A 57,671-nucleotide genomic window follows, 5' to 3' on the forward strand; every position below is an offset into this window, starting at 1 on the left:
ACAGATCAGCCGAAAGAGGCGATAAAAGCGCTTAAAAAGGCCTGTGCCCTTGAGCCCGATTACGGATTATATCAGTTCCGGTTGGCGGAAGCGCTCTTTTTAAGCAATGGAAAATATCAGCCGGTATTGGAAAAGGCACTTGCCGCCGATCCGCAAAATGCGTGGATACATAATTTACGCGCATTGGCAGCTCTGAAAGAGAACAATATCGAACAAGCCGAAGCGGCAATTGCCGAGGCGCGCCGGCTTCTGCCCGACGAGGTGCCGCTGCTGGTAAACTACCTTGAAGTGCAGCGGAGAAAGGGACAACTTGCAGCGTGCCTGCCCCTCTTCGATATTGAAAACGGCACAGCCGACCTTGCGGTGGAACGGAACCGGGCGGCTGCGTTCCATGCGCTCGCAAATGCATTCGCCGCAGACGATTCCCGCGAAGAAGCGCAGCAATGGTACTATAAAGCGTTAAAACTCGAACCGAAAAACCCCGAACTCCTCACCGATAAGGCGGAAAACGACTATGAGCTGTTTCTCCTTAACGAGGCGGATGACGGTTTGGTGAAGGCGCTCGATATTAAACCGTCGGTACGGATATATCAGCTCATTGCCGCAATATCCGTTCAAAAAGGAGACTATGCCCGCGCCGAAGTAACATTACGGGCAGGGCTTGAAGCTTTTGCCGAAAACCCCGACCTGCACTACGACCTCGTTTGCATATACCGCAACACAAAGCGGTTTGAACAGGCGCAAGCACAACTCGCGCAGCTTAAACAATACGAAACCTCAGACCGTGTCGATGCGCTCGAAAAAGCTCTCATGCAGGATACCGGTGCCGCCGTCCCGCCGGCCGCAGCCAAAAAACCGAGAGCCGCTTCCAAATCCGCCGCAAGCAAAAAAAGCACGGCAGCAACTGAACCGGCAGGAGAACAAAAGGCCGTTCAAAAACCAAAAGCAGCCGCAGCTAAAAAGCCCAAAGAAGCTGCCGACACCGCCGCAAAGAAAAAAGCCGCTCCAAAAACCGGAACGGCGGCGAAAAAAAAAGCCGGCGCAAAGAAGGCGTCCGAATCATCCGAATAAATCATTGGGCAGCTCTAAAAACTCGGTTAGATTTTTAGAAGATGCCTCATCAGCAAAGCTGATAACGAGTTTTTATTTAAGTCTTTATAATATAATGACTTAAATAAAAACATTGCAAATTACATCTAAGGAAAACCTCTAAAAACTGAGGTTTTTAGAGGTTACCTATAATCGCACAACAATGAATCTGTTAGTTAATGCGCCGTCTTTTTGCGGAACGATGACAGCGCCTTCTTCCAAAAGCCATACAATCCGCGCCCTTATCTGTGCCTCATTAGCAGAAAGCCCTTCGTTTATTACTGCGCCCCTTATCAGCGGCGACATGGAAAGCGCAATACAAGCGCTGCGGCAGCTCGGCGTTACCATTACGGAAGTATCGCATAAGCCGCTTACACTCAAAGTTACGCCGCCCGCCCGCGGTCTCCTTTCCTTTGCAGAAGGCGCTGTAAATACCGGACAGAACAGCGAATACTCTGAACAAGGCAACATACCGTTCGGACACGGCGGCAAGCAGTCCGGACAGGATGAGGAGCTTTTGCTGAACCTCGGCAATTCGGGTTCCCTACTCTACTTTTTAGGCATGATCCTTGCCGCAGCCGAGACGCCGGTATGCCTCACTGGGGATGAATCCCTCAAAAGCCGCCCTGCCGCGCCGCTGCTTTCGGTATACCGGCAAGCGGGTATTTCATATTCGGCGGCGAAGCCGGATAGCGATACGCGCAGCACGGATGTACCGCCGCTTCGTTTTTGCGGCCCGCTGCCTGCCGGAAATTATCAGCTCGGCGGACCCTTTTCCCAACCGGTAACGGGACTTCTCTTTACGGCGCCGCTTTTAAACGGGATGAGCCGCATCACCTTCAACAAGGCGGGCGAGCGTCCGTACCTCCGGATGACCTGCGATTGGCTGCGCATTGCCGGTATTACCCTCACACACGGCGGCTTCGATACCGATACCTGTTCGTTTGAAATCGCCGGAAACCAACGGTACCAACCGTTCCGTACAACAATACCGGGCGACTGGTCGTCCGCACTCTTTCCCCTTACAGCCGCCGTTATCTGCAATGCGGCGCTTACATTAACAAACCTCGATCCCGCCGACACACAGGGAGACTCGCGGGCTCTTTCGATTTTACAGGCGATGGGGGCTGATATCCGCTGCGATGCGGAGCGCCGCACGGTTTCGGTATTTCCCATATCCGGCACACTAAGGGGCGGACGCTTCGACTGTGGGGATATCCCCGACGCGGTTCCCATACTCGCCGCCGCCGCCGTGTTTTGCTCAGGGCAAACGCTTTTGACAAATGCCGGCGTATGCCGCTTTAAAGAATGCGATAGGCTTGCAGCCTCGGCGGAAGAACTGGCAAAATTCGGGGCGCATATTGTTCAAGGGGAAAACTTTCTCCGCATCGACGGCAGCGGCGGAACCGGCCTCCATCCTGCACAGGTACGGAGCCGCGGCGACCACCGAATCGCCATGATGCTTGCCGTCGCCGCCTGCGGAATCGCGGAGACCTCTTGCATCGAAGATTTCGATTGTGTAAAAATATCCTACCCGCGGTTTATCGAAGATATGAATGCGGCGGGAGCCGTGTTTAAAGTGCAAACGCATCAGGCTGTTTGTGAATACCCCGCAGAATAATATAGGAAGACATTGAGGTTAAAGATGAAACAAAAAAGAGAATTGTTTAGAACAAACATTGGAATGCTCCTTGCCTGCGTAGGGTCGGCAATGGGATTGGCAAATATTTGGATGTTCCCCGCCCGTCTCGCAGAGTTCGGAGGCATCTCCTTTCTTATTCCCTATTTGATTTTTTTATTCGGCTTTTCCGCTTTCGGCCTGATGGGAGAATATGCATTCGGGCGAAAGATGCGCAAAGGGCCTGTATTGGCATTTGAATCGGTTGTCTCGCAAAAGACGGCAAATCCCCTGCTCCGCGCTGCCGGATGGTTTCCGGTAGCAGCCCTTATCGGAATCCTGTCGTTCTATACCGTTATCATCGGCTGGATACTGCGTTACCTCGTATTAGCGATTACCAATACCTTTCCGACAATGGATACCGCTTTTTTTGAATCCTTTGCAGGAACTCCCGCCAATATTCCGTGGACGCTCGCTGCTATCATCGCAACGGCGGTTATCATCAGTCTCGGTATTCAAAAAGGCATCGAACGTTTTACCACCGTGATGATGGCCACTTTTTATATCGTTGTTACGGTGATGGTAATCCGTGCGCTCACCTTGCCGGGAGCTCTTGCCGGTGTCGCCTCAATGTTAAAACCGAAATGGGAAGCATTCGCTCATTTCCGCATCTGGATATATGCGCTGGGAATGGCTTTTTTCACATTGAGTCTCGGCGGAGCGGCAATGCTTACGTACGGAAGCTATATGCCGGAAGGCACGGACGTACCCCGCACGGCACGGCAAACGGCAGGTCTGGATTTTCTTGCCTCGGTGATGTGTGCGCTGTTTACCGTTCCCGTCGCGTTTTCGCTCGGCATCAATCCGCAAGCAGGTGCTGCGCTCCTCTTTATCGCCGTTCCTAACATTATCGCGAATATGCCCGCAGGCTACATCTTCGGCATTCTCTTTTTCCTCTGCGCACTGTTTGCAGCCCTAACATCTTCCATCGTCATGCTGGAAGTTCCCGTTGAATCGCTGATGTCCAAATTCAGGATCGGCAGAAAAAAGGCCGCGGTTATCATCTCGCTGTTAGCAGCCTGTATCGCCGTACCGCTCAACTTTGATATGAAGGTATTCGGCACCTTTACCGATACGGTCGCCATCATTATTTTCCCGCTTGCGGCGGTTACGGCAGCCTTTATTATCTTTTGGGTATACGGGGCAAAACAGACGCTCGAAGATATCAACCTCCATGCCAAGCATAGGGTTGGAAGCTGGTACGCCCCCTATATGCAGTACGTCTTTGTACCTTTGTGTTTGATTCTAGTGATTGCCGGGATCTTTCTGGGAGGGTTATAGGTCTGCAACGGATCGGGCTTCTTCAAAAAAGTACCGAGTACCTCTAAAAACTGAAGTTTTTTGACAGCCACGTCCCCTGCTGATAAAACAAAACGCCATACAAGCCGTTTAAAAACGACAGTATGGCGTTTACATGGAATCTGATATTGAAAATTTAAAAAAGATTTCCGTTATTCCTCAGGTTCAAAATCATCCGGAATATCAAGGTTTGTGTATACGTTCTGGACATCGTCATCTTCTTCCAGACGTTCTACCATCTTTAAAACTTTACGGATTGTTTCTGCCTCTAAACTCATATACGTTGCGGGCACCATCGAAACTTCTGCAGAAACGGATTCAAATCCTTTCTCCTGCAAGGCTTCAAGTACGGAAGCAAAGTCATTGGGGTCGGTTGTTACCGTAATAATACCACCCTCTGTTTGGATATCTTCCGCACCGGCTTCCAAAGCTTCTTCCATCAGCTTTTCTTCGCTTACAACTTCGGCATCGTATTCGATAACGCCCTTACGGTTAAACATATAGGAAACCGATCCCGTTGCACCAAGATTGCCGCCGTTTTTAGAAAACAAGTTGCGTACATTCGCTGCAGCCCGGTTTTTATTGTCGGTAAGCACTTCTACCAATACCGCAACTCCGCCCGGTGCATAACCTTCGTATAACAGCTCTTCGTAGCTTGCACCGCCTAATTCTCCGGTACCCTTCTTAATAGCCCGTTCAATGTTATCCTTCGGCATGTTAGCCGCGCGTGCTTTCAATATCGCAGTTCTTAACCGGGGGTTTCCGTTCGGATCACCGCCGCCCATACGTGCAGCTATAGAAATTTCTTTAATAAACTTTGTAAACATCTGGCCGCGTTTTGCGTCTGCGGCTCCTTTTGCATGTTTAATCGTCGCCCATTTACTATGTCCAGACATTATATGCTCCTTCCGTCTTAAAAGCTTCACAAAACAAAATATGCGCAAGATTTATATCACATAAACGGAATTCTGTCAATTCTGCTGTAAAACATAAACATGGCCGGCAGAAAATGCCTCGCCGCACTTAAAATCTTGAAGAAATGCATAAATACATGAAAGCAAATCTTGAAGAAACGCACGTTTTTCTCTATAAAAACTTTGAAGAAACGCACAAAATCAGGTAATAAAAAACCGGTATACATGACGCCGTTTCTTGTTGCCTAAATCGTACATTACATCTAAGGAGCGAAAATAATGTTCAATACCATACCAGTTAAACATGATACGCCGGAAGAGTACCGGCAAAAGATTGAGGCGCTGAAGACAGCGTTGGAAAAAGCCGATGCGCTTCTTGTCGGCGCGGGAGCGGGGCTTTCAACTTCGGCAGGGTTTACATATTCGGGTGAACGCTTTGAAAAGAACTTTGCGGACTTCCATGCAAAGTACGGTTTTTCGGATATGTATACGGGTGGGTTTTATCCGTATACAACGCCGGAAGAACACTGGGCGTACTGGAGCCGCAATATTATGATTAACCGCTATGCCGACGCGCCTAAACCGGTGTATGAAAATGTGTGCAAGCTGGTTGACAGGAAGAACTATTTTGTACTGACCACGAATGTCGACCACTGCTTTCAAAAAGCCGGCTTTGATAAGGCGCGGCTGTTTTATACGCAGGGGGATTACGGCTTGTTTCAATGCAGCGAGCCGTGCCATCAGGCAACCTACGATAACGAGGCACAGGTGCGGGCTATGTACGAACGGCAAAAAGATATGCGCATCCCTTCCGAGTTAATTCCCTATTGTCCCCGCTGCGGTAAACCGATGAGCATGAATCTGCGCAGCGATTCGACGTTTGTAGAAGACGCCGGATGGCATACTGCGGCGCAGCGCTATGCAGATTTTCTGACCACATATAAAGACGGCCGTATTCTCTTTTTGGAACTCGGCGTCGGTGCAAATACACCCGGCATTATCAAATACCCCTTTCAGCAGATGACGGCGAATAATCCGCAGGCAATCTATGCGTGCATCAATTACGGAGAGGCCTATTGTTTTGACGAAATACGAGAGCGTGCAATCTGTATAGACGGCGATATCGGCGAAGTGATAGCGGAATTCCTGCGAAAAATACCGCAGGTAGCACAATCGCCTAATCTATGATAAACTCTATTTCACTATACTAACTAAAAGAGTGACAGATGGAGGCTATGATGTTCAATTTTGTGTTTGATGTACCGGTAAAGATTTTGTTCGGAAAAGGCAGTGTCGAAGGTCTTTCCGATGAGATATTAAAATACGGCAATAGGGTGCTGATCTGCTACGGAGGCGGAAGCATCAAAAAAATCGGCCTTTACGATACGATAACGGCGCAGTTAAAATCAAAAGGTATTTTTTACGCGGAACTGTCCGGCATTTCTCCCAATCCGCGGATAGAAGAAGTTGAAAAAGGTATCGCATTGGTACGGGAACATAAGCTCAATTTTATTCTTCCCGTCGGCGGAGGCAGCACTATCGATTGCGCTAAGGCGATTGCTGCGGGGGCACACTATAACGGCGACCCGTGGGATATTGTGACCCGAAAGGCGTCCGCTACGGAGGTCATCCCGCTCGGTACCGTCTTAACCCTCGCAGCGACGGGTTCCGAGATGAACTGCGGAGCCGTTATCACCAACTTTAAAACGAAGGAAAAACTCGGTTTTGAAATTCCGCTCCTTATGCCTAAATTCTCCGTGATGGATCCATGCTACACGTTTTCGGTGCCTAAAGAGCATACGGCGGCCGGTACTGCGGATATTATGAGCCATACGTTTGAAAGTTATTTTTCGTTGGACGACGGCGCCTTCCTGCAAGACCGGTTCGCCGAGGCCGTGCTTAAAACCTGTATCCATTACGGCCCCATTGCGCTGAAGGAACCGGATAACTACGACGCCCGCGCCAATCTGATGTGGGCTGGTACATGGGCGATTAACGGTTTGTTGGGTAACGGGAAAATGACGATGTGGTCTGCTCACCCGATGGAACACGAGCTGAGCGCTTTTTACGACATTACGCACGGAGTAGGACTTGCAATTCTGACACCCCATTGGATGCGGCACGTGCTGAACGGCAATACCGTGCATAAACTTGCCGAGTACGGCGTCAATGTGTGGGGGCTGCCTGCAAATGCCGATGTATATGAAACCGCAAACGCCGCCATCGACAAAACCTCGGAATTTTTCGCATCGCTCGGTATTCCGATGACACTGCGTGAAGTCGGCATCGGCGAAGAACACCTTGAACAGATGGCGGAAGCGGCCGTGCTGCACCGGAGCCGCAGCGGAAAAATCCGCGGTTTCCAAACCTTAACGGCGGCCGATGTCCTTGCAATCTATAAAGCTGCACTGTAAAGCATTTTTACACTGACAGCCTCTTTCGGAACCTTCTAAAAACTGATTCGCACTCCGCTTTAGCAGATATGATACATCATTTCCGTACTGAACAAGCCGATGGCGCTGCAGTTTTTAGAGGCTCTCCGATACCTTCTATTATAAAATATCTAATCCTATAATAATATATAATTCCGCAATTACAGCAGTTTTAAAAACTCTTCTTCGGTAATAATCACGGTACCGAGTTCCTGAGCCTTTTTGTTTTTTGATGAGCCTGAATCGGGCGTATTGGTTACCAAATAAGTGAGTCCCTTTGTTACCGACGATTTTACCGTTCCGCCTTTTTGCTGAACCATAGCCTCCGCTTCTTTCCGTTTTAAACTATTCAGCTCTCCGGTAAAGCAAAAGCTTTTTCCTGCTAACGGGAGATTCTCTTGAGCGGAGGCGGGCGGCTGAATAACGATAATCCCCAAACCGGTCAGGCGAAGCATTTCATCTTTTACCTCGCGGAGACCGGCCGTAAGCGTATGAGCAAGGACGCTGCCGAACTGATATACGGCGGCAAAATCTTCTTCCGAGGCTGCAAGCAGTTTTTCAAGGGTGTCAAAACCTGCGTCAACCAATTTTTCCATCATGGTTCGGCCGATCCCTTCGATATCAAAACCGGCAACAAAGACCGGCAGCGGGATTTCCCGCTTAGCGTGCAGTGCGCGGTACACCTTCTCCGCCGACTTTTGCCCCATCCGTTCAAAAGCGGCGAGTTCCTCAACGGTAAGCGTATACAGGTCGGAAACGGAACGGATGCGCTGTGTGTCAAATAAGCGCTTGATAAGCGTTGTACCGAAATCCTGAATGTCGAGGGTATCAATCCATTTTTCTATCCGGTGGTGGATCAGCTTGGGACAAGCAGGATTGGGGCAATATAGGCGCGTCCCTTCGTCACGGAGCACGGTTCCGCAGCTCGTGCACCGGCTCGGCTGTTCGATGGGCTTAGCTGACGCAGGGTTTTCGATAAGCGCTTCTATCTTAGGGATGATCTCTCCCCGCTTGGTTACCAACACCCTGCTGCCGATCTGCAAGTTCAGCTCCGCAATCATATTCGGGTTGCAGAGATTTGCCCGTTTAACGGTTGTTCCCGCCAACTGCACCGGATCGATGAGCGCAATGGGAGTATAGGTAACGCCCGATTCGCTCCACTCGACGCTGCGAAGCGCGGTAATCGCTTCCTCCAAACTGAACTTAAAAGCGATTTGCTTTTCCGGCCGCGCCCTGCTAAGGTCGGCAATATCGATCAGGTCGTTTTTGATGACAAGGCCGTCGATGTCATAGGGAATTGTACTACGAATATCCATAATATGGGCGCGGTAGTCGATAACCTCCCGCACGCTGCCGCACCGCGTAACCGGCACTTGTAAAAAGCCCTGCGTTTTAAGCCAGTTAAGTTTTTCCGTCTCCGTGGTGAAAGGCGCCAGTTCGGTAAAGGGATGCCCGATTGTTCCCGCCGCGGCATCGTAACAGATAATTTCGAGATGCTCGCTGCCGCTACCGTCCTTCCGCTTCATCAAGCCGTTTGCCGCATTCCGGCAATTTTTTTTATCGGGATAAAAGCGGTGCAACACCTCTTTGGTCATCAGCACTTCGCCGCGCACCCCGCCTGAAAAAGGAGCGGCTCCGGTAGGAGCGGAATCGCCTTTCAGCTCAAGCACAACGCCCTGCATCTTTTTAACATTTGCAGTAATATCGTCGCCGATTTTACCGTCGCCCCGCGTTACCGCACGGATAAGCCGCCCTTTTTCGTATTGCAGCTCCATACTGGCGCCGTCAAGTTTATATTGTACAAGAAACTCGGTAAACGGCATCTTTTCAGCCCACTTTTGGAAGCTTTCGGGATCCGCCGCTTTTTCTTGGCTTCCCATCGGAATAATATGTTCCGCCTTAGGAAAGCCATCGGCACTGTCCTTAGGTACCGTCGCAAACAGCTCATTTTGAGGGTCAAGACTACGCAGTTCATCCCACAGCATATCAAAATCCGCATCCGAAATTTCCGGTTCCGCGTTATAATATAAGTTCTGATGCTTTTTTATCAGCGCTTCAAGTTCTTGTATCCGTGTATTCTTTGCCATACGAAAAAGCATACTATGTACTTAAAAAAGTTGCAATCAATCCGTGCCGCTACTGACAATCCTCAACGTATCAATACCGCCATGGACGGCGGTGGTACTATGCAGACACGAGATTTGTGTAAAGCAAATCGCGCAGGTAAGAAATGTACAGGGATGTATGTCGGAAAAAAGTGTACATGGATGTACAACTGCTCAACAGGCTATTTCAAAAGGTTTACGGAAAAAACATTCGTCTTTTTTCTTAAAGTCGTTCGGTAGTCGAAACGGGAAAAAATTTTCTCTTTACAGGACACATAAAAAATGGTACTGTTTGAGTGCCTATTCGATGGCTGCAGTGGGCTTTAATATCCTTTGTTACAGCACAAAATATCGGGATATTAGACTCTCCGCACAAATAAAATGTTGTTGAAGGTTGTAAACTGATATGAAAAAACGCATAGCTGTATATGCGGCGCTGTGTATACTATTTATGTTATTTTCTTCATGCCGCCGTAATACTAAGGTTGAATATATTGAAGACCCTTCTTGGTCGAAAGTGCAAGTAAAATCCGCATTGGTAATCGGCGTTTCCGATTTTGTTCCTATCCTTTCTTTCAGGAATGAAAAGAATGAAATAGTGGGATATGACATAGATATATTTACGGAATTATGCCGCCGGCTCGGCATTCATCCGATTTTTTATCCGATACAGTGGGCGCAAAAAGAAATTTTGCTGAACACAGGGGTCATCGATTGCATTGCAAGCGGTTTTAGTGTAACGGAAGAACGTAAACAGCACTACAGAATGTGCACGCCGTATCTGCAAAATGCAAAAATTGTTGTAACGCTTGCCGGAAGAGGTTACCAAACGTTAGCACAATTGCAAAATAGGACAATTGCAGTTGAGGCAGATACAGCGGGCGATGAGGCTTTATTAAACGTAGAAGCTCTAAAAGATCATGTTATCATAAAAGCGATGGCTACCATTGACCAACTGTATGAAGCTCTCGATTCCGGAACATGCGACGCTATTGTCGTGGATCTTATTTACTCCTTGGACACACTCGACAAAAATCCGCAATACAGTATTATAAATGAAGCTATTTCCACCGAGTATTATACGTTTGCATTCAGACAAGCGGATGCATCGCTCGTTGCTAAAATTGAATCGGTCTTAGCCGAAATGAACGAAGACGAAACCATCCCGAATTTTTCAAGAAAGTGGTTCGGCTCTAATTTATCAATCTTGAATGTTCGATTTTAATGATGCTGAGGTAAAAATGAAGATAAAAAGTTTTTTCGGCATATTGTTAATATTTTCCCTCATCTCTTGTACCGGCCGCCGGACGGAGACGGAAGGTATAAACGATTCTTCATTGGCAAGAGTTATTGTCAACAATGAACTCGTCGTCGGCGTCGATCCCTCAATTCCTCCGCTTAGCTTTTACTCCAGTGCAGGCCAAATTGTCGGATATGAAATAGATATTGCCCAAACCGTTGCCGATAAGCTCGGTGTGAAGCTAAAGCTTGTGCCGATCACCACAGCAAACAGAGTCGCGGAACTTCAAAACCGAGCTATTCAGTATATCGCAAGCGGTTTCAACAATAATGAGCAAAATGCCGAACGCTTTTTATTAAGTATACCGTATTTACGTGATGCTCTAGTGGTTGTTGTGCTTCGCAGTATAGAGGGCACCATAGCGTTCAGCCAATTTACCGATCTACGGAACAAACGCATTGGTATGGTATCTGATGAAGAAATGCGCGAACTCGTAATGAAGTCTCCCCTGTATATTAATAACGGACGGCGGCCATATTTTTATCCCCGAATGGAAAATATGCTGACTGCGCTGGATTTCGGACAGCTTGACGCTGTTGTAATGAATTTGCTGACATATTACAGTAAAACTACAATAGAAAAGAAACCATACGCGGCAATCGGAGAGCCGATTACTATTACTACCTACAGTTATGCATTTAGAAAAGAAGACAAAGAATTAGCAAAAACGATGAATACCTTTCTTACCGATATGGCGAATGACGGCACACTGCGTAGAATATCCGAAAAATGGTTCGGTGCGGATGTGTCGATTGTCGGAAAATATTAACCTTCCGAACGAATCAACATACCCCGGTGCAGAGCATCGGGGTATTAAGCTCTCCGCATGATAAAAAGATAAAACCCAATCCCCGCAGCAGGGAACACACTGAACAATAAAAAGAGTGCCGGATACCCTAAATATTCGATAATATACCCGCCGATCATGCTCCCTATTACATAGGCAATACCGTTTGCTGCGGTAAAAAAGGTCATAGCGGTTACTGTTTTGCCGTAACTATACAAAATACAAAGCAATACGCTCAGCGGATGAAATAACCCGAAACTAAGCGAATGCAGAAGCTGCCCAACTATAGCCCCGCCAATTCCGGGAATAAAGATATAGCAGAAATTCCGTACGATCACAGTGAATAAACAAAGAGGTAGAAGCCGTTCTTTACCGAAACGCCGAATAATTTTTCCGGAAATAACCAGCAGGGGAATTTCTGCCATTGCGGAAAGTGCCCATAAGCCTGCCGAAGCTTCTATTTTGACATATTCTTCAACATAGAGTGAAAAAAATCTCTGACAAGGAACCAAACCTAAAAATGCAAGAAAGATGAGCAAGAGGCATTCCCAAAACAATCTAGAGAATGCCGCAGTCTGTCCAACCGGTTTATCCTGTTTTTTTGGCTGCATTAAATCTTCCGGTAATGCTTCTGCCGCAAGCGGTTCTTGCCCATCTACCGCTTCATTTTGCTGCCCTACCGATACCTCAGTATTTTTGGTATTTGCAAGGGCAAATGCAGAACCGTATAAATCCGGAACCCATCGAAGTATCAGTACAAACAGCAGTGCTCCTATGCCTACGCTCAAAATGATGGAAGCAGGTCTTTTCCCTGAAATAAGCGGATGCAGCTGTAAAAACAAATTCATACCGACAAATCCTGCAGAACCGAGTGCCCGTATTTTCCCGTACTGATCACTATGTTGACCGAGCGCCTTTGTGGTAAAACCGTCCAGCACGGGCACCATGCCCTTAAAACCGGCAGCAAAAATACCGAGGCAAATAGCCGTGATAAAAAATGAATGAAAGCGGAGAAGAGGCAACAGCAGCAGCGCAATATCAAACCCGAATATACACATGACAAGTCCGTACCGTCCGGTTTTGTCAAGCTGCCGCGTGATAACAAAAGGCGCACATACGCCTACGATTTCAATAACGCCAAGCAGGATGCCGATCTGTGCCGTTGAAAATCCAAGCGTTCTAAGCATAATAGGCAGATAGGAATTGATTATTGCATATACAGAAAACAGCAAAAAATACGGCAGACCTCTACGCAAGATTCGCGGATTTGCTATCGATTGATTCATAGGGTTCATACTCCTCAAAACGAATAATACAAATATGCAGGGATTTTGTCAAAATTTTCCATCTTTCTATCATCGTAAATTGACAGAACAAAATTCCGCAGTATACTAAATACTATGAATATTTCAGAGATTAAAGATCAGATGTGCGATATTTGCCATAAAATGTGGCAACTTGGCTGGGTTGCGTCAAACGACGGAAACGTATCCGCCAAGTTGGATGGCGGAACTTTTCTGGTAACACCGACAGGTATCAGTAAAAGCCTTATCACTCCTGACAAACTGCTTATCATTACTAAAGACTGCAAAATTATTGAAGGAGCCGACGGCTATAAACCTTCGTCGGAAATCAAAATGCATTTACGTTGCTACCAAGACCGTGATGATGTAGGAGGCGTGGTTCATGCACATCCTCCTGCCGCAACAGCCTTTGCAGTTGCGCACTTGCCGATGGATCGCTATACCACAATCGAATCGGTTGTTACTATCGGTTCGGTACCGCTTACCCCTTACGGCACACCATCCACCGACGAGGTTCCCGAAGCAATTGCTCCGTATTTACCCGAACACGACGTTCTGCTCCTCGAAAACCACGGCGCACTTGCGGTCGGCCGCGACCTTTTGACCGCATATTACCGCATGGAAACCTTGGAACTTTCGGCAAAAATCAGTATCTATGCGCATATCCTCGGCGGCGAAAAAGAAATTTCACGCGAAAACATCGACCGCCTATGTCGTATGCGCGCCGACTATAAAGTCTCAGGCAAGCATCCCGGCTACAAACATTATCGAAAAGACGATTAACCGAACAGCGTCCCTACAAACCGACCGAATTTTTAACGAGTCCGTGCCAGTATCCGGATAAAATACGTAAAAAGTTCCGGCACATAAAAAAAGCCTTGAAACAGAAGTTTCAAGGCTTTTTGCACTGCATAACCTGCAGCAACCGGAATAACTACCAGCGGTAGTGAGCAAACGCTTTGTTCGCTTCCGCCATACGGTGAGTATCTTCCTTCTTTTTGAAGGCAGTACCGGTATTGTTGTATGCGTCGATGACCTCGGCAGCCAAGCGTTCGGACATTGCATGTCCGTTCCGGCTGCGGGCAGCACCGATTATCCAGCGCATTCCGAGCGCCTCACGGCGGGATTCACGGATTTCAATCGGCACCTGATAGGTAGCACCGCCCACGCGGCGTGATTTTACCTCAACAAGCGGTTTTACGTTTTCGAGTGCTTTGGTAAATACGGTAAGCGGGTCTTCGCCTGTCTTCGATTTAATCACATCGAAGCTGTCGTATAAGATAGCTGTCGTAACGGATTTTTTTCCGTCAAGCATCATACGGGCGATAAACTTTGAAAGTACAACGCTATTATAGCGTGCATCGGGAGTAATCGGTCTATTGATAGTCTTCTTTTTCCGTCCCATAATAAACCTCCACTATGCCTTAGGCTTCTTAGCGCCGTACTTTGAACGGCCGCGCTTACGATCGGCAACACCGAGCGTATCCTTTGTTCCGCGGATGATGTGATAACGCACACCCGGTAAATCCTTAACACGGCCGCCGCGGATTAAAACGACGGAGTGTTCCTGTAAGTTATGTCCAATACCCGGAATATAGGCTGTTACTTCGATACCGTTGCTCAAGCGCACACGGGCAACCTTCCGCAATGCGGAATTCGGTTTTTTCGGCGTAACCGTCATTACACGGGTGCATACACCGCGCTTTTGCGGGCATGACTGTAATGCAGGGCTCTTGGTTCGCGAGACGACCGCTTTTCGGCCCTGCTTTATCAATTGATTAATTGTAGGCATTTGCCCTAACTCCTTATATCTCTCCGCCAGCACTACGGATTAAATTATACCAATAGGTTTCTATTTTAATGCAGGATGTACAGTCTGTCAATCCTCGAAGTCTCCAGCAGGTTCATCAAGGGGAGCTTCACCATCATTGTATGAGGCATCAACGGATTCCGTCTCTCCATAACCGAGCTCGTCATCTTCGGCATCAAAATCTTCTCCCATCTCCGCTTCGGCGGCGGCAGCTTCTTCCAACTCACGCTTACGCCGCTCAAGAATTTCATTGACCTGCTCATCCAAGTCGCCCATATTCTTATCAAAGAGCTTAACCGATCGATACTGCGGCATACCGGTACCCGCGGGAATAAGGTGTCCGATGACAACATTTCCCTTTAAGCCGCGAAGCTCATCGACTTTACCGGCAATAGCAGCATTCGTTAAGACTTTTGTCGTCTCTTGGAACGAAGCCGCAGAAATAAACGAATCGATATTCAAAGCGGCCTTGGTAATACCTTGGAACATCGGACGCGCAATCGCAGGCTGTCCGCCTTCCGCTGTAACACGTTTATTCTCCGCATGGAAGTGATATTTATCAACCTGCTGGCCGTATATAAACCGAGTATCGCCGACAGATACAACTTCAATCTTACGGAGCATCTGGCGGACAATAACGCCGATATGCTTATCATTGATAGACACACCCTGCATACGATAAACATCGCGGATTTCATTCATCAGATAATTCTGAAGTGCATTTTCACCCAAGATTGCCAGAATATCATGCGGATCAAGGTTACCGTCGCACAGACGCTCACCGGCCTCAACCGTATCACCGTCTCGGACAAGCAGGCGTTTGGACATAGGAACCAAGTGCTTATAATCTTTGCCGTAATGATCTTTCACAATAACAATCCGCTTACCTTTCAACAAGCCTTTAAACGAAACGGTACCGGCAACCTGCGCCAATACCGCCGGAGCCTTAGGACGGCGCGCTTCAAAGAGTTCGGAAACACGCGGAAGACCGCCCGTAATATCCTGCGTTCTTGCAGCAGCCTTCGCAAGTTTTGCGATAACCGTACCGGCCTTAATCTGAGTATCTTCTTCTACCATCAGCTGAGCGCCGTCCGGCAGGTAATAGAAACCGAGTGCGTTACCGGATTCATCCGAGATAAATACACGGGGCTGTAAGGTCATATCCGATTTTAATTCGGAAATATGGCGCTCAACAACGCCGGTTTCATCGTTCACTTCTTCTTCCAGAGTTGAACCGGGAATAATATCTTCAAACCGGACAAATCCGTCCTGTTCCGCAAGAATAGGCTCGTTATAGGGATCGAAAGTCGCAATTATCGATGTAGCAGGCACATAATCGCCTTTTTTGATAACGACTGTCGAACCGTTCCTGATTTCGGTCTTTTGTTCGGGAGCGGTCAAATACAGCGTCGAACCGTTCAAATAGGCAAAAGCGTTCAAGGGGCTTTTTACAACCGTACCGTCCGCAGCGGTATACAACACATCGTCCCGCAGAATACGGACGCCGGTTTCCACCACAACAGAATCCCCTGCCGCAAGTGTGTATTCTTTAAGCACTTTTTCAAAAAGAAGGGTACCGCGGCGGGTAAACAGCAGATTGCCGTCATCAAGTTTGATGGACGTTCCCAAAATATCCTTAATAATGACCGGATATTTAAAGGTAATGTGATTCTCTTCGGTTGTGCTGCTTGCCGTACCTCCGACGTGGAATGTACGCATCGTCAACTGGGTACCCGGTTGGCCGATAGACTGAGCGGCAATGATACCGACCGCTTCGCCGATTTCTACAATCTTATTGCGGGCAAGATTACGGCCGTAGCACTTAACGCAGACGCCGTGTTTAGACTCGCAGGTTAATACCGTGCGGAGTTTAACGGTTTGTACACCCGCCTCCTCAATCTTCGCGGCGATCTCGTCGGTGATATATTCGTTTACATCGATTAAAAGTTCATGCGAAATCGGGTGCTCTACGCGCTCGAGCGTATACTTACCGACAATCCGCTCGCTTAAGGATTCGATGACTTCATCGCCCGACTTTACCGCCGAGTATTCAATACCGTTGATGGTACCGCAGTCTTCTTCGTTGACAACAACATCCTGCGCAATATCGACAAGACGTCGCGTCAGGTAACCGGCGTCTGCGGTCTTTAGAGCGGTATCGACAAGACCCTTTCGGGCGCCGTTAGTAGAAATAAAGAACTCGATAACGTTCAAACCTTCCTTGAAGTTTGAACGGATGGGTAACTCGATAATGTCGCCGCTCGGTTTAGCCATAAGACCGCGCATACCTGCAAGCTGACGAATCTGGTTGCGGCTTCCGCGCGCGCCGGAGGTGGCCATCATGTAAATGGTATTAAAGCCGTCCTGATCCTTTGCAAGCGTATCCATCATTATCGTAGTCAGCTCTTCGTTTGTCTTTGACCATACCTCAACAACCCTATTGTACCGTTCTTCTTGTGTAATATGACCGCCGCGGTACTGATTATATATGGAAAGAACCTCGTTATTTGCTTTTTCAAGCATATCCGATTTTTCCTTAGGGATAATGATATCATCCATACTCAGCGTTGCACCGAAGAAAGTTGCATAGTAATATCCGACGGATTTAAGTTTATCCAACATCTGAACGGTAACCCATGTCCCTTTTGTGCGGTACACGGTTTCTATCAGCTTGCGGATCTGTTTATCATCCAGCGCGATATTGACAAACGGAACACCTTCCGGCATTTCTTCGTTAAAGGCGAGCCTACCGGGCGTCGTTTCCACTTCTTCGCCGCGGTAGTTAATCTTGAGTAATTCCTGCCAACCGATAGAGCCGGCTTCTGCAGCCATCATAACCTCGGAAACGGACGAATACCGGCGAACATGCTGCCCATCTTTTAACGGACGCTGTTTGGTTAAATAGTATAGACCGAGAACCATGTCCTGTGAAGGATACACGATTGTCTTACCGTTTGCGGGGTCAAGCAAGTTTCTGCTCGAAAGCATCAGCGTCCAGCATTCCATCTGAGCCGCTTGCGTAAGCGGTACGTGAATAGCCATCTGGTCGCCGTCAAAGTCCGCATTGAACGGTTTACAAACCAGCGGATGCAGCTTAATGGCTTTTCCTTCGACAAGCACCGGTTCAAAAGCTTGGATACCGAGCCGGTGCAGCGTAGGCGCACGGTTCAGCATAACGGGATGCTCGCTGATAACTTCGTCAAGGACGGCAAATACCGGAGCAGCCTCCTGCTCAACCATGAGCTTTGCTTTCTTGATATTGGAAACAATTTCTTTTTGAACAAGCTTTTTCATAATGAAGGGCTTGAAAAGTTCCAATGCCATCTTGGTAGGCAAGCCGCACTGCCAGAGTTTCAGTTCGGGGCCGACAACGATAACCGAACGTCCGGAATAGTCAACGCGCTTACCGAGTAAGTTCTGGCGGAAGCGCCCCTGCTTACCTTTTAACAGATCGGATATGGATTTAAGCGGGCGGTTTGAAGACCCCTTAATGACGCGCTTCCGCTTTGAATTATCAAACAAGGCATCCACAGCTTCCTGCAGCATCCGCTTTTCGTTACGGATGATGATATCGGGCGCTTTAAGGCTCATCAAACGGGTCAAACGGCTGTTCCGGTGAATAACACGGCGATACAAATCGTTTAAATCGGAGGTTGCAAAGCGTCCGCCGTCCAGCTGTACCATCGGGCGTAAATCGGGCGGAATAACCGGAATAACATCGAGAATCATCCATTCGGGTTTATTGTTCGATGTTCTAAAATGCTCGACAATCTCGATACGCTTTAAAAGCCGCTTATCGCTTTTTGCGCCCTTTTCGATCATCTTCATTCTAAGTTGAGCGGCAAGCTCATCCAGATTTAAATTGCTCAGCAGGGTTTTAACGGCTTCCGCGCCCATATTTGCGGTAAAGGCACCGCCGTAACGTTCCTGAGCGTCGCGGTACTCGTCTTCGTTTAACAGCTGATTTTTCTTTAAATCCGTTCCGCCCGGTTCAATAACAATGTACTTTTCGTAGTACAATACCGAACGGAGTGCCGCAACCGGCAAATCAAGTAAAAGCCCCATCCGGCTCGGTACCGACCGATAGTACCAGATATGAGAAACGGGAGCGGCCAGTTCAATATGCCCCATACGCTCTCGGCGTACTTTAAAGTGAGTAACCTCAACACCGCAGCGGTCGCAGATAACTCCCTTGTAGCGGATTGACTTAAACTTACCGCAATAGCATTCCCACTCTTTTGTAGTACCGAAAATACGCTCGCAGAAAAGGCCGTCCCGCTCAGGCCGTAGGGTACGGTAGTTAATCGTTTCGGGTTTCTTTACTTCGCCGTACGACCACGCACGGATCGCTTCGGGCGAAGCTAATTTAATCATAATATTGTCGAAATCTTGTATATCTCTCATAACCCATCCTCATCTCAATTAAAACTTGGAGCTGTTTTCGGTAATCAATTCTTCATCACGCTCGGTCAGCGGAATTTGCTTTCCTTTTTCATCATAAATCATGAAGTCCAATGCCAAACCGCGCAATTCCTGTACCAATACGTTAAACGATTCGGGGATTCCGGCGGCGGTTGCAGCCTGTCCTTTTACAATGGATTCATATATTTTTGAACGTCCATGCATATCGTCCGACTTGATGGTTAAAAGCTCCTGCAGCGTATTGGCCGCACCGTAAGCTTCGAGCGCCCATACTTCCATTTCTCCCAAACGCTGACCGCCGAACTGCGCCTTACCGCCAAGCGGCTGCTGAGTTACCAATGAATACGGGCCGGTGGAGCGGGCATGCATCTTGTCGTCGACAAGGTGTGCAAGCTTCATAAAGTAGATAACCCCGACAAATACGTCGTTTTGGAAGGGCATACCCGTTCTTCCGTCACGCAGTTTTACCTTTGAGTTGGCGGGAATACCCGCTTCAACCAGTTTCTTTTCAATCTGCTCATTGGTCGGCGACTGGAATACGGGTGCTTCGTACCATTCGTCAAGGCGCAAACCCGCAAGCCCGAGTTCCGACTCCAAAATCTGACCGATATTCATACGGGAAGGAACACCGAGCGGATTCAAACAGATATCAAGCGGCGTACCGTCTTCCATATACGGCATATCCTCTTCCGGCAAAATACGCGCAACAATACCTTTGTTTCCGTGGCGGCCTGCCATCTTATCGCCCTCGCGCAACTTACGTTTTGTCGCGATGAGCACCTTGATAAACTCGTCAACACCCGGATTGAGGTCGTCACCCTGCGAACGCTTCAACCGCTGTACATCGATAACCGTACCTTCAACACCGTGCGGTACGCGCAGCGAAGAATCGCGGACATCCTTAGCCTTCTCACCGAATATCGAATTGAGCAGCTTAAATTCGGGCGTCGTTTCCGACTCGTTTTTCGGTGTAATCTTTCCGATTAATATATCGCCCGAACGGACTTGCGCACCGATACGGATAATACCTTCCGCATCGAGGTTGTCGAGGCTTTTCTCCGACTTATTGGGAATATCGCTGGTAATCCGCTCCGCACTGAGCTTGGTTTCGCGGACTTCCGTCGTAAACTCTTTAATATGAACCGACGTGAACATGTCTTCTTTTAACACGCGGCGGGAAATCAAAATAGCGTCTTCGTAGTTATACCCGTTCCACGGCACAAAGCCGACCAGAATATTGCGCCCGAGCGCAAGCTCTCCTTGATACGTTGCAGGGCCGTCGGCAATAACATCGCCGACCTCTACGTGCTGCCCGACGGCAACAACCGGCCGCTGATGATAACAGGTATCCTGATTGGTACGCTGGTATTTTAACAGCGTGTAGTCGCGGACTTTTGCTTCCGTTCCTTCCGGCGCATCGGATTCGATGGAAATCTTCTCGGAGGAGACGAATTTAACCGTGCCGCTCCGTTTTGCCTTAATTAATACACCCGAATCGTACGCACATTTTCCTTCCATACCGGTACCGACACGGGGCGGTTCGGGGAATACGAGCGGCACACCCTGCCGCTGCATGTTAGAACCCATGAGCGCACGGTTAGCGTCGTCATGTTCAAGAAAGGGAATGAGCGAAGCAGACACGGAGATAATCTGTTTGGGCGACACATCCATATACTGCACTTCTTTCGAACTGCGTGTCGTATAATCCCCCTGATGACGGCAGGCAATCTGTTCGGCTGTGATCGTACCGTCGCTCTGCACTGCGGTCGATACCTGCGCAATGTAATATTTATCTTCGTCCATCGCGGAAAGATATTCGACCTCACGGGTCGCAACGCCGTTCACAACCTTTACATACGGCGCCTCAAGGAAGCCGTAGTCGTTAACATGCGCATAGCTTGCCATCGATACGATAAGGCCGATATTCGGACCCTCCGGTGTTTCAATCGGGCACATCCGGCCGTAATGAGTATAGTGAACATCGCGGACTTCAAAGCCTGCGCGATCACGGGAAAGACCGCCGGGACCCAATGCATTCAAACGGCGCTTATGAGTAAGTTCCGCGAGCGGATTAACCTGATCCATAAACTGCGAAAGTTGACTTGCACCAAAGAATTCTTTAATGGTGGCAACGATGGGCTTTATGGAAATAAGCTCCTGCGGCTTAATCGTTTCAATTTCTTTTGACCCCATCCGCTCGCGTGCAATCCGCTCCATACGGAGAAACGCCGTTTTGAGTGTGTTGGTCATAAGCTCGCCGACAGAGCGGACGCGTCTGTTCCCCAGATGGTCTATATCATCTATCGAAGCATCCCCGATGTAAACCTGAATGAGGTACTTCATCGTATTTACAATATCATCAAGAATAAGCGTACACTCTTCAACGGGATGCTCGTAATCAAATTTTTTATTGAGTTTGTACCGCCCCACACGGCCGAGATCGTACCGGCGGGAGGAGAAAAACATCGACGTCAGATCTTTTTCGGCAGCCTCTACCGTCATCGGATCGCCGGGCTTTAACGCTGCGTAAACAACCGATAAGGCCTCTTCTTTTGTAGGCTCTTGCCCCTTTGCAGCATCGGCAAAGCGGATTTCCTCGCGTTCAAAACAGTTAATAATAACGGGGGAATCAAGGCTTCCCTCTTTTTTAAAGTCGATAACGGTAACTTCAGAAATATGATTTTGCCGAAGTTCATCAACAACGTGCGGATGAATCTTTTCACCGGCTTGATAGAGTGTCCGCTCTCCGGATTCATCGGCAACGGTTATCCGCTTGGCAAAAACACGGCCTACCAGCTTATCATATTCGGTAGCTCCCTCGGAAACCGGAAGCACTTCGGTTTTATAGAAAAAGTCGATAATCTGTTCACGGGTTTCATACCCTAATGCCCGCAAAAATAACGTTCCTAAAATACGCTTTTTCTTATCGAGTTTTGCATAAATCAAATCTTTTTTCTGATCGATTTCAAACTCAAGCCAGCTTCCGCGGTACGGAATAATACGGCTTGAATACACGCCTTTATCATGAGAAAAGATAACCCCCGGAGAGCGGTGTATCTGCGATACGACAACACGCTCGGCGCCATTGATGATAAAGGTACCGCGTTCCGTCATCAGCGGAATATCGCCCATATAGATACTCTTACGGCGGATTTCACCGGTTTGGTTAAATACCAAGTCTATCTGAGCCTTCAGCGGAATAGCATAGGTCAATCCTTTTTGCTTGCACTCGTATTCACTGAATTTAATATCATTCTCATCCAGCGTATATGATTGATATTCCAGCGTCATATCGCCGTTAGGACTTTCAATCGGAAAAGTTGTCCGAAACACATCCTCCAAACCGACTTCCTCCGAAGTATTTCCGCTTTGGTGTGTTCCGCGGCGTAAAAATTTTTCATACGATGAGAGCTGAATATCAATCAAATTAGGCAGCTCCATAAAATTTTGGATATTTTTTCCGATATACTGGCGATTAACCGTTTTCCGCACTGGCATCCCGTCATCCCCCTTCTCTTGCCCAAGCAGTTCCGCACTTCTATTAAAACATCGAATAAGCACGCCAAACTACACGGCATAGTATACAAACGTCTTAAAATCGACCTATTTTTTTACCTATTAAAACTACAAAAGCCTCCCCTATTCACGAGGAAGCTTAACACACTGTTTGAGAAAAATCATAAAGTGAAACAACAGCCGGCTGTATAACACAACCGGCTTATATCAAAAGAATTAAGCAATCGTAATCTCTGCACCGGCAGCTGTCATTGCCTCTTTAATCTTCTGAGCTTCTTCCTTAGAAACATTCTCCTTTAATACTTTCGGAGCGCCTTCTACAAGTTCTTTTGCTTCTTTAAGACCAAGACCTGCAACAACGTTTCTGACTTCTTTGATTACACCGATTTTCTTGCTGGGGTCAGTAAGACCTTTAAGCGTTACGGTAAATTCGGTCTGCTCTTCAGCAGCTGCCGCACCGCCTGCAGCACCTCCGGCTACTACTGCAACAGGAGCAGCAGCTGTTACGCCGAATACTTCTTCCATAGATTTAATCAATTCGGAAAGCTCAAGAATGGTTTTCGCTTTGATTGCCTCAATAATTTGTTCATTTGTTAATGCCGCCATATTACCTTCTCCTATAAATAAAAATTTTACAGCTTATACAAGCCGCAGTAACGGCAGACAGGAAGACAGCGCATGAAGCCTGACTGCCGTATCCAAAATTATGCTTCAGCCGATGCAGGTGCAGAGCCGGAAGCGCCCCCTTCTTTATCAACAATAGCTTGAAGAGTACGCACAAACTTTGCAGTCGTTGCATTAACCGTAGACATAAACATTGCAATAAGTTCTTTCTTGCCGGGCAATTTGGAGAATGCTTCAATTTTTGCAGCATCATAGAATTCCCCGTCAACCACTGCACCTTTTACTACCAGCGCAGGAGTTTCTTTTGCAAATTCAAACAAAGTTTTCGCCGCAGCATTTGCGTCTTCGTTCATCATCGCAACCGCGGTAGGACCGACCAAATAGTCTTTAACGTCCAAATTCACGGCATCGAATGCGATACGTGCAAAATTATTGCGCACAACTTTGTAGGTACAATTATTTTCGCGGAGTTTTGCACGCAGCTGTGTAATCTGCTCAACAGACAATCCGCGATATTCCGTAAAAATAAAAGACGAAGCAGCTTTTAACTCATTCGTAATATTTTCGATAGCAGCCGTTTTTGCAGGCTGAGGTTTATGTGCTCGCAGTGCCATTTTATTCTCCTACCTTATAATCTACCCAGACACCCGGCCCCATCGTAGAACTGACGGAAACCGATTGAATAAAATCACCCTTTGCATCGCTCGGCTTTTTCCGTCCGATTTCGTTCAAAAGGATTGTGATGTTTTCGGCAATCTTGTCCGTATCCATCGAAACCTTTCCGATTGCAAGGTGCACAACACCGGTTTTATCAGCGCGGAATTCAACACGCCCTTTTTTCAATTCATTGATAGCGGCACCGATATCGGCTGTAACCGTTCCAGTCTTGGGATTAGGCATCAGACCCTTCCGGCCAAGCACCATACCAAGCCGCCCGACATCCTTCATCATGTCCGGGGTAGCAACGGCAATATCGAAATCGAGCCAACCGCCTTTAATCTTTTCGATATAATCGGCAGCACCGGCATAGGCAGCACCTGCATCCAAAGCTTCTTTTACACGGTCTTCCTTACAGAACACCAACACGCGTTTTTCACCTCTGAACTGATGCGGCAAAACAACGGTATCACGAACGCTTTGGTTTTTATCCAGCTTCAGACTGACATGGACTTCAACAGTCTCATCAAACTTTGCAAACTTCAGCTCTTTAACCAATTCTACAGCCCTGGGAACAGAGAAAAGAGCAGCACTATCGTATTTCTTTAACGCATTGCGATAATTTTTTCCGTGTTTCATTTAGCGCTCTACCTCCACACCCATACTCCGTGCAGTTCCTGCAATAATCTTCTTTGCAGCTTCCAGATCATTCGCAGTAACATCAGGCATCTTCATCTTAGCAATTTCTTCAAGCTTTGCTTTCGACAAGGTTGCTACCTTTTGAGTTACAGAATTTGCAGAACCTTTTTGGATATTACATGCCTTCCGAATAAGAACTGCCGCAGGCGGAGTCTTTAAGATAAAAGTAAAGCTTTTATCCGAATAGACGGTAATAACAACCGGAACAACCAAGCCCGGCTCCATCGATTTTGTGCGGTCATTAAACTGCTGCACAAACTGAGGAGCACTCACTCCGTGAGGCCCAAGAGCAGGACCAACAGGCGGAGCAGGCGTTGCCTTTCCGGCAGGACACTGCAATTTAATAACCGCAGTAACCTTCTTCTTTGCCATAATTATCTCCTTCTGGTATTAACGGGAAAACATTCCCTCCCATAAAATGAAAATCAAAAAGTAAGATGCTAAAACATCCCTAAAACTAAAATTTAAGAGCCATTCCTTAAATTAATTCAACCTGAAGCATATCAACTTCGACAGGAGTGGTTCTGCCAAATATGGCAACCATAACCCGAAGCTTATTACGCTCGGCCATAACTTCTTCCACAGTTCCTGTAAAGGTATCGAAAGGACCTTCTATAATTTTAACCTGCTGGCCGGGTTCAAACATCTGAGCTGCCCGAGTTTTTTCGCCTTTAATCTCTCCGGATTTCTGCAAAACACTCTTCGCCTCATCAGCAGAGATCGACTGAGGGCGCGCATCCCCTACAACACCCAAAAAGCCTGTAACACCATGTATCCTTCTAATCGGAGTACAAACGCTCTTCCAGTTTACAGCAGGCAAATCCATTTCGATAAGAATATAGCCGGGCAAAAACTTTCGCCGGACAACCCGTTTCTTACCGTCCTTAACCTCGGTTAATTCTTCTTCGGGAATTTTAATTTCAGAGATAACACCGGCGGGAATCTCGCCGTTTTCTATCAACAGACGTATTGCGCGTTCTATTCTCTTTTCATATCCTGAAAAGATGTGCAGAATATACCATTCCTTAGCCATAACCGTTCCTTAAAAGAACCAGCCAAGGCAAGCAACAAAGAAAGTATCAACAACACCAAGAAAAACAGCAACAAGAATGGTAGAAACAATAACAACCTTCACAGCAGAAACAACATCATCACGCGTAGGCCAAACCACCTTACGCAGCTCAGCAACACATTCTTTTCCAAAAGTAATTATTTTTGACATATCTACCCCTTATTTATGAAACAGGCCAGGAAGGACTCGAACCCTCAACATTCGGTTTTGGAGACCGACGCTCTACCATTAGAGCTACTGACCTCTATTCAAAAGTCGCGGGCCATCGCAATCGGTCGGACTTCAAATATTTATTTAACTTTTGTTTCTTTATGTACGGTATGTTTACGATCAAACGGACAATATTTACTTAGTTCAAGCTTACCCTGAACATTCTTCCGGTTCTTTGCGGTTGTATAATTCTTCCGTTTACATTCAGTACATTGTAATGCGATAAGCTCAACAGATGTTTTCTTAGCCATCACAAACCTCCTATAAAAAACAAAAAAGCTTCCGAGCGGAATCGAACCGCTGACCCCAACCTTACCATGGTTGTGCTCTGCCGACTGAGCTACAGAAGCAGAATGACAGTTGAGAATACCAGAAGAATGAAAAAGTGTCAAGCAAAAATCAAAGCAAACGCATCAGATTTCCTGTAATCTACTCTTTTCTTACAACAGTTACAAGGGACTTATGGCTGCCGTAATACCCCCGATTGCGGAAGGTTGCAGTTTATCAAAAAATCTAATATACTTTCGCCGTATACTGAAGCGTGAAACTAAACGGCGATTAAGCGCCGCATTGCAACGGTATATAATTTGGAGGCACAGGTATGGCAACAGTTAAAGCGATGGATCTTTTTGAAGCGTATGCAAAACAGAAACTACCGATGGATCAAGGATATATTGTTTCGTCTTTCTTTAAAGAGGATTCCGCGTACAGTATTTACGAGATCGTTTCTTATGCAACCTTAAAGGATATTTACCTAACCGGCAACGGTTTAACCTTTCAAACAAACGGGAAAAAACTTTTTCTGTTCGTTGAACCCGAAAACTATTCCCATAAGTCTGTGGAGCCGTATTGCCGCGAACGCGACTTTCAGGTACCGCTACGGTTTAAAGATTCAAATATCATCACTGCAAAAAATCAATCAAAGATTATTTTCAGCAAGGAACCTCAAGAAGCGCTGTCGGCATTTACTGTCGTAAAACCTACCGGAATAAACTTCGCTTTTCTGTTTTACCCGCTACCGGATGTATTCAAATCCATAGAAATGTTCTTTGAACAAACCCTAAATAAAGAAGCCGGAGTTCCGCTCCGTGACGCGCAAAATGCTGCAAAAGAATTCGCACTTTTAGGTTCAAAAGTTCTGACGTGGCCGAATCTGGAAGAACAAAACGCCGATAAATAATAGGGCACCTGCAAAAAACTCGGTTAGTTTTTAGAGGCTCTCAATAGCCCAAGCCGTCCTGATCTGCTCATTCTGGTAGGTCAGGCCGGTTTAAGAGCCATCCTATTACTATTAAACTACATTACTACTAAGCCGACGGATATTTATCCGCACTGCATACAGCAAAAAGCGCGGTACTTATTTTTCGCCAAGGAGCTGTTTCAGTTCCTGTATTTCTGCAACCAATTTTGAACGCTGAATATTCTGATACTGCTTGGGTAACATCTCTTTGCTGGTACACTCAAGCACTGCAACTAAATTCTGTAATTCAATATCATAGGGATAGGACGGCGGGATAAAATCATCGATTGTTTGTTCGATGTCTTCCGCCGTCAACATCATGCGGTTATCGGCACTTGCGTTCATTTTTGCCCTAACCAAAATTGCCTCGATGTCCGCCCCCGATACGGAGAATTTCAGTTTTTTATTGATAATATTCGAAAAAGAAATATCCTTTGTTTTAATCTTCAGTTTCCGTTGCAGGGTTTCAAAAATTTCTATTTTTTCCGCCAGCGTGTCGGGATAAAAAAGAGCTAAGTGTTCTTCCGCTCTCCCCTGCCGTTTTAAGTCTATCGGCAATAGGTCAGGACGGCTGGTAATCAAAAACCAGATGATTCTTCCCCGATAGTCGGTATTACCCATAAAGTTTGCAATTTGTGCAAACACGCGGGAGGAACCGGCGCCATCCTGCATTTTACGGTTCCCTAAAACGGCATCGGCTTCGTCGATCATCACCGCAACGGGAGACATTGCCCGTAAAATATTGAGCACTTTTTCCAAATTCGATTCGGTTGTGCCCTGCCATTGCGTATGAAAATTTTTAAGCCGCACCATCGGAATACCGATCTCCCCGGCAAATGCCGAAACGAGGAACGATTTGCCCGTACCGATCGGCCCGGAAATTAAATAGCCCATCGGAAGCACATCCGTTCTTCCCTGCTTGAGAGCCTTTGCCATGGACTTAAAACGCTTTTTTACAAATTCATGCCCTGCAATAAACGAAAGGTCGTGTTCCGTTTCCAAAAATTCCAACAAACCACCCGCTTCGTTTTCGATAATCTCTTGCTTTTTCTTGCGAAGATATTCAAATGTAATCGGTACGTCCTCGTTGTACGATTCCTTTGCCAGCTGATTAAGGTTTAACAAATTTAATCCCGATGTCAGCTTCCCTACCCGTTCCGCATTAAGAAGACGTTCCAATAACAGCTCTCCCTTATCTTGCAGATATGTTAAAAAATGAATGCGGATTGCTTCCGATGGGAGAGGGATGGCAACTTTGACCGTCGAAGGAGAGGCTACGAGCCGAGAGTTAACGTCGGCAAGGTTTTCGGTCAACATGACAATCGAAATATCTTCATTGGTAAATTGAGGATCGTGAGACCAGCGGTTTAAGGTAACCAAACAGTAGCGGTCAACCGCATCGAGGTTCCCGATCTCCTCCGCAGGGATAACCGTTTCCGCATAATCGATAATAAGTACCATTCTGCGGCCGCTGCCCATATTAAGCGTAAAATATCGTTCAAGGTAAGCAAAGGCTTTGACGGGATCGCGGGAATAAAAATCTTCGACGGGAACTTCGGGGTATCGGCTGTGCATCGTTGCAATATAGGTTTGTTCCATTTCCTGCATACAAAAGGATACGCCGCTCGACTTATCGTAAAATACGATAATGTCCTTATTGCCGAAAATGACTTCGGAAATATAGTCCCATATCTTTACAAAAACAAAATGAGCGCTTCCCCGGCGATTATGCGGTAAAAAATCGCGGATATTGCCATGTACAAAATAAAGATTAACCGTTTCGGTACAGTATTTGGTAGCAAGCTCCTGCGCCCACGGCGGTAAATCGTGGATAAGCTCGCTATTGTATTTAATCAGTTTTTTTCCTGAAGACATTCCCCGTCCCTCTCTTTACTACTACCATATACAAAAATAGGTAAAGATACAATAGAAACAAGAGGGGAGCGGATGTCCTTTGGGTAACTGATACCGATAGATAAAATATCGTTATATTCTTACTGCGTATCGGTTTCTAAATGAGCTTTATCACCTTAAACTGAAATAACAAGGAGCCGAAAAAGAGGCCAAGCGCAATGCGGGCCAAGAGGATAATCACAATCGTCAGTATCAGTCGCGTGCGGTACTGCAGCGGTTTCTTTTGGAAAAAACCGGTAACCTTTGCAATAACGGGACTTAAAAATCTATCTAAATTATACCAAAACGGAGAACTGCTTGACGAACCGAAAAGATCGTACCCCAGCCGGATAATCAAAAAGATGATCAGCAAATTCAACATAAAGCCGATAAACGACCATACCAGTTCTATGATACTGACACAGAGCCCCCAAAGCGAAATGGTACCGGTCGTCAGAAGGGATGTGATAAGCTGCGCCGCAATGGACAAGATACCAAGCGACAAAACAGGAGAAAAATCAACCATACCAATGCGGGTAAATCTGAACCGTCTGAACCAATTCAAATAAGGATCACAAATGGATGACAACATCCGACCGAATGATGAATATGCCGCAGAGGGAACCCACGACAGCAAAATCTTAATAAAGCATAAAAAGAGATAGACATTGATAAGCTGCCTAACAGTTAATAATAACGAACGCACCATAGCAGGCTCCTCATATTAATCGGCAAATTTTACCGATCGCATTTCCGTATAACATACTGATTAAAATTCAAACCGTAAAGACCCTATCTATCTGCTGCAATTAAAAAACGCAGTGCTTGAACCGCAACACTGATGGCGGTACCGGTATCGTGAGCGACAGGATTATCCAAGCCTGCTTTGCCGCGTTCCTGATTAGCTGCAACTAAAAAGACTGAACCGCACCGCACTTTTAAGTATGATGCAACAATAAACAATGCCGCCGATTCCATTTCCGATGCTTTGCAGCCCAGACGCAGCCATGCCTGCCACTTATGCTCCAATTCGTAGTTCACCGGCTTTGTGCTCGGCTCTCGTTGACCGTAAAAAGAATCCTTACACTGCACAATCCCGGTATGATACGTTAGGCCGCGGGTTTTAGCTGCCGTAACAAGCGCATTAACAATATCCAAATGCGCCACTGCAGGAAATTCAATCGGCGCGTATTCTTTGCTTGTACCTTCGGCACGGACGGCGCCGGTTGCAATCACAATATCCCCGCCCTTCACGTTTAAATCCATTCCGCCGCACGTTCCGACGCGGATAAACGTATCGGCGCCGCACCGTGCCAGCTCTTCCATTGCAATAGAAGCAGAGGGTCCTCCGATACCGGTTGAGGTAACACTGACTTTCACACCGTCTAAAAAACCGGTATACGTAATATATTCGCGCTTGTCGGCAATAAAACGGGCATCATCAAAATATTCGGCAATCTTTTTGCATCGTTTGGGATCACCGGGCATAAGAACATACCGCCCGACATCCCCCGGCCGCAACCCTACATGCGGTTGCATGTCTAAATTTTCAGCGCAGCAGATGCCCCGCCTTTCCAGCGCTTTTGCAAATAGGCGGTGCAGATGCTAGGAGCCTAGCCGAAATAAAGCGGAGGCGTACTTGTTGTACGTCGAGCATTTATTTCGGCGTAGCGACAACGCAGATGCCCCGCATATTTGCAAAAGCTATTCTTTCCAGACTTGGAGAACCCCAGATTGCTTCCCCAGCTGCTCGATAAATTCATCGGAAGAGGAAACTTTCAGCTGGGAAGAGCCCTTCACCTGATAGACGGTATCGTTATCGGTAATATGGATAAAAATATCGCAAGTGCCTTGTGCGCCGAAGAGGAAATCCTTGAGCGGCTGGAACTGTAAATCGGTTTCGATGAGCGGATCAAGCTCAAGGTGCACCTCTTTAATCGAACGCTCTTTCAGCTCGTCGATGCTGACCATCGATTCAACGAGAAACGACGGCGTATCGCGCGAGCAGTCCACTTTCCCGATAAGGCCGCACACGGTTTCAGGCAGCGCATTGGCGCGGTTTTCTTCCCACGCCTTGGAAAAGAAGGTTAAATCGATGGTGCCGGTGCGGTCTTCAAAGGTGCCGAAGCCCATCCATTTACCGTTTTTAGTCTGATAGGGGCGGATACCGGTAATCATCCCGACGATGGTATACAGCTTTTCCTTCTGCGCACGCCGGAAATTAATCAGCTCCAAGGTAGCGCTGCGGTCAATCGCCTTTTTGTACTCATCGAGGGGATGGCCGGAAATATAAAAGCCCATCAGCTCTTTTTCGATACGGAGCTTTTCCTTTTGCGGCAAATCGTTGACCGGCCTAAAGGTAAAATCGGAAAACTCTTTAATGCCGGTGTCTTCAAACAAACTGGTTTGCCCGACCGCAGATCCCGCTTTTTTCTGCGCGCTGAACGCCATTGCCGCTTCAAGATTATCCAGCAACTCGGAACGGTTTTGCCCCAGCTTATCGAAGCATCCCGTTTTGATGAGCACTTCCAAGTTCTTTTTATTCACGGTGTGTAAATCCAGCCGGTCGAGAAAATCGATAAACGACTTGTAGGGGCCGTGCGCGGTGCGTTCAGTGACAATATCGCGGGCAGCCTGCTCCCCTACCCCCTTAATACCGAGCAGTCCGAATACGATATCGCCCTCATAGACCGAAAAATATTCTTCCGAGGTATTGATGTCGGGCGCATGGAGCGCAAGCCCCATCTTATTAGCTTCGCTGATATACTCCGGCAGTTTGTCCGTCGAGGTAATCTCGTTGGTGAGGTTGGCCGCCATAAATTCCGCAGGAAAATTTGCTTTGAGGTATGCGGTTTGATAGGCCAACACCGAATAGGCGGCGGCATGGCTCTTGTTAAACCCGTAACCGGCAAAGGGAATGAGGATTTCAAAAATACGGTCGGCGTCTTTTTCCTTAAAATTATTTTTTACCGCGCCTTCGATAAACCGCGTTTTTTCCTTTTCCATTACCTCTTTTTTCTTTTTTCCCATTGCGCGCCGCAGCAAATCCGCCTGTCCGAGACTGTAGCCGCCGATACGCTGCGCTACCTGCATAACCTGTTCCTGATAGACGATAACGCCGTAGGTTTCCGACAATATGTCTTCGAGGCAAGGGTCGGGATATTGAATTTTCGATGCATCGAATTTCGATTCAATAAATTGATCGATATAGGCCATCGGCCCGGGACGGTAGAGAGCGTTTAACGCGATGAGGTCTTCTATTTTATCGGGCTTTGCACGTTTCAAGATGTTCTGCATACCCTGACTTTCAAACTGAAAGACCGCGGCGGACTTTCCTTCGCCGAGCATTTTAAACGTCGCCGCATCCTGTTCATCGATCTGCGCAATGGAGAAGTTCGCGTACTCCCCTCCCCGCTTTTTGATAAGGTCTTCCGTGTGCTTAATCAGCGTCAGCGTCTTGAGCCCGAGGAAGTCCATCTTTACCAAACCGCAATCTTCTATTAGATCCATCGTAAACTGAGAGGCGGTCTTGCCTGTCTTGGAATCCTTGTACAACGGCACATAATCGGTCAGCTTCGTTTTACCGATAACGATACCCGCCGCATGGAGACTCGTGTTCCGATTGAGGTCTTCAAGCTTTTCCGCAATGGAAAAAAGCTCCGTGTACCGCGGGTCGGAGCGCATTTCGGCGAGTTCGGGGACATCCGCAAAGGCTTTTTCAAACGTGAGCTTGGGATCGGAGGGCATCATTTTGGTGATGGCATTTACCTCGCCGAGCGGAATTTCCAACACCCGCCCGACATCCTTGATTGCGGCTTTCGGCTTCAATGTTCCGAACGTGATAATCTGCCCGACACTTTCATCACCGTATTTTCTGCGGACATAGTCGATAACCTCCTGCCGCCGTTCGAAGCAGAAGTCAACGTCAAAGTCCGGCATGGAAATACGTTCGGGATTAAGAAAGCGCTCAAACAGCAGCTTGTATTTGAGCGGGTCGATGTCGGTAATCCGCATCGCGTAGGCAACAATGGAACCCGCCCCGGAACCGCGCCCCGGCCCGACCGGAATGCCGTGCTCCTTTGCCCAGTTGATAAAGTCCCACACGATGAGGAAGTATCCGACAAAGTCCATCTTCATAATAATGCCGAGCTCGTATTCGGCGCGTTTGGTCATCTCTTCGGTAACGGGATTGTAGCGTTTTTTTAACCCCTCCTGCACAAGATGGGTAATGTATTCTTCTTTTGTCGCAAAATCTTCCGGTATTTGATACACGGGAAGGAGCGGTCCCGGCTGCGGAATTTCAAAATTGCAGCGCTCTGCAATACGGCAGGTATTGGACAGCATTTCGGGATAACCGGGGAAGAGCTTTTCCATCTCCTCCGACGATTTAAGATAGAATTGATCGGTTTCAAACTTCATGCGGTTGGTGTCGGAGCGGTTCTTTTTTGTGCCGATACAGAGGAGGATATCCTGCGCAACCGCATCCTTTTGCTCCGCATAGTGAGCATCGTTCGTTACCACCATCGGCACGCCGAGCTTACGCGCCATCTCGATAAGCATCGGCGCAACCTTCTCCTCGTCGGCTATACCGTGCTTTTGCAGCTCGATAAAGTAATTGTTGATGCCGAATATGCTGCGGTAACGCCTGACATGCGCTTCCGCCTCAGCTTGTTTTCCTTGCAAAAGCAGCGACGGCAATTCCCCTGCAAGGCAGGCGGAAAGGCAGATAAGCCCCTCCGAATACTGCGTAAGCAGCTCTTCATCGATGCGGGGTTTGTAATACATCCCCTCGGTGTAGCCTTTAGAGCACAGCACCATCAAATTCCGGTAGCCTGTTTCAGTTTCGGCAAGCAGGATCAGGTGAAAGTATTTACGGACGCCGGTATTGGTGTTCTCCGGCTTTCCGAAGCGGCTGCCGTTTGCAACATATACTTCGCAGCCGATAACCGGTTTTATCCCCTGCGCCTTGCATTCGCGGGAAAAGCGCAATGCTGCAAACATATTGCCGTGGTCGGTCAGCGCAAGGGCGGTTTGTCCGAGGTTTTTAGCGGTCAATATCAGTTTTTTTATGGAAGAAGCGCCGTCCAACAGCGAATAGTCGGAGTGCACGTGTAAATGAACAAAATCTTGAGGCATACCCAAAACTATAGCAAAAAAGGCGGTATATGATAAGGGGCGGAAAAAGGGCGGAAGCTCCCGGCATGGAAGCCGATGTGATTATCTAAAACGACAAAAAGCTCCGCATTGACATATCGGATACCTTAAAGTATTGTAAACGCAATATATTTGGGTATCTCAAAAAAAAACGAAATTCTTCAAAGAAAGGTAGTGATGAAAATTTTAGTTACAGGGTTTGATCCCTTCGGCGGAGAAAAAATCAATCCCGCTTTAGAAGCAATTAAACGATTGCCCAATGAAATTTTAGGCGCGCAGATTATCAAGCTTGAAATTCCTACCGTCGTAGGTAAATCTTTGGCAAAAATAAAAGAAACGGTCGAAATAGAAAATCCCGATGTTGTTCTCAGCATCGGGCAGGCAGGAGGCAGAGCCGATATTACCGTAGAAAGAATCGGTATCAATATCGACGACTGCCGCATTCCCGATAATGAAGGGAACCAACCGATCGACGAACCGGTAGTAAACGGCGGCCCCGCCGCATATTTTGTTACCATTCCGATAAAGGCCATCGTTGAAAAAATAAAAGCGCATAAAATTCCCGCTTCAATTTCCAACACGGCAGGAACCTTCGTTTGCAATCATGTCTGTTACGGCGTTGCACATCTTGCAGCAAGGAGAACAGCGGCGGGAAAACCGATGAAAAGCGGTTTTATCCATATTCCGCTCCTGCCCGAACAGGTAATAGGGAAACCGGTGCTTACACCTTCAATGAGCTTGGAAACAATTGTCAGCGGAATTACATACGCGCTTAAAGCCATTGCCGAACATAGTTCCGACATAAAAGTTTCGGGCGGAAAAATCTGCTAGAGGAACGCCTGTTATGAGTATTATCCGGCTGCTGCTTACGGCATTCTTACCGGCGGCGGCGGCGGCTTGTATCGCAGTCAAAAAACACGTTCCCGTTTATGCACTTGCAACCGTATTCTGTGCGGCGGCGGTTTCGCTGCTCCCGGTTATTGTACTCCAGCATCTTGTGCATTCTTTCTTAGATGCCGGTATTTCGGGACAACCGGAAGCAGTGCAACTTCTCTTTAACAGCTTTATTACGGCAGGCTTAATAGAGGAAGCCGTTAAAGCAGCATTCTTTTGCTTAACAGCCGCCGTACTGTTGAAAAAAAAGCTCCCGGCCGGACAGAGTATCATACTTGCAGTGTTCTTCGGCCTTGCCTTTAGCGGTTTTGAAAATATTTCGTATAGTTTGCGGTATTCCGGCGTACAGTTTCTTCGGCTTTTAACCGCTTCCACATTGCACGGAATACTCGGCTGTTTTTATGTATCGATACTGTCTGCCGAAACAAAGCGGAAAGCTGCGCTTATCTTTGTGTCCGCTGTTTTCCTCCACGGTCTCTATAATTTTTTTATTTTTCTACTTACATAACCCTGTACTAAAACAAGTTTTTTTAGTATGTTAGGACGTCAGCGGTTTTATACTAACCGTATTTTTATCTATAGCAAGGGCGGATAAATGAATACTTTTTATAACGCGGAAGAAACATCAAAAGAAAAAACAAGCGATAACGCAAATGATCAGCTGATGCAGAAGTTCTTGAATACCCGTCAAATTATCTTGTCGGGTGAAGTGAATAAAGAACTGGCGGAAAAGGTTATCCGTCAGCTTTTAATTCTCGAAGCGGATTCCGCTTCAAAACCGATTTATGTGTATATCGACTCTCCGGGCGGTGATGTCGACGCCGGCTTTGCGATTTTTGATATGATCCGGTTTATTAAACCGCCGGTTTATACTGTCGGAATGGGGTTGGTAGCCAGCGCAGGGGCGCTCATCCTTTTAGCGGCGCCGAAGAACCGCCGGCTTGGACTGCCGAACAGTCATTATCTTATTCACCAACCGTTATCCGGCATCAAAGGTGTAGCAACGGATATAGAAATCCATGCAAAAGAAATCGAAAAAATCCGCGCAAAAATTAATGCGCTTATCGCCGAAGAAACCGGTAAGGACGTAGCGGACGTTGCTAAAGATACCGATCGCGACTATTGGCTTTCGGCAGACGAAGCGGTGAATTACGGGCTTATCTTACAAGTCATTAAAACCCGCAGTGACCTTCCCAAAAAATAATATCACTGTAACGAGCAGCTCTAAAAATTCAACCGAATTTTAAAAGCTGCTCTAATCAACATACCCCTGTTCAGTTCCACAGAAGCGGCCGTTTATTATCGGACAGCCGCTTATCAAGATATTCCTTATTTAAGTGCAGCTCTTTTACCAATACACGCATTTGGTCGGCAGAAAGCAGATTCTGTTCGGCAAAGAGGAAAATGAGAGCCCGTTCCGCAATACAGGGAACACGGAGCGCATTCATCCGTTCGGGCGAAGGATTGGCGCAATCGAGATATTCGGTTTTAAACGTATTGAACAATTCGGAGCGCTCCATGTCATTTTGAATAGCAGCGAGCTCATCCACGAGCGGCTGCATATTTCCCCTGCTCGCTTCTATTCCCAGCGGCTTGAGCGTAAAGAACGTGTATTGTTTTCCGGGCAAAAAATGATGCTGGTCGCAGCGGGTACAGTAATTCGGCTCGAAAGGATCGTCTTTTTTACGGTCGCCGCCGATGATAATCAACGGATCAAAATAGAGTGCGGGGCATTCGACACCGTTCACGCTATAGTAACGATAGGTATTGTAGCCGTTTTGCAAACAGTCGGGGTGTTCGCAATAGGCGGAAAACGGATATATTTCCGTCGCCGTTTCTACCAGCAGCCGCGCCGTCGCATTGAAAATTTCGCCGCGGAAGTTTAACAGCAAGGTCGGCATTACAAACACAAGCCCGCGCCGGTCGCTTTCTTTTTTAATTACGTATGCAAGCCGCTCGTCATAAAAGGCGGCCTCGTCGATAATCCATGTACCGATATGCGGGTTTTCCTGCAGCAGCTTTTCGAGCGCAAAGGAATTCCCGACCGTTGCGATATTTTCTCCGCATCGCTGATAGCCGCCGCGGTAGGCAAGCGCGTCATCGGGATAGTCGGGGAACCGCTCCTTATCAAGACTATAGCGCGCAAAGAAAGTATACCGTCTATCCGCCGAACCGATTCCGCTTGCAGGATCAAACAAATCTTTTTGTGAATTTGCTCCGCTGGTCAGTTTTTGCACGGCGCCGCTTTTGGTGCGGGCAACTTGCGCATCCCGCCATACGTGTCCCGCATATTCTGTTTTTCCCGAACCCATCGGCCCTACTACGAGGATACGGCGCGAATCGGCGGTAAAATCAAAATGAGCCTTAGGCTCATGCATTAATAAAGAAGGAAACCCAAGGTTTTTAAACCATGCGTGAATTTGTTCTTGAACAGGTTCCGAGTGCATTTATAAAGCTCCAAATCGCGAGAAAGGAAATACCCGTAGTATCGTTGTACCGAGTATTTTTTCCGCAGGGACATATTTAGGTTCGATATTGCTGAAAAACCGAATGGATTGCGCATCGTTTTTATCCACGGAAGCCAATTTAAAAACAGTGGTATGACGCATATCGGTTGAATTAAATCTGTTATCGCCCATCATAAAATAGGCGTTTTCGGGGATGTACTCGTCCGCACCGGCGGGAAAGACATTCATATTACGCTGATTAGTCCATGCAAGGTAAAATGCATACGTTTGCGCTTCTTGTAAAAGGCTGCTCCGCACCTCATCGTTGATGAATTGCTCTGCCGTAGCGTTTGCCCGGAACAGTTCGATATTGCGGATAACAATTTTGCCGAAGGAGAGTTTAATAAGCGCATTTAATTGCGCAAACCGTTTCTCATATAAAGAAGCATGCTGTGCATCGCTACTTTGCCAATAGGGAATCCACCCCGTCATAAAATTACGAAACCATGCGAGTCCGCCGTTGGTTGTCAAAATCTTCCGGCTGATTGCATCGTTGGCGCGGAAGAGTGCGGTCATCTCATATTCCGATTCCTGCAAAAAATCCGCAGCTGCAGCCGTATCTTTATGATTCTTTAAAAACGAAAGCCGGTTAACCAACGATTCTGCTTGCCGTACCGCATCATTTAATTCGAGTTCTTTCCGTTCCGACTCAACCGCTTCCAGTACCCGCAATTCCTCGGCGCCGATGTATATATCTTTGATTAAACGGCGTTCCGATTCGGGAAGACTCGCTAAATCCCAATGTGCATAAAGCAGGTCTTCTTCTACCGGTACAAATTCGGTGCTACCACTGCGTTTAACATACAGGACACCATCGACAAGCATCAGTTTTTCGCCGGGGAGTCCGGTAACCCGCTTGACCAGCGGATCCGCTTTCGGTTTACCGTTGTCATCGGTGTTAAGGTTCACCCGCGCAAGTGTGAGCATATAGACCAGCTGCGACATAAAAGTTTTCAGCCGAGCCTTGGGTGTATCGGGATAATTCGGGTTACTAAGGATAACAATGTCGCCCCGTTTATAGGTTTTCCACTGAGGAAGCCTAAAAGAAGAAAGCGGAAACGCAGGCCCCGAAGGGGTTTTAACACCGATAACCGTATCGCCGATCATAAACTCAGGTACCATCGATTCCGACGGGATGCGGTATACTTGAAAGACAAAGATATTCACTAATAGAACAAAGAAAATCGCGTAAAAAGCGGCATCAATCCATTCGAGCACTTCGGTTAAAATTATTTTTATTATTTCTCCGCCTGTTTTTCCCTTGAGCGGAAACATTTTTTTCTTCAATTGAACGGGTTGAATATCCGTGAAATATCTTTGCAAATTCTTATTTTTTAAATAATGAACGGTAAAAGGCTTTAAAATGACGATACCGAACCATAACAACGCGAGGAGGGCATCCAATACCTTGGGCGAATGTTCTAAAAGAGCGCGGGAACACACAAAACAGGCAATCATAACAAATGGCCAATAATCAAAGAGCTTTCTTGTGATAACAAGAGATGTGTAAGTTCTTGTCCGCTTCAATTTTAACTGCGAATAAACAAGGAAAAAAGAAAAAATAATGCCGACGCTACTGCCCAGAAAGGCTAAGCCATGCATATTATTGACAATTAATAGAAGAGAAAAAATAAAAGACAGCCCCGAACAAATGCGGAAAAATAGTACCATGGATTACCTCTTAGACAATTTTTTATTGTAGCGGTTATCATTTAGAATGTCAATTTTTGATATACCTTGTTATACCATACTTGAATAAACCGGTGGCAAAATGATAATATTTAATCCTAATTAGAGAAAGTTGATATATCAGGGGATCCATACAAAAAATATCAGGCATTCTCTAATAAGACCGGAATTTGCCGGTTACACATCTTACAAGTGAAGCACTCTCCATATAACAGCGGATTCTTTTATCAACTATTCACTGCTACAAGGACAGCCTCCACGGCATTGATTGTAATGCAGAAGTTTGATGTAATCTTATTGTCTAAAGGAGATACTTGACAAAATGAATGAAAAAAGTATAATACCCCCCCCCCCCCCAGCATAGTAAGTTACAAGACAGGCGGTATCTTATGAGTACAAACAAAAGAATTTTCTCGCTTAGGTATAAGCTTGTTTTGCTTTTCGGTGCATTGATTTTAGTTGCCGGTATTGTGATGGCTGCCTTAGCTGTGAGAACTGCTCGTAAAGCGGTAATAGAAAAAATTACCGTTCACCTTACCGATAAAGCAACTGATATCGCGGCTATTGCAGACGGGAGGATGTCTGCTGTTATGCAATTTATTGAAGGCCTTGCCCGTATGCCGTTCTTACGTGATGAAAGTCTTACGCTGCATCAAAAAGTTCAAATGCTGTCTGTAGAAGCGGAACGTAATGCAAAAATAGATTACTTCGGAATATGCGATCTGCACGGCAATCGCTATGATACAGGTGACACTCCTACGATTGTAAATGATCGGGAGTGGTTCCGTGCCGCTGTGCGGGGAAAAACTTATATTACGGAGCCTGCGCTTTCACATATAACAAATAATCTGCAAATACTTCTTGCCGTTCCGATCTATAATAATGCTAATACTGTTATCGGCGTATTAAATGCGGCGGTACCGGCGAAACAGCTGTCCGATGACATCAAAGATATCGTAGTCGGTCAAAATGGATATTGTTATATTCTAGATTCGTCGGGTACTGTTATCGCGCATAGAGATTTCTCGTTGGTTCAGAACCATGCTAATTCACAAGAAATGGCGAAAACGAACGCATCGCTTACGTCTCTTGCTGCATTTGAAAAACAGGCTCTGGCATCGCAAGTTTCTTCCGTAGGATACTATGAGTATAACGGTGTCAATAATATAGCCTCTTATGCGACAATACCGTTAACAGGGTGGACCGTTATTATAAAAGCTCCGGTCAATGAATTTATGGGTACCGTCAATGCATTGCAAAACGGGATTCGTCTTATCGGAATTATTATTTTCCTGGCAAGTCTTATCATCGTGTACATTATCGCCTATAAAATGATACATCCTATTCAGGCGGTTGTCGCTGCATTGCAGGATATCGCTCACGGTGAAGGAGATTTAACCGTTCGTTTGCCTGTTTTCGGGAACGACGAAATAACAAACTTATCCGCATACTTCAATGAAACAATAGAAAAGATTGCCGTGTCGGTACGTGCAGTCAGTGCTAACAGCGAATCGATGGAAGAAATCGGAAGTGAACTCGCTTCCAATATGACGGAAACGGCAAGCGCTATTCACGAAATTAGCGCTAATATTGAAGGTGTAAAACAGCAGGCTTTAACGCAGGCTGCAAGTGTAACAGAAACGGCAGCTACTATCGAAGAAATTGTCAGAACAATTAAACAGCTTAATGGCAGTATCGAAATGCAGGCGGAAAGTGTTGCACAATCATCTTCTTCTATAGAACAGATGGTTGCAAATATCGCTTCAATTACCAAGACGCTTGAAAGTACCGACGGCGTTATTAAAAAGTTGGCTTCCGCAACCGGTGACGGCAAAGAAACAGTTGTAACCGCTAATACCGTAACGCAGAAAATTGCAGAGGAATCGGGAGGCTTGTTAGAAGCGTCGAGCGTTATTCAGCATATTGCTTCTCAGACAAACCTGCTTGCAATGAACGCTGCAATAGAAGCCGCACACGCAGGGGAAGCCGGTAAGGGGTTTGCGGTTGTTGCCGACGAAATCCGAAAACTGGCGGAAGATTCCGCAACGCAAGGCAAGGCAATAACTGCAACACTGAAAATATTAAGCGGGGAAATCGAAACTCTTTCGGATTCTTCCAGAACCGCTGAAGAAAAATTCAGTACCATATTTAACTTGTCGGAACAGGTAAAATCGATGAGCGACCGTTTAACCGAAGCCATGCATGAACAAGAAAACGGTAGTAAAGAAGTTCTTACTGCAATTAAAAATATCAACATGGTAACGGTTGAAGTAAGCGAGGGGTCTACCGAAATGCTCAAAGGTGGTGAAGGCGTTGCTGAAGAAATGCAAAAACTGAACGATCTTACCCGTATCATTACCGACAGTATGAATGAAATGGCTGCCGGAGCTGTTCAAATAAATAATGCCGTGCAGGAAGTAAATGAAATTACACAAAAAAATAAACACAATATTGAAAGCTTAGTAGCCGAAGTTAATAAATTTAAAGTTTGAGTGATTTGCACATCTAACAATGGGAAGGTGCCTTTAATTTTAGGCACCTTTCTTTTTATACTTGTTTGATTCGTGTAAAGATCTTCGTATCCCGATGTTCTCTATCGGAATTGTTAGTTAATGTAATTTTTTTCCTCACGGCTTTAATAGCTGCACAGCGTATAAAATTGCAAATATATACAGGCATGGATCAGGGTACTTGCAATAAATGCGTCTATCCTATAATATGACTATATCGGTATTAAAAATAGATCGTTCTGTTTTTCAGAAAAGGTGATTGTATTTATTAAAGATGAAGCAATATGAAATCGAGCAATGAGCATTTTATTAAAGTAACTGAAAACGCACTCACTCCTCTCAGTTCTGAACAAAAGGTAGTATTAAATCGGCGCGGGAACCAGCTCTTTAACGAAGGCTTTATAAGCGAAGCTCAACGTATCTTTATTACAACCGGTTATTCGGACGGTCTTACAAGAGTCGGCGATTATTATGCCGCACAAAAGAATACGTTGGAAGCGCTTCGTATGTATTGTCTTGCGAAAAATAAACGCAAATCGGAACCGATTATTGATTCCCTTGTTCAGCTTATTAGAGTATTAATAGATACTGAAATAAAAGGAGTAGAAAATGTTTGAAAGTATTGAAAACAGTTATTCTGGGCAGACTGATCCGTTATTCCCCGCATCATTAGATCCTGCACAAGAACTTCCGCATACGGAAGGAACCGATGAGCTTACAAAACTTTCACGTGAGGGCTATCTTTTCTTGAAAGCAAATGAAATCGATCGGGCGGAAGCGGAATTTAAAAAAATGCTGGAGCTTGATGAAAATAATAATTATGCGCTTGTCGGGCTTGGAGATGCTGCACGTAAACGGAATAAATGCAAAGAAGCGGCAGAGTATTACAGCGAATGCTTACGCCACCATCCGGGAAATAATTATGCGTTATTCGGTTTAGCTGACTGCTATAAAAATATGAACTTATATGCAAAGGCAATAGAGATTTGGGAGCAGTATCTTGAGCATGATAATGCAAACATTACCGTATTTACCCGCGTTGCCGACGCATATCGAAAGATACACGATTTTCAAAACTCAAAGAAACTCTATTTAAAAGTACTCGAAATTGAAGAGAATAACCCCTACGCGCTTATCGGACTGGGACATCTGCATTACGATTTTAAAAAATACCGTGAGGCGCTCGTTTATTGGCAAAAGATTTTTGACCAAAATCCTGAAAATGTCGATATCCGCATTTTAACGTCAATCGGTAACTGTTACCGAAAGATGAAGCAATTTGATCGTGGCGTATACTATTTTGAAAAGGCGCTCGAAAAAGATCCGGACAATTTCTACGGTCTATTCGGCCTTGCGGACTGCTATCGCGGTATGAAGCAACAGCAGCATTCAATAAAATATTGGGAAGCTATTCTGAGCAAAGATCCGAATAATAAAGTTATTCTTACCCGTATGGGAGATGCATACCGTCATATCGGCGATTATGAAAAGGCCGAACAAATTTATCAGCGGGCACTCGACATCGACTATGACTCTTATGCCATACTCGGACTTGCTATCCTTTGTAAGATACAGGGAAAATACGACGAAGCCATCACCAGCTTAACGCATCTATTACAGGCAGATCGAAAAAACTACCGTATTTATCTTGAACTTGCCGACTGCTACATCCATACAAACGAAAAAGCGAAGGCTATTGAAGTGTTGCAGGCATTTCAACAGTACGGCATTAAGAACCAAGCGGTTAGCGATACCCTGTTCTCATTACAAAATTAAGGTATAGTGATTGGGATATATCGATAAGAACGTTGCGGATACAAACGTACTTTCCGGAATGCTGCCGGAAGAAATAGCAACGGTATGTAATTTGCCGCAGCGGTTCCAGTCAGTGCAAATTTTTCAGTGGATTGCGCGAGGGTGCACATCGTTTGCAGAAATGACAAACCTTCCGCTTAAAGAGCGGGAACGGCTTGCAAGTGTATATACACCGCGTAATACCGTATGCGAAACCGTACTGAAAGATCCTGACGGTACGGTTAAGCTCGGCATCGGTTTGTATGACGGCAGCAGTATAGAAACCGTGCTTTTGTTTGATAAGCATGAGCGTAGAACAGCCTGTGTCTCCTGCCAAGTCGGCTGCCCGATGGGGTGTACTTTTTGCCAGACCGGACAGCTCGGTTGTTTGCGCAATCTTAGCCCCAATGAAATTGTAGAGCAATTTTTACATTTGGAAAAAATTTGCGGCAAGCTTGACAATATCGTGTTTATGGGAATGGGCGAACCGCTGCTAAACCTCGACAGCATTGCAAAAACCATTGCCGTTCTTACCCATCCAAAAGGCAGAAATCTTTCGCACCGGCGGATAACGCTTTCCACCTCCGGTATCTGCAAAGGTATTTATGAACTTGCAGAGCGGCAGCTCGATATCCGCCTTGCCGTTTCGTTGACTACTGCGGATGAAGCACTGCGGACAACTTTGATGCCGGTTACAAAAGCCAACCCGCTAAGTGAATTAAAAAAAGCAATCCGATATTTTAATGACAAAACCGATAAGCGGGTAACCTTGGAGCTTGCGCTGCTTAAAGATGTCAACACTTCCTACAAGGCCGCTCAGCAAGTCCGCGACTTTGCCGAAGGACTTAATGTGCATATCAATCTTATCCCGTGGAATCCCGTGCAGCAATTACCGTATAGTACTCCTTCCGATTCGGAAATACGTTCTTTTTATAATTATTTAACGGCAGAAAATTTAAATGTCACAGTCCGGCAAAAGCGCGGCAGAACAATCGGCGGTGCTTGCGGGCAGCTTGGCAAAAAAGGACGTGCCGAATAGCAAAATTCCAGCCTCTATCCCTTTGAAATTTTATCTGAGTGTACAAGAATATCCATTTACAAAAATTACAAAAAAAGCGCCGGTCAATCTTTAACGATTAATCGGCGCTTTTTTTAGCTAAAGTTTAATTATGCCGGTTAGAATATCACCGGTTTTATTAAACCTTTAATATACTCGATTTATTGACCGTCGGCAGAATTGCTCCAGGTCGCCGGAGCGTTTCCCTCTCTGTCGATAACCTCGATATCGGATGCCGGAGTAATCTTGTCTACGTAGAACTTGTAAGATACAGGTTCGGAGACGTTACCGACATTGTCGATTGCCTTTACGTCGATATTGTAAACCGTTTCGGTAGAGAACTGGAGCGGTTCAACATATTTGACATAATCGGCATCGTTGATTTTAACATACAATGCTTCAACTCCGGAAAGCTCATCGGTCGCGCCGAAAGCAACCGTTTCTTTGGTAGAAACGATAATGCGTCCGTCTTCGTCAACAACGTCGGAGCTCGGGAAAATCATGTATGCATCATCTTTATTGATAAGACGATCGCTGTTTTCAATAAAAACGGTGGGAGCGGTTGTGTCGACAACTACGGATACTACCGAGATAGGAGCTAAGTTACCGACATTATCAACAGCCGTGTAATATACCTTTGTGGGGCCTTCTTCGCTCAAAGAGTAGTAAGCATCTTCGTTTTCTTTTCCGTTACCGCGCAGCGTTAAAGAGTTTAAATCGGTTCCGATATAAGCACCGGCGGTACCCGAACCGGCTAAGTCATCGGTTGCCGAAATATACCATTTGGTTTCTGCAGAGCAATAAGCCGCCAAGCCTTTATAGAATAAGGGTTCTGTTGTATTCAATTCGGTCTTAGGTGCAGTATTGTCGACAATTACGGAAATGGTTTTCGCAACTTCGAGGTTTTTGCTGTTGTCAAACCCGCGGTATGAGATATCGTGTTTACCTTCTTCCAAGATCTGGAAGGGGTTGCGGTAAGTCATAAAGCTCGAGCCGTCCAGCGAGAATTCGACAAAATCGAGCCCTGTTTCTTTATCTGCCGAATTGAGTTTAAAGAACACATCGCTGTTGACAAAATGTTTATCACCGTTGCGGTATTGCATTGCCGCACGTTGATAATCAGGGGCAATGGTTTCAGGCACTTGAGCCCAAACAGAGAAGCAAAGAGCCGCAAAAGCAGCGGCAAAGAGTGATTTCTTCATAAATCGTACCTCCAAATACTATAAAAGATGACTCCGCATCTTTTTTAATAATAAATTTCTACTCTGCGGTTATGCTTCCGTTCGGAAATTTCCGCATGAGATCCTGCAGGGTGCTGAGCACCTTCAGCCGCTACGGTCATGTTGTCCGCCGTAAATGCACCGGTAGATTCAAAATACCGTGCGACAGCAAGTGCACGTTGTAACGATAATTTTTCTTCGTCCTTTGTGCTGTCCATTTTTGCACAATGTCCGACAATTTTTATCTGTGTTACATCCTTCGCTTTCAGCTGTTCCGCAATACCGTCAAGTTTATGCGCGGTGAACGTATCGATCGTATACGTTTTCGGAGCAAAATAAACCGTTGTTTCGGTACCGGCATTGTTGTTTGTGTTCCGTTGCGGCTGCTGTTCCGGAGCCTTTTCCGGTTCGGCAGTTTTTTCTTCCGCAGGAGCGGTTTCAGCCTGTTGCGTTTGTGCAACGGGCTTTTCTTCCTTCGGCTGCTTCGGCTGTGAGGCGCATCCCATCACAATTGCCGCGATCAGCAACAGAAGAATACCTTTTAGCTTGCTCAAATTTTGACCTCCTCAAAATTCTTGTATAAAGAATATCTCTAAAAACTGAAGTTCTTAGAGGTTCCAGATGGTTTTCATAGGTTCCTGAAAATAAGTCTTCTTCTTAAAGTTACTACTATTTTAAATTGACGTTATGTTATTGAGATTCAAAGAATATCGGCCGATATCCTTGCCAAAAGATATGTTATTGATAAGCGAATTACGCTTCTACCGCTCTGTAAGCAATGTAACAATGGCGCTCCTACACCATTGAAGGTATAGTATCATCCTCATCGTTTTTGTCAAGCCTCTTTTACAAAAAGCTATTCCTAACTACCTATTTTCCGTGTATTATATGCATATCATTATTGAAACAGTCGATATTATGGGGTTGTAATGGATATGGGATATAAAAAAACAACAAAAAAAATTGCAGTGGTAACGGGCGGAACCAGCGGAATTGGGCTGGAAACGGTAAAATCATTGAGAGATAGAGGCTATCTTGTGTATACCGTCAGCCGGCGGGTACTTGACGTTGAAACATCTGAAGGTGCAAGACATTTTTCAGCGGATGTAACGGATGAATGCGCCTTAAAAAATATTTTTGCCGAGGTATGGAAACGCGAGGCACGGTTGGATGTCTGTGTCTGCGCTGCCGGTTTCGGTATTTCCGGCGCCGTTGAATTTACCGAATTTGAAGAGGCAAAACGGCAGCTGGAGGTAAACTTCTTCGGAACTTTTTTAACGATGAAGACTGCCGCGCCGTATATGCGGATGCAGGGATTTGGAAAGATACTTGCAGTTAGTTCCGTTGCGGGAGAAATCGCTATTCCTTTTCAGGCTTTTTATTCCGCCTCCAAGGCTGCGCTCGGCAAACTGCTGGAGGCATTTGCCGCCGAGGTGTTTCCGTTCGGTATACGGTGCGCGCTTATCATGCCGGGAGATACCGCAACCCCGTTTACGGATGTCAGAAATAAATCGAATATCGGTGATGATGTGTATCATGGGAGAATATCGAAGAGCATCTCAAAGATGGAGTGTGACGAGCGGCACGGAATACCGGCAAAAAGACTCGGTACTTTTATCGCATCTTTAGCGGACAAAAAACGGATTTCGTTCTTTTATCCCTATAATGCTTCTTACGCTGTGTTGGTAGGGTTATACCGCTTACTTCCTCGCAGTTTGGCGCTCTTTATAGTCCGAAAACTATATGCCTCTGATAAGAAATAACAGGGCAACCGCATCAAAAATATTTTTAGCGGTTGCCTTCCTTCTGTGCGAAATTTTGCTTAAAATTTCGCACATTTTTCCAGCAAAGGGGTAAACGCATCAGGCAGAGTAAGTAAAAACCGCAGAAAAATTGAGACTGTGAGACCATTTGAACCGCGAAGAGGTTCAACTCTGGTCGAATAGTTTCAATTTTTCCGCGGGGGTGTTAAAAAAACGGCCTGATGCGTTTACCCTGTAAGAAATAAGAATTATTCTTGATTTTTCTATGGGAATGATTATATTATAACTACAGTTGATGTATCAGCAATGATAAATATATCATCAATTAGGAGTATTATATGAGCAAAACAGGAATTTTTTATGCGAGTAAAGGCGGCGTAACCGAAGCTTTTGCAAAGCAGATTGCAGAAAAGCTGGGCGCCGATGTGCACAATATGAAAGATACGAAAGTAGATGCGATAGCGGCCTATCAGAATGTCGTGCTGATGTCATCCAGCTATTTCTTCGGATCTTTGATGGAAGATTGGGGAAGCAAGGTAAAGCTTTTAAATACCGTTGATTTTTCCGGAAAGAATGTTGCGATTGTCGGCGTCGGAAGCCAAGAACGGCATCCCGACAGCTTCTGTTCGGGAGCTGCAGACTTCTACGATAAGCTCCGCTTTAGCGGCGCCCATTTTGTCGGCGACGTATGCCCCTGCGGATATGAATTTAAGTTCTCCCGCATGGAACAAGGCGGTAGAATGCTCGGACTTTGCTTGGACAAAGGAGATGCGAAAGTTGCCGAAAAGATCGACGAATGGGTAAAAACCGTTCAGCCGGTATTTGCAAAATAACTCTCGATTATTAGGGCACATCCTTAAAAACGTGTTTAGTTTTTAGGGATGTGCCCGAGAGGCGTTGCAATAATTACAGTATCTCTATATAAGCTTTTAGATAGTCTATTCTTTGATTGTATATATTTTCACTTATTAAATAATTTACAAGGATTTTCCCTGTTTTATGTTTTCTGTGTATTATTTTTAGTTTTTCAGGGATATTATTTAAAAAATTTTGATTTACAATTTCTTCGACAAGAAAAACAATAAACGGCCGGTTTTCCGTTTTTGCCCAAAGAATTTTATCCGTCTTATCGGGTGAGCGAGTAATGATTCCCCCTTCATCATCATTAATGTCTGAACTGTTGATACAGCATTATTTTATAATTATTTATTTTTGCTTCAAAATTCGTATATGCATCGTTCAGTATTTTTTCATAATCGGTTAGATTTAAAGTATTAAACCGGCGCATTTCTTTTATAGGGATACCGAGATTACGATAAAACGAAATTTCTGCAATATTGACTAAATCCGCAATCGAATATTTTCTATAATTATTCATACTGTCTACAGGCTTTGCTGCGGCTACGACAAATCCGTTTTCGGTAGGCATCGCACAAAGTATTGCCGGTATCGGGATGTATTCGGGAATTGAATATCGAATTTTAATTTTTATTGTATTTCAAACAACGGTTATTTTATACGTATTGTGGTATGCAGGAAAAGTAAAAAAAGATCCGAGAAAATCTATTTTATACGGCGAAGAACGAACACTTATTGTTCCCTTTAAGCAGGAAGAAGCGGTCATAACTTTAAGGCAAAAAATCTGTTTGATATTATTCGTTTTTACAATTGCTATGTTGCTTTATGGAACGACCAAACTTGGATGGTACATTAATGAAATTGCCGCGATGTACCTTATGATGATGATTATAACCGGAATAGTTGCAGGATATTCGACGGAAAAAATATGCAAAACTTTTATTAAATCAACTCAAAGTATGGTTGGTTCTATGATGGTTGTAGGATTTACCAGAGGTATTTTATTAGTAATGCAAAACGCAAAAATATCCGATACTATCGTTTACTATTTATCGAGCATTTTATATGGGCAAACTAAATATATATCTGCCATTGGAATGCTTTTCATTCAGAATATTATAAATTTTTTTATTACCGGTTCTTCAAGTCAAGCGGCTATTACGATGCCTATTATGACTCCCGTTGCCGATATTATACATCTAAGCCGTCAAACAGCCGTATTGGTTTATCAATTCGGGGATGGTTTTTCAAATATGTTTTGGCCTACGGCATGCGCCGTCGAATGCGGTCTTATGGGAATACCGATAAATAAATGGTATAAATTTATAGCCCCTTTATTTTTGATTATGGTGATATTGCAGATTATATTTGCAGCCGTATCGGTGTTAGTTTACGTTTAAATCCGTCATACAAGTCATACGATATTAAAATATAATTAACAGGCAGAATCCTTACCTCATTCTTCAACGGTAAAGGTTGTTCTGCAAATAGTGTGAAAGGGGCAGCTCATACAATCCTGCCATTGTACGGCTGCCGGTTTTCTAAAGTCTTCCATACCGACCTGCTGTGCGTACGCTTGAGCAATTTGTAAAAAAGCCTGAATCGACGGTTCAAATTCTTCCCTCGTTTTAGAAGAACGGGAACTATCCTGAGGTATCACCTCTTTATCGTTGACGATGTATCTTCTCTCTTCTTTTGTAATACCGAGAAAAAAAGCATGGAGTACTTCCTGTTTCAGTCTATTTTCTGCAAGGAAGATGTACATCGGCATTTGGAAATCTCGCATAGCTTCCGAGGTATAGTCTGTAGCGGACGGAACCTTGCCGCTTTTGTAATCAATGATGACGGCGCGGCCTTCCGCTTCCTGATAGGCGATGCGGTCTACGAGTCCGTGATAGAGGATGTCTCCGCTTCGATGCTGCAGCTCGCCTTCCATCATATACGGCGTATAGCCGTCCAGTTTTTCCGCATCGAATGTAAGCACAAAGTCAACGCTTTTTAAACTGCGCTTTTTAATCGATTCGATAAAAGGCGCGGCAAGCGGCCCTCGAAAATCGGTTTGGCTGTGAACGGTCTCATCGAAGATTTCCTCCGCCCATTTCGTATAGTCAGCCAGATGCGCGGAGATAAAAACCTTATCGGTTTCCCGTATGCGCTGATAAAGCAGCTCCAAAACACGATGGCAAATAATACCGATATAACGCGGATTGAAAAGTTCCGCATCAGTGTCTTCTTCGTCGATGGAAAGTGCCGACGACAAAAACCATTGAGCCGGACAGCCGGAAAAAAGATGTAAGCCGCTTTGACTGATGCGGAATGCCCCGTCCGTATAGTGCCCGTTTTTGAGCTTTTCCGAAAGTACCGGTAGACTGCCGTTAAAAGGTTCGGTTAAAAAAGAAAAGCCGCGCTCTTGTTTAATACCGGCGAATTGTTCAAATCCCGCTTTTTGTACGGAATACAGCGCTTCCGGTGCAGGTTCTTCCCGTTTAAAGAAGCGATATTCCTGCAAAAGAGAGTCGCTGTCATTCAGGTCGGGGCGGGGCGCAAAGGCGGTAAAAATGCCATTGCTGACGGTAAAGCCCGAAAAGGTTTGTTCGGAAACGGAAAAGCGCACTGTGCCGTATGTTGCATACACCGCAAAAAAGGCCTGCGTTGCATCTTTTTCGACAACGCCGAGTTCTTCCCGTTTGTCTTTCCGTAAGAAGGGAAGTTTTTGATAGATCACCCTGCTTGCTTTTTGGTTGCAGTTGAGGACAAAGTGATGGGCAAAAGGAGTAGCTGCCGCGACTCTAAACGGAAAGATACTTACCGCTCTTCCGGTATTTTGCGGTACATAGATTTCGCGGGCAAGTTGGGCGGTAAAAAAACGATACGGTTGTGCCGGCAGACAGTCGGCAAAGTCTTGTTCAAGCTGTGTCAGTTCCTGCATCAACGTAACGCAGCGGCCGATGACGGCATTATCTTCGGCTGAAAAGCCGTCGGGATTCAGATACTGCGCTCGAAAGAGGATGTACTGCCGCCTCATTTCGGAAAAGCTTTGAGCCTGCACGAATCGCTCCGCAGCTTTCATAAAGGGGAGAAGCCACTCCTTTGCCTGCTCTTTTTCGGCTTGCTCTTCCTCAGCACTGCTATGAGGATTATACGGGATAGGGAGTTTAAACGCCTCCTTCCAGACGTTTTTATAGTGTCCTTCATCCTTCCACGAAACGAGACAGTTGTTTTTTATGCCGAAATTGATGAGCGCCTGTATCTGCGCGGGATGCTTCCACGGAATATGAGGATTGAGCAGCAGCGGTTTAAGGCTTTCAAACGAGTAATGTTCCTGCACGCACTGTTCAAGCAACGGAAAGAGCTGCCCCGCATGCTGTTCGCCGAGTTTAAAGCCGAGCCGAAATTCCGCAGGGATATTCCGCAATGCAAATTCCCGCTTGAGATACGGTACGGTATCTTCAATACCGGCAATACTGAGCGCAATATCATCGGCAGGAACTCCGTTTGTCAAAAGCTGCTCAACAGCGAGCGCGGTTGAACGAATCTCTTCCCGCATCGTGCCGAATTGAATAAGCGGCGTTGTTCCCGCGTTAAAGGCAGGGGCGGGCAAGACGGACAGTTCAGGCCGTTCTTCCAACAGGCCGCGGTACTCGTCAAAATCTTCCATTAATTCGGGATACAGTAAAATGTACTGTTGTGTATGCGGGATAAATTCCGCCCCTGCCCAAGAAGGTTCAAAGAGGCGGTGCGCGTCCAAAAATTCCGTATATGCTTTTTTCAAAATCTGTAAATCGGAGAACTCGGCGTCTTTACCGGCTTTATGCTGCGCCGCGCGTTTTTCCCAGTGATCCAACTGCGGTAAAATACCGGCAATCCATTGCGCAAAGATGGCGCCGTCGGCTGCGTAGTCCGCCGGGATGATGTTCTGTAGAAAGGGTTTTTCCGCCGCAGCATTGTCGGCTGCAATATGATGCGCAAAGAGCAAGCGGATAATCTGAGACGCCGGATTTTTATTTTCCGCTTGAGCGATACAGCACTCCGCCTTAAAGGCATCCCATGCGATAAACAGTTCGGCAGGAACCGCTGTAAGGCCGGTCAACGCAAGCGCACGGTGCATCCAAAGCCGAGCCGCAATCCGTGACGGAAACACAAAACACGTGCGGGCGTCCGTACCGTAGCGGCGGATACAATCTTCTATAGTGGAACAGCCGGATATGATGCGCATAATAACCTCTTAAATATGTGAAGCTTCTAAAAATCTAACCGACTTTTTAGAGATGCCTATGATCTGGTTTCTATCAGCGATGAAAGCTCAATAATGTATTATACACAAAAAAATCGGATTGAGCATCTCTTAAATGCAATTAGCGGTTTGCTTTACATTTACCTTGCCGGATAGTATACTACCTACATCGGATCGCCTTTCCAAAGTCTTCAAATTAATGGATATATGAGAACGGAGGAATGAATAAATGCACAAATTTTATTTTATATTACTTCTTTGTTTTTTCTGTGTGTCCCCCTGCTTTTCGCAAGAAACGGCTCCGCAGTCCAATGATACAGCGGAAGTCGAACACCGAGAACATGATACGAGCAGCGGGCAGCCGAACAATACTGCGCCATTGCAGAAGAAACACGCCGGATTTGACGAATATCTTTTTGCACCGGCACTCGGCATGGGTATCGGTTTTGAGCTTCCTACATCAAAAAACACATCGGAATTTCAGTTTGTCTTAGGTCCTTCAATTAAATTCGATATGCAATTTTCCCTTAGATCCGGTTTTTCGTTTTTACTCTTAAACGAAGTATTTTTTCCGCTTGCCTATATTACCTATAATGTAGCAAAAAAGGATTCTGTACAAATGGGTTATATTCCGGTGTGGCATGGCGGGGTATTGTTCGGATATACTCACGGAGTAAAAACCGATGTGGAAATTACGGCAGCAGGCGGCTTAGGCGTGATGCTTATCTTACCTGAACTCATAACTCAATTGAGTATTTCAAAATTTTTTACCGAAAAATACGGACTGTATTTTACATTAAATAATAAATTTGTTTTTTTACCTGCGGCTTTAGCAGACGATGGAAAAATGCGAGCGCTGAGTACGGTAGATGTCACCTTGGGAGCATCCTTCCGTATCTATCCCAAAGAAAGATCAGTTATAACTCAGCCTACGGTAAAACCTAAAAAACAGCGGAAGCGGGTTTTTGAAGAGTATGTATTTGCACCGTCATTTGCCTTATCAACGGTATTTTTAGGGATGCCGCCAGATTTATATATCATTATGGGACCATCACTTAATCTTGATATAATTTTTACAAAAGAAAAATCCGGGTTTAGTTTTTTTATCCATAATAATACGGCGGTGTGGTTTACAACCTATCCCAAAGACCCGGATGAACCGGGCCCGAAATTGGTATCTTTGCCGCTTACTCTGTTTCATTTTATGTTCGGGTATACTCATGGTAGAGGAAGCAATTTTGAAATCTCCGCGGGTATCGGTCCGGGGTTTGCGCTTTCTCCTGTTCATTTTTTCAGACCGGTTACACTCCTGCCTGCCGTCAGCACGGAAATTGCTTTCACAACATATTTTTCAAAAAAATACGGGTTATATATTTCGGCGCTTAACTCGTTTATATTTATTCCTTTCGGTTCATACAGGGGGCCTGATGGAAAAAGAAAATCAAGCTATTTATTTATCGATATGCTCAATATCAGCATTGGGCCTTCGTTCCGCTTATAAGGAACGGTTCATTTTCCGCTACTATCGGGAAATATCGAGAAACGGAGATTTGAGATATGAAATACTTACGATGTTATTTATATTTTTGCATATTGTGCATTAGTGTGATGTCATGCACAAGTACCCCGGCTACCGGAGCGCTTTACTTTCCTATCACCGTATTAGCTGGTGTTGCCGATTTAACCGTTTCAATAGATGGAGAAATGCAACCGGATGCTTATGACAAAGCTGAAACCTTTGCAAAAAATGCAAGAACGCTGAATAAGGATTGGACTTTTGATGAAACAGAGAAGCATACTCAAAGAGAATCTCCGTCCGAATACGATTATCTTTCAAACATTCAGTTACAACCGCGGAGGGACAGTGCGGAAACGGTGAATCAGCAAAAAAATGATATGGAGCCTGTTTCTTCGATTAGATTGCAAAAAGGTGAATCATTTTCTACGCCGATACCGGTGCATAAGAAACTAACGGTCGTTGTTGAAAATAAGGATAGTAATGAACTAAGGTTTATGTGTACCGGCAAACAGTTCGTCTTGCAGCAGGGAGAAATGGTGATGCTGCATTTTCGGTAAACGATAAACGCTGGTCATCACAGTAGCCGCAAACACTACCAAGCTCGCAGAGTTTAATGAAACGGTAAAGTGTGCTATACTGCTATGGGATGGATAGTAAGGAGCGTTATATGGACGATATAATGATGCGGCAATACAATATGCTTTCAAAGGAGCTGCAGCAGGAAGTGCAGCATTATATTGAATATTTATTTGTAAAAATGAAAAAAACGAATAGACAACATATTGTAACAATACCTCAGCAAGAAAAAAATAGAGCTTATGATGCCCTGATACAGTATGCAGGTTGCCTACCGCTGGATATTGATTATAAACAAGAAGCTATAGAATTTACGGTTACGAAATATGAAAGTCTTACTTGATACAAACATTTTGGTTGATTTTCTGGCAAAGCGTCCTGTTTTTTTTAATAATGCACAAACTATTATTAAGAAATGTAAAGATAACGAAATAACAGGAATTGTAGCAGTTCATACCATTTCAACATTATTTTATATCTTAAAGAAGTATATTCCGGCAGAGAATGTACGAGAAATTTTTTGCAATTTATTCGAAATCATTGAAATCGGTAGTGCAAATAAAGAAAGCATTTTAAATGCTTTAAAGAATAAAACATTTCCTGATTTTGAAGATGGTTTGCAATATCAATGCGCATTAGAAGAGTTGGTAGATTGCATTATTACACGCAATAAAAAAGATTTTTTTGGGTCAAAAATACCCGTGTATACGCCGGATGAATTTTTAGCATAAAGCTTTGGGTAGGTTGACTAACAAAAGCCTGTTCTTCCACAAAGGAAAAACAGGCTTTTTGCATCACACCCTAAAAAATTACAGGCTGCCTTTTGCAGCTTTTACTGCTTCGGTAAGCATCGGAAGTACCTTGAACAGGTCTCCTGCAATACCGTAGTCGGCTACACCGAAGATCGGCGCATCGGGGTTCTTGTTAACCGCGATGATGTACTCGGAATCCTGCATACCGGCAAGGTGCTGAATTGCTCCGGAAATACCGACTGCCACATAGATATGCGGATGTACGGTTTTACCGGTCTGTCCAACCTGATGGTTTGCATCCATCCAGCCGGAGTCAACAACAGCACGGGAAGCGCCGACAACGCCGCCGAGCGCTTGAGCCAAGTCTTCGGCAAGTTTGATACCTGCTTTGGGATCTTTACCGATACCGCGGCCAACGGAAACTACAACATTTGCTCCGATCAAGTCTACGATGTTCTTTGCGGTTTTCTTGATTTCGAGGATATCAACACTGATATCGGCTTTGGAAAGCTCAACTTTCGGCTTTTCAATCACGGTCTTTGCCGCTTTTGCCGAATCAAAGTCCTGCTTCTTCATAACGCCGGGACGCACGGTTGCAATCTGCGGGCGGAAGCGGGGACAGACGATCGTTGCCATCAAGTGACCGCCGAACGCCGGACGGGTCATCTTCAAGTTGGTGTTTACCTTAAAGGGTGTCTTTTCGACATCCATCGTCGAGCTGGTGCGGAGGAATTCCTTGTATTTTTCCGTATCGACATCAAGGTGTGTGGTGTCGGCGGTCAATCCGGTATGGAGCCGTGCGGCACAGCGGGGACCTAAGTCGCGTCCGATGGTCGTCGCACCGATTAAGAAGACTTCCGGTTTTTTATCCTGTACCAATGCGGTAATCACTTTTGTATACGCATCGGTTGTATAATCGGCAAGAAGATCGTGCTCGCAGTAGTACACCTTGTCGGCACCGTAACCGCCGAGATTCTTTAATGCATCTTCTTTGATACCTTTTCCAAGTACAACGCCGCAGAGTTCGCCCTTTAATTCATCGGCGAGCTTCCGGCCTTCGCTCAATAATTCAAACGAGGTGTTGAGGATTTCTCCGTTGCGCTGTTCACAAAATACCCACACGCCTTTGAAGGCTTCAGTGTCTTTGCTATCGTAAGCCATTTGTACATTCTCCTCCTTCATTAAATGATATGTTTTTCTGCAAGCATACCGACGAGCTTTTCACAAGCGGCTTTGTCGGCGCCTTCCATCATCGTACCGGCGCCTTTCTGCGGCGGGGTAAAGGACTTGTATACGTTTGTCGGAGAGCCTTCCAAACCGATCGTGTCTTTATCGATGAGCGGGTCGTCCTTCAAGGTTTCGTAATTGTATATCTCATACGGCTTCTCGTAGCATTCCATAATACCGCTAACGCTCATATAGCGCGGTTCATTCAGCTCTTTAATACAGGTGATAAGACAGGGAGTCTTTACCTTCAGCAGCATATAGCCGTCTTCGAGCATACGCTTTACCGTCAGTGTGTTGCCTTCTTTTTTAATATCAGCTGCGTAGGTGATCTGCGGGAGATTCAATTTTTCAGCGATCTGCGGACCTACCTGCGCGGTGTCCCCATCGATCGCCTGCCGTCCGCAGAATACAACATCTTCCGGTCCTACACCGACGCGGCGTACAGCTGCTGCCAAGATCTGACTGGTAGCATACGTGTCACTTCCGCCGAACTCACGGCTGGAAACCAGTACCGCCTTGTCAACGCCACGCGCCAACAGCTCACGGAGCATGCTCTCTGCAGGGGGCGGCCCCATCGAAATAGCGACAACTTCGCAGCCGGTTTGGTCTTTCAGCTGCAACGCCGCTTCGATCGCATTTAAGTCATCGGGGTTGGTGATGGTCATCATCGAAGCGCGGTCAAGCTGCCCGTTTTCTTTGACGGCAACTTTTCCGGATGTATCGGGAACTTGTTTTACACAAACAATAGCTTTCATCTGTTCTTGTCCTCCTTAATTGACGCCGAGGTTTGCGGCAATAACCATGCGCTGAACTTCGCTCGTACCCTCGTAAATTTCCGTAATCTTTGCATCGCGCATCATCCGCTC

At 45.9% G+C, this 57,671-nt stretch carries 50 protein-coding genes and 2 tRNA genes (2 of these 52 only partly in view); 23 read left to right on the top strand and 29 right to left on the bottom strand.

The window, feature by feature from the left end; all coding sequences use genetic code 11:
• From HMPREF1222_RS04405 to HMPREF1222_RS04420, 3 genes are all read left to right on the top strand, one after another.
• Positions 1-1,071, top strand: the 3' end of a protein-coding gene (locus HMPREF1222_RS04405) for a tetratricopeptide repeat protein (protein WP_016518386.1). 1,581 nt of this gene lie to the left of the window's left edge; only the last 1,071 of its 2,652 coding nucleotides appear in the window; its start codon lies off the left edge, out of view; its stop codon occupies positions 1,069-1,071.
• 181 nt (positions 1,072-1,252) lie between these two features.
• Entirely contained in the window at positions 1,253-2,710 is a 1,458-nt protein-coding gene (locus HMPREF1222_RS04415) for a 3-phosphoshikimate 1-carboxyvinyltransferase (protein WP_016518387.1), read from the top strand.
• A gap of 24 nt (positions 2,711-2,734) precedes the next feature.
• Positions 2,735-4,048 (top strand): sodium-dependent transporter, encoded by a 1,314-nt coding sequence (locus HMPREF1222_RS04420; RefSeq protein WP_016518388.1) that lies wholly within the window; start codon positions 2,735-2,737, stop codon positions 4,046-4,048.
• A gap of 170 nt (positions 4,049-4,218) precedes the next feature.
• Here the strand turns inward: HMPREF1222_RS04420 and HMPREF1222_RS04425 are convergent, their stop codons facing one another.
• Entirely contained in the window at positions 4,219-4,962 is a 744-nt protein-coding gene (locus HMPREF1222_RS04425; RefSeq protein ID WP_016518389.1) for a YebC/PmpR family DNA-binding transcriptional regulator, read from the bottom strand.
• Between the two features lie 297 nt (positions 4,963-5,259).
• On the opposite strand from HMPREF1222_RS04425, the gene HMPREF1222_RS04435 reads away from it, so the two are divergent.
• Both HMPREF1222_RS04435 and HMPREF1222_RS04440 read left to right on the top strand, forming a co-directional pair.
• On the top strand, positions 5,260-6,168 hold the full coding sequence (locus tag HMPREF1222_RS04435) for an SIR2 family NAD-dependent protein deacylase (protein WP_016518390.1): 909 nt from the start codon (positions 5,260-5,262) through the stop codon (positions 6,166-6,168).
• A gap of 50 nt (positions 6,169-6,218) precedes the next feature.
• Positions 6,219-7,394 carry an iron-containing alcohol dehydrogenase gene (locus HMPREF1222_RS04440; RefSeq protein WP_016518391.1) on the top strand — a complete coding sequence of 392 codons (1,176 nt, stop codon included), beginning with the start codon at positions 6,219-6,221 and terminating at the stop codon, positions 7,392-7,394.
• 179 nt (positions 7,395-7,573) lie between these two features.
• Here HMPREF1222_RS04440 and ligA read toward each other — a convergent pair whose 3' ends face one another.
• Positions 7,574-9,499, bottom strand: a complete 1,926-nt coding sequence (ligA, locus tag HMPREF1222_RS04445; protein WP_016518392.1) for an NAD-dependent DNA ligase LigA — start codon at positions 9,497-9,499, stop codon at positions 7,574-7,576.
• 424 nt (positions 9,500-9,923) lie between these two features.
• On the opposite strand from ligA, the gene HMPREF1222_RS04455 reads away from it, so the two are divergent.
• Both HMPREF1222_RS04455 and HMPREF1222_RS04460 read left to right on the top strand, forming a co-directional pair.
• Entirely contained in the window at positions 9,924-10,742 is an 819-nt protein-coding gene (locus tag HMPREF1222_RS04455) for a transporter substrate-binding domain-containing protein (protein WP_016518393.1), read from the top strand.
• 16 nt (positions 10,743-10,758) lie between these two features.
• The gene (locus HMPREF1222_RS04460; RefSeq protein ID WP_016518394.1) at positions 10,759-11,586 is read left to right on the top strand and encodes a substrate-binding periplasmic protein; all 828 of its coding nucleotides are present in this window, start codon (positions 10,759-10,761) and stop codon (positions 11,584-11,586) included.
• Positions 11,587-11,630: 44 nt separating this feature from the next.
• Here the strand turns inward: HMPREF1222_RS04460 and HMPREF1222_RS04465 are convergent, their stop codons facing one another.
• Positions 11,631-12,890 carry an MFS transporter gene (locus tag HMPREF1222_RS04465; RefSeq protein ID WP_006189671.1) on the bottom strand — a complete coding sequence of 420 codons (1,260 nt, stop codon included), beginning with the start codon at positions 12,888-12,890 and terminating at the stop codon, positions 11,631-11,633.
• A 114-nt stretch (positions 12,891-13,004) separates the two neighbouring features.
• On the opposite strand from HMPREF1222_RS04465, the gene HMPREF1222_RS04470 reads away from it, so the two are divergent.
• On the top strand, positions 13,005-13,691 hold the full coding sequence (locus HMPREF1222_RS04470; RefSeq protein ID WP_016518395.1) for a class II aldolase/adducin family protein: 687 nt from the start codon (positions 13,005-13,007) through the stop codon (positions 13,689-13,691).
• Positions 13,692-13,842: 151 nt separating this feature from the next.
• Here HMPREF1222_RS04470 and rpsG read toward each other — a convergent pair whose 3' ends face one another.
• From rpsG to HMPREF1222_RS04535, 13 genes are all read right to left on the bottom strand, one after another.
• Positions 13,843-14,313 (bottom strand): 30S ribosomal protein S7, encoded by a 471-nt coding sequence (gene rpsG / locus HMPREF1222_RS04475; protein ID WP_006189673.1) that lies wholly within the window; start codon positions 14,311-14,313, stop codon positions 13,843-13,845.
• Between the two features lie 12 nt (positions 14,314-14,325).
• On the bottom strand, positions 14,326-14,700 hold the full coding sequence (rpsL, locus tag HMPREF1222_RS04480) for a 30S ribosomal protein S12 (RefSeq protein ID WP_016518396.1): 375 nt from the start codon (positions 14,698-14,700) through the stop codon (positions 14,326-14,328).
• 87 nt (positions 14,701-14,787) lie between these two features.
• Positions 14,788-19,122: a DNA-directed RNA polymerase subunit beta' gene (gene rpoC, locus HMPREF1222_RS04485; RefSeq protein WP_016518397.1), complete on the bottom strand. Its 4,335-nt coding sequence runs from the start codon at positions 19,120-19,122 to the stop codon at positions 14,788-14,790.
• Between the two features lie 18 nt (positions 19,123-19,140).
• The gene (gene rpoB / locus HMPREF1222_RS04490; protein WP_016518398.1) at positions 19,141-22,638 is read right to left on the bottom strand and encodes a DNA-directed RNA polymerase subunit beta; all 3,498 of its coding nucleotides are present in this window, start codon (positions 22,636-22,638) and stop codon (positions 19,141-19,143) included.
• A gap of 234 nt (positions 22,639-22,872) precedes the next feature.
• The gene (gene rplL, locus HMPREF1222_RS04495) at positions 22,873-23,262 is read right to left on the bottom strand and encodes a 50S ribosomal protein L7/L12 (RefSeq protein ID WP_016518399.1); all 390 of its coding nucleotides are present in this window, start codon (positions 23,260-23,262) and stop codon (positions 22,873-22,875) included.
• Positions 23,263-23,360: 98 nt separating this feature from the next.
• Complete coding sequence (gene rplJ / locus HMPREF1222_RS04500; protein WP_006189678.1) at positions 23,361-23,894, bottom strand: 50S ribosomal protein L10; 534 nt, start codon at positions 23,892-23,894, stop codon at positions 23,361-23,363.
• Position 23,895: 1 nt separating this feature from the next.
• Positions 23,896-24,576, bottom strand: a complete 681-nt coding sequence (rplA, locus tag HMPREF1222_RS04505) for a 50S ribosomal protein L1 (protein ID WP_006189679.1) — start codon at positions 24,574-24,576, stop codon at positions 23,896-23,898.
• Positions 24,577-25,011, bottom strand: a complete 435-nt coding sequence (gene rplK / locus HMPREF1222_RS04510) for a 50S ribosomal protein L11 (RefSeq protein WP_196799950.1) — start codon at positions 25,009-25,011, stop codon at positions 24,577-24,579. It lies immediately after the preceding gene.
• Between the two features lie 103 nt (positions 25,012-25,114).
• A complete protein-coding gene (gene nusG / locus HMPREF1222_RS04515; protein ID WP_016518400.1) occupies positions 25,115-25,669 on the bottom strand; it encodes a transcription termination/antitermination protein NusG in 555 nt (184 codons plus the stop codon).
• Positions 25,670-25,678: 9 nt separating this feature from the next.
• Positions 25,679-25,858 carry a preprotein translocase subunit SecE gene (gene secE / locus HMPREF1222_RS04520; RefSeq protein WP_016518401.1) on the bottom strand — a complete coding sequence of 60 codons (180 nt, stop codon included), beginning with the start codon at positions 25,856-25,858 and terminating at the stop codon, positions 25,679-25,681.
• Positions 25,859-25,879: 21 nt separating this feature from the next.
• A tRNA-Trp gene (locus tag HMPREF1222_RS04525) sits at positions 25,880-25,952 on the bottom strand.
• A 46-nt stretch (positions 25,953-25,998) separates the two neighbouring features.
• Entirely contained in the window at positions 25,999-26,169 is a 171-nt protein-coding gene (gene rpmG / locus HMPREF1222_RS04530; protein ID WP_006189683.1) for a 50S ribosomal protein L33, read from the bottom strand.
• A gap of 26 nt (positions 26,170-26,195) precedes the next feature.
• Positions 26,196-26,268, bottom strand: a tRNA-Thr gene (locus HMPREF1222_RS04535).
• A gap of 251 nt (positions 26,269-26,519) precedes the next feature.
• Here HMPREF1222_RS04535 and HMPREF1222_RS04540 point away from each other — a divergent pair.
• A complete protein-coding gene (locus HMPREF1222_RS04540) occupies positions 26,520-27,098 on the top strand; it encodes a hypothetical protein (RefSeq protein WP_006189684.1) in 579 nt (192 codons plus the stop codon).
• Positions 27,099-27,275: 177 nt separating this feature from the next.
• Here HMPREF1222_RS04540 and HMPREF1222_RS04545 read toward each other — a convergent pair whose 3' ends face one another.
• The 4 genes from HMPREF1222_RS04545 to dnaE all read right to left on the bottom strand — a co-directional run bounded on the left by HMPREF1222_RS04545 (position 27,276) and on the right by dnaE (position 34,187).
• Entirely contained in the window at positions 27,276-29,033 is a 1,758-nt protein-coding gene (locus tag HMPREF1222_RS04545; protein WP_016518402.1) for an ATP-binding protein, read from the bottom strand.
• A gap of 136 nt (positions 29,034-29,169) precedes the next feature.
• On the bottom strand, positions 29,170-29,760 hold the full coding sequence (locus HMPREF1222_RS04550) for a YggT family protein (RefSeq protein ID WP_016518403.1): 591 nt from the start codon (positions 29,758-29,760) through the stop codon (positions 29,170-29,172).
• Between the two features lie 83 nt (positions 29,761-29,843).
• Positions 29,844-30,590 carry a uridine phosphorylase gene (gene udp / locus HMPREF1222_RS04555; RefSeq protein ID WP_038076508.1) on the bottom strand — a complete coding sequence of 249 codons (747 nt, stop codon included), beginning with the start codon at positions 30,588-30,590 and terminating at the stop codon, positions 29,844-29,846.
• Positions 30,591-30,755: 165 nt separating this feature from the next.
• Positions 30,756-34,187, bottom strand: coding sequence for a DNA polymerase III subunit alpha (dnaE, locus tag HMPREF1222_RS04560; protein WP_016518405.1), 3,432 nt, complete (start codon positions 34,185-34,187; stop codon positions 30,756-30,758).
• A gap of 195 nt (positions 34,188-34,382) precedes the next feature.
• On the opposite strand from dnaE, the gene pcp reads away from it, so the two are divergent.
• The 3 genes from pcp (at position 34,383) to HMPREF1222_RS04575 (ending at position 36,303) form a co-directional block, all read left to right on the top strand.
• Positions 34,383-35,036: a pyroglutamyl-peptidase I gene (gene pcp / locus HMPREF1222_RS04565; RefSeq protein WP_006189695.1), complete on the top strand. Its 654-nt coding sequence runs from the start codon at positions 34,383-34,385 to the stop codon at positions 35,034-35,036.
• Between the two features lie 13 nt (positions 35,037-35,049).
• On the top strand, positions 35,050-35,607 hold the full coding sequence (locus HMPREF1222_RS04570) for a PrsW family glutamic-type intramembrane protease (RefSeq protein WP_016518406.1): 558 nt from the start codon (positions 35,050-35,052) through the stop codon (positions 35,605-35,607).
• Between the two features lie 87 nt (positions 35,608-35,694).
• Positions 35,695-36,303, top strand: a complete 609-nt coding sequence (locus tag HMPREF1222_RS04575) for an ATP-dependent Clp protease proteolytic subunit (RefSeq protein ID WP_006189697.1) — start codon at positions 35,695-35,697, stop codon at positions 36,301-36,303.
• A 70-nt stretch (positions 36,304-36,373) separates the two neighbouring features.
• On the opposite strand, the gene HMPREF1222_RS04580 is transcribed toward HMPREF1222_RS04575, so the two are convergent.
• A complete protein-coding gene (locus HMPREF1222_RS04580; RefSeq protein ID WP_016518407.1) occupies positions 36,374-37,546 on the bottom strand; it encodes a hypothetical protein in 1,173 nt (390 codons plus the stop codon).
• Positions 37,547-39,064, bottom strand: coding sequence for a signal peptidase I (lepB, locus tag HMPREF1222_RS04585; RefSeq protein ID WP_244870112.1), 1,518 nt, complete (start codon positions 39,062-39,064; stop codon positions 37,547-37,549).
• 620 nt (positions 39,065-39,684) lie between these two features.
• Here lepB and HMPREF1222_RS04590 point away from each other — a divergent pair.
• From HMPREF1222_RS04590 to rlmN, 4 genes are all read left to right on the top strand, one after another.
• Positions 39,685-41,787, top strand: coding sequence for a methyl-accepting chemotaxis protein (locus HMPREF1222_RS04590; protein ID WP_016518409.1), 2,103 nt, complete (start codon positions 39,685-39,687; stop codon positions 41,785-41,787).
• A 302-nt stretch (positions 41,788-42,089) separates the two neighbouring features.
• Positions 42,090-42,422 (top strand): hypothetical protein, encoded by a 333-nt coding sequence (locus HMPREF1222_RS04595; RefSeq protein ID WP_006189701.1) that lies wholly within the window; start codon positions 42,090-42,092, stop codon positions 42,420-42,422.
• Positions 42,415-43,581: a tetratricopeptide repeat protein gene (locus tag HMPREF1222_RS04600; RefSeq protein ID WP_006189702.1), complete on the top strand. Its 1,167-nt coding sequence runs from the start codon at positions 42,415-42,417 to the stop codon at positions 43,579-43,581. Before HMPREF1222_RS04595 ends, HMPREF1222_RS04600 begins: the two co-directional genes overlap by 8 nt.
• A gap of 58 nt (positions 43,582-43,639) precedes the next feature.
• A complete protein-coding gene (gene rlmN, locus HMPREF1222_RS04605; protein WP_196799951.1) occupies positions 43,640-44,638 on the top strand; it encodes a dual-specificity RNA methyltransferase RlmN in 999 nt (332 codons plus the stop codon).
• 179 nt (positions 44,639-44,817) lie between these two features.
• Here the strand turns inward: rlmN and HMPREF1222_RS04610 are convergent, their stop codons facing one another.
• Together HMPREF1222_RS04610 and HMPREF1222_RS04615 are read right to left on the bottom strand one after the other, a co-directional pair.
• On the bottom strand, positions 44,818-45,858 hold the full coding sequence (locus tag HMPREF1222_RS04610; protein WP_006187855.1) for an OmpL47-type beta-barrel domain-containing protein: 1,041 nt from the start codon (positions 45,856-45,858) through the stop codon (positions 44,818-44,820).
• 44 nt (positions 45,859-45,902) lie between these two features.
• Positions 45,903-46,430 carry an OmpA family protein gene (locus tag HMPREF1222_RS04615; protein WP_016518411.1) on the bottom strand — a complete coding sequence of 176 codons (528 nt, stop codon included), beginning with the start codon at positions 46,428-46,430 and terminating at the stop codon, positions 45,903-45,905.
• A gap of 375 nt (positions 46,431-46,805) precedes the next feature.
• Here HMPREF1222_RS04615 and HMPREF1222_RS04620 point away from each other — a divergent pair, with 375 nt between their 5' ends.
• Together HMPREF1222_RS04620 and HMPREF1222_RS04625 are read left to right on the top strand one after the other, a co-directional pair.
• Positions 46,806-47,639 (top strand): SDR family NAD(P)-dependent oxidoreductase, encoded by an 834-nt coding sequence (locus HMPREF1222_RS04620; protein WP_016518412.1) that lies wholly within the window; start codon positions 46,806-46,808, stop codon positions 47,637-47,639.
• A gap of 338 nt (positions 47,640-47,977) precedes the next feature.
• Positions 47,978-48,472: a flavodoxin domain-containing protein gene (locus HMPREF1222_RS04625; RefSeq protein WP_016518413.1), complete on the top strand. Its 495-nt coding sequence runs from the start codon at positions 47,978-47,980 to the stop codon at positions 48,470-48,472.
• Between the two features lie 332 nt (positions 48,473-48,804).
• On the opposite strand, the gene HMPREF1222_RS04630 is transcribed toward HMPREF1222_RS04625, so the two are convergent.
• Complete coding sequence (locus tag HMPREF1222_RS04630; protein ID WP_038076512.1) at positions 48,805-49,017, bottom strand: MerR family transcriptional regulator; 213 nt, start codon at positions 49,015-49,017, stop codon at positions 48,805-48,807.
• Positions 49,018-49,078: 61 nt separating this feature from the next.
• Here HMPREF1222_RS04630 and HMPREF1222_RS04635 point away from each other — a divergent pair, with 61 nt between their 5' ends.
• Positions 49,079-49,897: a TIGR00366 family protein gene (locus tag HMPREF1222_RS04635; protein ID WP_244870161.1), complete on the top strand. Its 819-nt coding sequence runs from the start codon at positions 49,079-49,081 to the stop codon at positions 49,895-49,897.
• A gap of 56 nt (positions 49,898-49,953) precedes the next feature.
• Here HMPREF1222_RS04635 and HMPREF1222_RS04640 read toward each other — a convergent pair whose 3' ends face one another.
• A complete protein-coding gene (locus tag HMPREF1222_RS04640) occupies positions 49,954-52,713 on the bottom strand; it encodes a PD-(D/E)XK nuclease family protein (protein ID WP_016518416.1) in 2,760 nt (919 codons plus the stop codon).
• A gap of 247 nt (positions 52,714-52,960) precedes the next feature.
• Between HMPREF1222_RS04640 and HMPREF1222_RS04645 the strand changes: the two genes are divergently transcribed.
• The 4 genes from HMPREF1222_RS04645 to HMPREF1222_RS04660 all read left to right on the top strand — a co-directional run bounded on the left by HMPREF1222_RS04645 (position 52,961) and on the right by HMPREF1222_RS04660 (position 55,557).
• Positions 52,961-54,232 (top strand): DUF2715 domain-containing protein, encoded by a 1,272-nt coding sequence (locus tag HMPREF1222_RS04645; RefSeq protein ID WP_016518417.1) that lies wholly within the window; start codon positions 52,961-52,963, stop codon positions 54,230-54,232.
• 107 nt (positions 54,233-54,339) lie between these two features.
• Positions 54,340-54,807 carry a hypothetical protein gene (locus HMPREF1222_RS04650; RefSeq protein ID WP_244870114.1) on the top strand — a complete coding sequence of 156 codons (468 nt, stop codon included), beginning with the start codon at positions 54,340-54,342 and terminating at the stop codon, positions 54,805-54,807.
• A 110-nt stretch (positions 54,808-54,917) separates the two neighbouring features.
• A complete protein-coding gene (locus HMPREF1222_RS04655; protein WP_016518419.1) occupies positions 54,918-55,169 on the top strand; it encodes a hypothetical protein in 252 nt (83 codons plus the stop codon).
• On the top strand, positions 55,153-55,557 hold the full coding sequence (locus HMPREF1222_RS04660) for a type II toxin-antitoxin system VapC family toxin (protein WP_016518420.1): 405 nt from the start codon (positions 55,153-55,155) through the stop codon (positions 55,555-55,557). The genes HMPREF1222_RS04655 and HMPREF1222_RS04660 overlap by 17 nt, the downstream gene beginning before the upstream one ends.
• A gap of 78 nt (positions 55,558-55,635) precedes the next feature.
• On the opposite strand, the gene acrA is transcribed toward HMPREF1222_RS04660, so the two are convergent.
• The 3 genes in view from acrA to HMPREF1222_RS04675 are tightly spaced (at most 20 nt apart) and all read right to left on the bottom strand, a layout consistent with a single transcriptional unit that may run on beyond the window.
• Positions 55,636-56,739: an acryloyl-CoA reductase electron transfer subunit beta gene (gene acrA / locus HMPREF1222_RS04665; protein WP_016518421.1), complete on the bottom strand. Its 1,104-nt coding sequence runs from the start codon at positions 56,737-56,739 to the stop codon at positions 55,636-55,638.
• Between the two features lie 20 nt (positions 56,740-56,759).
• Positions 56,760-57,560 (bottom strand): acryloyl-CoA reductase electron transfer subunit gamma, encoded by an 801-nt coding sequence (gene acrB / locus HMPREF1222_RS04670; protein WP_016518422.1) that lies wholly within the window; start codon positions 57,558-57,560, stop codon positions 56,760-56,762.
• A gap of 15 nt (positions 57,561-57,575) precedes the next feature.
• A protein-coding gene (locus HMPREF1222_RS04675) for an acyl-CoA dehydrogenase (RefSeq protein WP_006187867.1) crosses the window boundary here: on the bottom strand, positions 57,576-57,671 show its 3' end. Its footprint extends 1,077 nt past the window's final position; 96 of the gene's 1,173 nt are visible here — the last part of the coding sequence; its start codon lies off the right edge, out of view — the gene reads right to left on this strand; the stop codon is at positions 57,576-57,578.

The sequence above is a fragment of the Treponema vincentii F0403 genome, from assembly GCF_000412995.1.
Taxonomy (GTDB): domain Bacteria; phylum Spirochaetota; class Spirochaetia; order Treponematales; family Treponemataceae; genus Treponema; species Treponema vincentii.

What these genes read in the sequence shown, in the direction of transcription:
- HMPREF1222_RS04620 (WP_016518412.1), top strand. Translation starts at nt 46,806, where the DNA reads ATGGATATGGGATATAAAAAAACAACAAAAAAAATTGCAGTGGTAACG.
- HMPREF1222_RS04595 (WP_006189701.1), top strand. Translation starts at nt 42,090, where the DNA reads ATGAAATCGAGCAATGAGCATTTTATTAAAGTAACTGAAAACGCACTC.
- rpoC (WP_016518397.1), bottom strand. Translation starts at nt 19,122, where the DNA reads ATGAGAGATATACAAGATTTCGACAATATTATGATTAAATTAGCTTCG.
- HMPREF1222_RS04440 (WP_016518391.1), top strand. Translation starts at nt 6,219, where the DNA reads ATGTTCAATTTTGTGTTTGATGTACCGGTAAAGATTTTGTTCGGAAAA.
- udp (WP_038076508.1), bottom strand. Translation starts at nt 30,590, where the DNA reads ATGCAACCGCATGTAGGGTTGCGGCCGGGGGATGTCGGGCGGTATGTT.
- rlmN (WP_196799951.1), top strand. Translation starts at nt 43,640, where the DNA reads ATGCTGCCGGAAGAAATAGCAACGGTATGTAATTTGCCGCAGCGGTTC.
- HMPREF1222_RS04655 (WP_016518419.1), top strand. Translation starts at nt 54,918, where the DNA reads ATGGACGATATAATGATGCGGCAATACAATATGCTTTCAAAGGAGCTG.
- HMPREF1222_RS04645 (WP_016518417.1), top strand. Translation starts at nt 52,961, where the DNA reads ATGCACAAATTTTATTTTATATTACTTCTTTGTTTTTTCTGTGTGTCC.
- HMPREF1222_RS04425 (WP_016518389.1), bottom strand. Translation starts at nt 4,962, where the DNA reads ATGTCTGGACATAGTAAATGGGCGACGATTAAACATGCAAAAGGAGCC.
- rplL (WP_016518399.1), bottom strand. Translation starts at nt 23,262, where the DNA reads ATGGCGGCATTAACAAATGAACAAATTATTGAGGCAATCAAAGCGAAA.
- HMPREF1222_RS04415 (WP_016518387.1), top strand. Translation starts at nt 1,253, where the DNA reads ATGAATCTGTTAGTTAATGCGCCGTCTTTTTGCGGAACGATGACAGCG.
- rpsG (WP_006189673.1), bottom strand. Translation starts at nt 14,313, where the DNA reads ATGGGACGGAAAAAGAAGACTATCAATAGACCGATTACTCCCGATGCA.
- HMPREF1222_RS04460 (WP_016518394.1), top strand. Translation starts at nt 10,759, where the DNA reads ATGAAGATAAAAAGTTTTTTCGGCATATTGTTAATATTTTCCCTCATC.
- HMPREF1222_RS04600 (WP_006189702.1), top strand. Translation starts at nt 42,415, where the DNA reads ATGTTTGAAAGTATTGAAAACAGTTATTCTGGGCAGACTGATCCGTTA.
- rpmG (WP_006189683.1), bottom strand. Translation starts at nt 26,169, where the DNA reads ATGGCTAAGAAAACATCTGTTGAGCTTATCGCATTACAATGTACTGAA.
- rpoB (WP_016518398.1), bottom strand. Translation starts at nt 22,638, where the DNA reads ATGCCAGTGCGGAAAACGGTTAATCGCCAGTATATCGGAAAAAATATC.
- HMPREF1222_RS04575 (WP_006189697.1), top strand. Translation starts at nt 35,695, where the DNA reads ATGAATACTTTTTATAACGCGGAAGAAACATCAAAAGAAAAAACAAGC.
- HMPREF1222_RS04610 (WP_006187855.1), bottom strand. Translation starts at nt 45,858, where the DNA reads ATGAAGAAATCACTCTTTGCCGCTGCTTTTGCGGCTCTTTGCTTCTCT.
- nusG (WP_016518400.1), bottom strand. Translation starts at nt 25,669, where the DNA reads ATGGCTAAGGAATGGTATATTCTGCACATCTTTTCAGGATATGAAAAG.
- HMPREF1222_RS04545 (WP_016518402.1), bottom strand. Translation starts at nt 29,033, where the DNA reads ATGTCTTCAGGAAAAAAACTGATTAAATACAATAGCGAGCTTATCCAC.
- HMPREF1222_RS04435 (WP_016518390.1), top strand. Translation starts at nt 5,260, where the DNA reads ATGTTCAATACCATACCAGTTAAACATGATACGCCGGAAGAGTACCGG.
- acrA (WP_016518421.1), bottom strand. Translation starts at nt 56,739, where the DNA reads ATGGCTTACGATAGCAAAGACACTGAAGCCTTCAAAGGCGTGTGGGTA.
- HMPREF1222_RS04455 (WP_016518393.1), top strand. Translation starts at nt 9,924, where the DNA reads ATGAAAAAACGCATAGCTGTATATGCGGCGCTGTGTATACTATTTATG.
- HMPREF1222_RS04580 (WP_016518407.1), bottom strand. Translation starts at nt 37,546, where the DNA reads ATGCACTCGGAACCTGTTCAAGAACAAATTCACGCATGGTTTAAAAAC.
- rplJ (WP_006189678.1), bottom strand. Translation starts at nt 23,894, where the DNA reads ATGGCACTGCGAGCACATAAACCTCAGCCTGCAAAAACGGCTGCTATC.
- acrB (WP_016518422.1), bottom strand. Translation starts at nt 57,560, where the DNA reads ATGAAAGCTATTGTTTGTGTAAAACAAGTTCCCGATACATCCGGAAAA.
- rplA (WP_006189679.1), bottom strand. Translation starts at nt 24,576, where the DNA reads ATGAAACACGGAAAAAATTATCGCAATGCGTTAAAGAAATACGATAGT.
- HMPREF1222_RS04470 (WP_016518395.1), top strand. Translation starts at nt 13,005, where the DNA reads ATGAATATTTCAGAGATTAAAGATCAGATGTGCGATATTTGCCATAAA.
- HMPREF1222_RS04660 (WP_016518420.1), top strand. Translation starts at nt 55,153, where the DNA reads ATGAAAGTCTTACTTGATACAAACATTTTGGTTGATTTTCTGGCAAAG.
- HMPREF1222_RS04640 (WP_016518416.1), bottom strand. Translation starts at nt 52,713, where the DNA reads ATGCGCATCATATCCGGCTGTTCCACTATAGAAGATTGTATCCGCCGC.
- lepB (WP_244870112.1), bottom strand. Translation starts at nt 39,064, where the DNA reads ATGATTGCCTGTTTTGTGTGTTCCCGCGCTCTTTTAGAACATTCGCCC.
- HMPREF1222_RS04630 (WP_038076512.1), bottom strand. Translation starts at nt 49,017, where the DNA reads ATGAATAATTATAGAAAATATTCGATTGCGGATTTAGTCAATATTGCA.
- ligA (WP_016518392.1), bottom strand. Translation starts at nt 9,499, where the DNA reads ATGGCAAAGAATACACGGATACAAGAACTTGAAGCGCTGATAAAAAAG.
- HMPREF1222_RS04625 (WP_016518413.1), top strand. Translation starts at nt 47,978, where the DNA reads ATGAGCAAAACAGGAATTTTTTATGCGAGTAAAGGCGGCGTAACCGAA.
- HMPREF1222_RS04465 (WP_006189671.1), bottom strand. Translation starts at nt 12,890, where the DNA reads ATGAATCAATCGATAGCAAATCCGCGAATCTTGCGTAGAGGTCTGCCG.
- HMPREF1222_RS04420 (WP_016518388.1), top strand. Translation starts at nt 2,735, where the DNA reads ATGAAACAAAAAAGAGAATTGTTTAGAACAAACATTGGAATGCTCCTT.
- pcp (WP_006189695.1), top strand. Translation starts at nt 34,383, where the DNA reads ATGAAAATTTTAGTTACAGGGTTTGATCCCTTCGGCGGAGAAAAAATC.
- dnaE (WP_016518405.1), bottom strand. Translation starts at nt 34,187, where the DNA reads ATGCCTCAAGATTTTGTTCATTTACACGTGCACTCCGACTATTCGCTG.
- HMPREF1222_RS04650 (WP_244870114.1), top strand. Translation starts at nt 54,340, where the DNA reads ATGTCATGCACAAGTACCCCGGCTACCGGAGCGCTTTACTTTCCTATC.
- HMPREF1222_RS04540 (WP_006189684.1), top strand. Translation starts at nt 26,520, where the DNA reads ATGGCAACAGTTAAAGCGATGGATCTTTTTGAAGCGTATGCAAAACAG.
- HMPREF1222_RS04550 (WP_016518403.1), bottom strand. Translation starts at nt 29,760, where the DNA reads ATGGTGCGTTCGTTATTATTAACTGTTAGGCAGCTTATCAATGTCTAT.
- HMPREF1222_RS04590 (WP_016518409.1), top strand. Translation starts at nt 39,685, where the DNA reads ATGAGTACAAACAAAAGAATTTTCTCGCTTAGGTATAAGCTTGTTTTG.
- HMPREF1222_RS04570 (WP_016518406.1), top strand. Translation starts at nt 35,050, where the DNA reads ATGAGTATTATCCGGCTGCTGCTTACGGCATTCTTACCGGCGGCGGCG.
- secE (WP_016518401.1), bottom strand. Translation starts at nt 25,858, where the DNA reads ATGTCAAAAATAATTACTTTTGGAAAAGAATGTGTTGCTGAGCTGCGT.
- rpsL (WP_016518396.1), bottom strand. Translation starts at nt 14,700, where the DNA reads ATGCCTACAATTAATCAATTGATAAAGCAGGGCCGAAAAGCGGTCGTC.